53 protein-coding genes (1 of these 53 running past the window's edge) are annotated in these 54,656 nt (G+C 68.3%); 21 read left to right on the plus strand and 32 right to left on the minus strand.

Features of this window, described 5'->3' with window-relative positions; all coding sequences use genetic code 11:
- Positions 1-303: 303 nt before the first annotated feature.
- Together ACPEH1_RS08945 and ACPEH1_RS08950 are read left to right on the plus strand one after the other, a co-directional pair.
- On the plus strand, positions 304-1,437 hold the full coding sequence (locus ACPEH1_RS08945) for a hypothetical protein (RefSeq protein WP_423715669.1): 1,134 nt from the start codon (positions 304-306) through the stop codon (positions 1,435-1,437).
- Positions 1,438-1,685: 248 nt separating this feature from the next.
- A complete protein-coding gene (locus ACPEH1_RS08950) occupies positions 1,686-2,246 on the plus strand; it encodes a hypothetical protein (RefSeq protein ID WP_423715670.1) in 561 nt (186 codons plus the stop codon).
- Positions 2,247-2,485: 239 nt separating this feature from the next.
- Here the strand turns inward: ACPEH1_RS08950 and aceA are convergent, their stop codons facing one another.
- Complete coding sequence (gene aceA, locus ACPEH1_RS08955; protein ID WP_153165557.1) at positions 2,486-3,778, minus strand: isocitrate lyase; 1,293 nt, start codon at positions 3,776-3,778, stop codon at positions 2,486-2,488.
- A gap of 92 nt (positions 3,779-3,870) precedes the next feature.
- Positions 3,871-5,502 carry a malate synthase A gene (gene aceB / locus ACPEH1_RS08960; protein WP_017357431.1) on the minus strand — a complete coding sequence of 544 codons (1,632 nt, stop codon included), beginning with the start codon at positions 5,500-5,502 and terminating at the stop codon, positions 3,871-3,873.
- Positions 5,503-5,610: 108 nt separating this feature from the next.
- On the opposite strand from aceB, the gene ACPEH1_RS08965 reads away from it, so the two are divergent.
- Both ACPEH1_RS08965 and ACPEH1_RS08970 read left to right on the plus strand, forming a co-directional pair.
- Positions 5,611-6,579 carry a LysR family transcriptional regulator gene (locus tag ACPEH1_RS08965; RefSeq protein WP_423715671.1) on the plus strand — a complete coding sequence of 323 codons (969 nt, stop codon included), beginning with the start codon at positions 5,611-5,613 and terminating at the stop codon, positions 6,577-6,579.
- 10 nt (positions 6,580-6,589) lie between these two features.
- Positions 6,590-7,492: a LysR substrate-binding domain-containing protein gene (locus tag ACPEH1_RS08970; RefSeq protein WP_423715672.1), complete on the plus strand. Its 903-nt coding sequence runs from the start codon at positions 6,590-6,592 to the stop codon at positions 7,490-7,492.
- Here the strand turns inward: ACPEH1_RS08970 and ACPEH1_RS08975 are convergent.
- Both ACPEH1_RS08975 and lepB read right to left on the minus strand, forming a co-directional pair.
- Positions 7,482-8,723 (minus strand): MFS transporter, encoded by a 1,242-nt coding sequence (locus ACPEH1_RS08975; protein WP_423715673.1) that lies wholly within the window; start codon positions 8,721-8,723, stop codon positions 7,482-7,484. The genes ACPEH1_RS08970 and ACPEH1_RS08975 overlap by 11 nt on opposite strands.
- 173 nt (positions 8,724-8,896) lie before the next feature.
- Positions 8,897-9,529, minus strand: a complete 633-nt coding sequence (lepB, locus tag ACPEH1_RS08980; protein WP_017357435.1) for a signal peptidase I — start codon at positions 9,527-9,529, stop codon at positions 8,897-8,899.
- A 177-nt stretch (positions 9,530-9,706) separates the two neighbouring features.
- On the opposite strand from lepB, the gene ACPEH1_RS08985 reads away from it, so the two are divergent.
- Together ACPEH1_RS08985 and ACPEH1_RS08990 are read left to right on the plus strand one after the other, a co-directional pair.
- Positions 9,707-10,123 carry a hypothetical protein gene (locus ACPEH1_RS08985; RefSeq protein WP_423715674.1) on the plus strand — a complete coding sequence of 139 codons (417 nt, stop codon included), beginning with the start codon at positions 9,707-9,709 and terminating at the stop codon, positions 10,121-10,123.
- 3 nt (positions 10,124-10,126) lie between these two features.
- Positions 10,127-10,576 carry a 3-dehydroquinate dehydratase gene (locus tag ACPEH1_RS08990; protein WP_136006697.1) on the plus strand — a complete coding sequence of 150 codons (450 nt, stop codon included), beginning with the start codon at positions 10,127-10,129 and terminating at the stop codon, positions 10,574-10,576.
- 72 nt (positions 10,577-10,648) lie between these two features.
- Here the strand turns inward: ACPEH1_RS08990 and dcp are convergent, their stop codons facing one another.
- The 3 genes from dcp to arfB form a co-directional block, all read right to left on the minus strand.
- Entirely contained in the window at positions 10,649-12,805 is a 2,157-nt protein-coding gene (gene dcp / locus ACPEH1_RS08995) for a peptidyl-dipeptidase Dcp (RefSeq protein ID WP_136006699.1), read from the minus strand.
- 142 nt (positions 12,806-12,947) lie between these two features.
- Positions 12,948-13,508: a lysophospholipid acyltransferase family protein gene (locus ACPEH1_RS09000; RefSeq protein ID WP_229296590.1), complete on the minus strand. Its 561-nt coding sequence runs from the start codon at positions 13,506-13,508 to the stop codon at positions 12,948-12,950.
- Between the two features lie 46 nt (positions 13,509-13,554).
- Positions 13,555-13,986 carry an alternative ribosome rescue aminoacyl-tRNA hydrolase ArfB gene (arfB, locus tag ACPEH1_RS09005; protein WP_026070967.1) on the minus strand — a complete coding sequence of 144 codons (432 nt, stop codon included), beginning with the start codon at positions 13,984-13,986 and terminating at the stop codon, positions 13,555-13,557.
- 138 nt (positions 13,987-14,124) lie between these two features.
- Between arfB and ACPEH1_RS09010 the strand changes: the two genes are divergently transcribed.
- Positions 14,125-14,667, plus strand: coding sequence for a DUF2059 domain-containing protein (locus ACPEH1_RS09010; protein ID WP_026070966.1), 543 nt, complete (start codon positions 14,125-14,127; stop codon positions 14,665-14,667).
- A 67-nt stretch (positions 14,668-14,734) separates the two neighbouring features.
- Here ACPEH1_RS09010 and ACPEH1_RS09015 read toward each other — a convergent pair whose 3' ends face one another.
- From ACPEH1_RS09015 to ACPEH1_RS09025, 3 genes are read right to left on the minus strand one after another with little or no spacing between them, the layout of a single operon-like run.
- Positions 14,735-15,496 (minus strand): pseudouridine synthase, encoded by a 762-nt coding sequence (locus ACPEH1_RS09015; RefSeq protein WP_051008654.1) that lies wholly within the window; start codon positions 15,494-15,496, stop codon positions 14,735-14,737.
- Positions 15,497-15,529: 33 nt separating this feature from the next.
- Positions 15,530-17,188 carry a ubiquinone biosynthesis regulatory protein kinase UbiB gene (gene ubiB, locus ACPEH1_RS09020; RefSeq protein ID WP_136006701.1) on the minus strand — a complete coding sequence of 553 codons (1,659 nt, stop codon included), beginning with the start codon at positions 17,186-17,188 and terminating at the stop codon, positions 15,530-15,532.
- Complete coding sequence (locus ACPEH1_RS09025) at positions 17,185-17,832, minus strand: ubiquinone biosynthesis accessory factor UbiJ (RefSeq protein WP_166472457.1); 648 nt, start codon at positions 17,830-17,832, stop codon at positions 17,185-17,187. The genes ubiB and ACPEH1_RS09025 overlap by 4 nt, the downstream gene beginning before the upstream one ends.
- Positions 17,833-17,956: 124 nt before the next feature.
- On the opposite strand from ACPEH1_RS09025, the gene ddlA reads away from it, so the two are divergent.
- Positions 17,957-19,063, plus strand: a complete 1,107-nt coding sequence (gene ddlA / locus ACPEH1_RS09030; RefSeq protein WP_153165551.1) for a D-alanine--D-alanine ligase — start codon at positions 17,957-17,959, stop codon at positions 19,061-19,063.
- Between the two features lie 93 nt (positions 19,064-19,156).
- On the opposite strand, the gene ACPEH1_RS09035 is transcribed toward ddlA, so the two are convergent.
- From ACPEH1_RS09035 to oleC, 3 genes are all read right to left on the minus strand, one after another.
- Entirely contained in the window at positions 19,157-19,312 is a 156-nt protein-coding gene (locus ACPEH1_RS09035) for a DUF1328 domain-containing protein (RefSeq protein ID WP_136006707.1), read from the minus strand.
- Between the two features lie 61 nt (positions 19,313-19,373).
- Positions 19,374-20,384, minus strand: a complete 1,011-nt coding sequence (gene oleD / locus ACPEH1_RS09040; protein WP_136006709.1) for a 2-alkyl-3-oxoalkanoate reductase — start codon at positions 20,382-20,384, stop codon at positions 19,374-19,376.
- A complete protein-coding gene (gene oleC, locus ACPEH1_RS09045) occupies positions 20,381-22,036 on the minus strand; it encodes an olefin beta-lactone synthetase (protein WP_136006711.1) in 1,656 nt (551 codons plus the stop codon). Before oleC ends, oleD begins: the two co-directional genes overlap by 4 nt.
- A 102-nt stretch (positions 22,037-22,138) precedes the next feature.
- Here oleC and ACPEH1_RS09050 point away from each other — a divergent pair, with 102 nt between their 5' ends.
- Positions 22,139-22,564, plus strand: a complete 426-nt coding sequence (locus ACPEH1_RS09050; protein WP_017355517.1) for a YkgJ family cysteine cluster protein — start codon at positions 22,139-22,141, stop codon at positions 22,562-22,564.
- A gap of 49 nt (positions 22,565-22,613) precedes the next feature.
- Here ACPEH1_RS09050 and ACPEH1_RS09055 read toward each other — a convergent pair whose 3' ends face one another.
- From ACPEH1_RS09055 to ACPEH1_RS09070, 4 genes are all read right to left on the minus strand, one after another.
- Positions 22,614-23,504, minus strand: coding sequence for an alpha/beta fold hydrolase (locus tag ACPEH1_RS09055; protein ID WP_017355518.1), 891 nt, complete (start codon positions 23,502-23,504; stop codon positions 22,614-22,616).
- 61 nt (positions 23,505-23,565) lie between these two features.
- Positions 23,566-24,582 (minus strand): 3-oxoacyl-ACP synthase III, encoded by a 1,017-nt coding sequence (locus ACPEH1_RS09060; protein WP_017355519.1) that lies wholly within the window; start codon positions 24,580-24,582, stop codon positions 23,566-23,568.
- A 112-nt stretch (positions 24,583-24,694) separates the two neighbouring features.
- Positions 24,695-25,012, minus strand: a complete 318-nt coding sequence (locus ACPEH1_RS09065; protein WP_017355520.1) for a DUF4156 domain-containing protein — start codon at positions 25,010-25,012, stop codon at positions 24,695-24,697.
- A 100-nt stretch (positions 25,013-25,112) separates the two neighbouring features.
- Positions 25,113-27,998: a M16 family metallopeptidase gene (locus tag ACPEH1_RS09070; protein ID WP_423715675.1), complete on the minus strand. Its 2,886-nt coding sequence runs from the start codon at positions 27,996-27,998 to the stop codon at positions 25,113-25,115.
- A gap of 372 nt (positions 27,999-28,370) precedes the next feature.
- Here ACPEH1_RS09070 and ACPEH1_RS09075 point away from each other — a divergent pair, with 372 nt between their 5' ends.
- Entirely contained in the window at positions 28,371-28,838 is a 468-nt protein-coding gene (locus tag ACPEH1_RS09075; RefSeq protein ID WP_136006716.1) for a hypothetical protein, read from the plus strand.
- Positions 28,839-28,881: 43 nt separating this feature from the next.
- Positions 28,882-29,361 (plus strand): tRNA (uridine(34)/cytosine(34)/5-carboxymethylaminomethyluridine(34)-2'-O)-methyltransferase TrmL, encoded by a 480-nt coding sequence (gene trmL / locus ACPEH1_RS09080; protein ID WP_017355523.1) that lies wholly within the window; start codon positions 28,882-28,884, stop codon positions 29,359-29,361.
- Between the two features lie 33 nt (positions 29,362-29,394).
- Here trmL and ACPEH1_RS09085 read toward each other — a convergent pair whose 3' ends face one another.
- A complete protein-coding gene (locus tag ACPEH1_RS09085; RefSeq protein ID WP_136006718.1) occupies positions 29,395-30,558 on the minus strand; it encodes an acyl-CoA dehydrogenase family protein in 1,164 nt (387 codons plus the stop codon).
- Between the two features lie 119 nt (positions 30,559-30,677).
- On the opposite strand from ACPEH1_RS09085, the gene ACPEH1_RS09090 reads away from it, so the two are divergent.
- From ACPEH1_RS09090 to ACPEH1_RS09100, 3 genes are all read left to right on the plus strand, one after another.
- On the plus strand, positions 30,678-31,178 hold the full coding sequence (locus ACPEH1_RS09090; protein WP_017355525.1) for a GNAT family N-acetyltransferase: 501 nt from the start codon (positions 30,678-30,680) through the stop codon (positions 31,176-31,178).
- Positions 31,179-31,407: 229 nt separating this feature from the next.
- Positions 31,408-33,084: an electron transfer flavoprotein-ubiquinone oxidoreductase gene (locus ACPEH1_RS09095; RefSeq protein ID WP_017355526.1), complete on the plus strand. Its 1,677-nt coding sequence runs from the start codon at positions 31,408-31,410 to the stop codon at positions 33,082-33,084.
- A gap of 7 nt (positions 33,085-33,091) precedes the next feature.
- The gene (locus ACPEH1_RS09100; protein ID WP_051008582.1) at positions 33,092-33,478 is read left to right on the plus strand and encodes a c-type cytochrome; all 387 of its coding nucleotides are present in this window, start codon (positions 33,092-33,094) and stop codon (positions 33,476-33,478) included.
- Positions 33,479-33,488: 10 nt separating this feature from the next.
- Here the strand turns inward: ACPEH1_RS09100 and ACPEH1_RS09105 are convergent, their stop codons facing one another.
- A complete protein-coding gene (locus tag ACPEH1_RS09105; protein WP_313242735.1) occupies positions 33,489-37,088 on the minus strand; it encodes an ATP-binding protein in 3,600 nt (1,199 codons plus the stop codon).
- 78 nt (positions 37,089-37,166) lie between these two features.
- Between ACPEH1_RS09105 and ACPEH1_RS09110 the strand changes: the two genes are divergently transcribed.
- From ACPEH1_RS09110 to ACPEH1_RS09120, 3 genes are all read left to right on the plus strand, one after another.
- A complete protein-coding gene (locus ACPEH1_RS09110) occupies positions 37,167-37,805 on the plus strand; it encodes a response regulator transcription factor (RefSeq protein WP_017355529.1) in 639 nt (212 codons plus the stop codon).
- A gap of 151 nt (positions 37,806-37,956) precedes the next feature.
- Entirely contained in the window at positions 37,957-38,625 is a 669-nt protein-coding gene (locus ACPEH1_RS09115) for a hypothetical protein (protein ID WP_423715676.1), read from the plus strand.
- 250 nt (positions 38,626-38,875) lie between these two features.
- The gene (locus ACPEH1_RS09120) at positions 38,876-39,448 is read left to right on the plus strand and encodes an Ax21 family protein (RefSeq protein WP_026070692.1); all 573 of its coding nucleotides are present in this window, start codon (positions 38,876-38,878) and stop codon (positions 39,446-39,448) included.
- A 228-nt stretch (positions 39,449-39,676) separates the two neighbouring features.
- Here ACPEH1_RS09120 and ACPEH1_RS09125 read toward each other — a convergent pair whose 3' ends face one another.
- The 5 genes from ACPEH1_RS09125 to ACPEH1_RS09145 all read right to left on the minus strand — a co-directional run bounded on the left by ACPEH1_RS09125 (position 39,677) and on the right by ACPEH1_RS09145 (position 42,792).
- Positions 39,677-40,702 carry an NAD(P)H-dependent glycerol-3-phosphate dehydrogenase gene (locus tag ACPEH1_RS09125; RefSeq protein ID WP_017355554.1) on the minus strand — a complete coding sequence of 342 codons (1,026 nt, stop codon included), beginning with the start codon at positions 40,700-40,702 and terminating at the stop codon, positions 39,677-39,679.
- 20 nt (positions 40,703-40,722) lie between these two features.
- A complete protein-coding gene (secB, locus tag ACPEH1_RS09130) occupies positions 40,723-41,238 on the minus strand; it encodes a protein-export chaperone SecB (RefSeq protein ID WP_017355555.1) in 516 nt (171 codons plus the stop codon).
- Positions 41,239-41,342: 104 nt separating this feature from the next.
- On the minus strand, positions 41,343-41,780 hold the full coding sequence (locus ACPEH1_RS09135; protein WP_423715677.1) for a rhodanese-like domain-containing protein: 438 nt from the start codon (positions 41,778-41,780) through the stop codon (positions 41,343-41,345).
- A gap of 79 nt (positions 41,781-41,859) precedes the next feature.
- Positions 41,860-42,291, minus strand: a complete 432-nt coding sequence (locus ACPEH1_RS09140) for a hypothetical protein (RefSeq protein WP_136006726.1) — start codon at positions 42,289-42,291, stop codon at positions 41,860-41,862.
- Between the two features lie 30 nt (positions 42,292-42,321).
- On the minus strand, positions 42,322-42,792 hold the full coding sequence (locus tag ACPEH1_RS09145) for a YiiD C-terminal domain-containing protein (RefSeq protein ID WP_017355558.1): 471 nt from the start codon (positions 42,790-42,792) through the stop codon (positions 42,322-42,324).
- 40 nt (positions 42,793-42,832) lie between these two features.
- Between ACPEH1_RS09145 and ACPEH1_RS09150 the strand changes: the two genes are divergently transcribed.
- From ACPEH1_RS09150 to ACPEH1_RS09160, 3 genes are all read left to right on the plus strand, one after another.
- Positions 42,833-43,609 (plus strand): uroporphyrinogen-III synthase, encoded by a 777-nt coding sequence (locus ACPEH1_RS09150; RefSeq protein ID WP_423715678.1) that lies wholly within the window; start codon positions 42,833-42,835, stop codon positions 43,607-43,609.
- A gap of 108 nt (positions 43,610-43,717) precedes the next feature.
- A complete protein-coding gene (locus tag ACPEH1_RS09155) occupies positions 43,718-44,692 on the plus strand; it encodes a uroporphyrinogen-III C-methyltransferase (protein ID WP_136006730.1) in 975 nt (324 codons plus the stop codon).
- Between the two features lie 3 nt (positions 44,693-44,695).
- On the plus strand, positions 44,696-46,024 hold the full coding sequence (locus tag ACPEH1_RS09160) for a heme biosynthesis protein HemY (protein WP_423715679.1): 1,329 nt from the start codon (positions 44,696-44,698) through the stop codon (positions 46,022-46,024).
- Positions 46,025-46,121: 97 nt separating this feature from the next.
- Here the strand turns inward: ACPEH1_RS09160 and ACPEH1_RS09165 are convergent, their stop codons facing one another.
- Positions 46,122-47,417: an acetyl-CoA C-acetyltransferase gene (locus tag ACPEH1_RS09165; RefSeq protein WP_026070665.1), complete on the minus strand. Its 1,296-nt coding sequence runs from the start codon at positions 47,415-47,417 to the stop codon at positions 46,122-46,124.
- Positions 47,418-47,509: 92 nt separating this feature from the next.
- On the opposite strand from ACPEH1_RS09165, the gene ACPEH1_RS09170 reads away from it, so the two are divergent.
- A complete protein-coding gene (locus tag ACPEH1_RS09170) occupies positions 47,510-48,397 on the plus strand; it encodes a hypothetical protein (RefSeq protein ID WP_017355377.1) in 888 nt (295 codons plus the stop codon).
- Between the two features lie 76 nt (positions 48,398-48,473).
- Here ACPEH1_RS09170 and ACPEH1_RS09175 read toward each other — a convergent pair whose 3' ends face one another.
- The 7 genes from ACPEH1_RS09175 to ACPEH1_RS09205 all read right to left on the minus strand — a co-directional run.
- Positions 48,474-49,124, minus strand: coding sequence for a superoxide dismutase family protein (locus tag ACPEH1_RS09175; protein ID WP_017355376.1), 651 nt, complete (start codon positions 49,122-49,124; stop codon positions 48,474-48,476).
- Between the two features lie 53 nt (positions 49,125-49,177).
- A complete protein-coding gene (locus tag ACPEH1_RS09180) occupies positions 49,178-49,744 on the minus strand; it encodes a superoxide dismutase family protein (RefSeq protein WP_017355375.1) in 567 nt (188 codons plus the stop codon).
- 92 nt (positions 49,745-49,836) lie between these two features.
- Positions 49,837-51,285: a nitrogen regulation protein NR(I) gene (gene ntrC, locus ACPEH1_RS09185; protein WP_136006736.1), complete on the minus strand. Its 1,449-nt coding sequence runs from the start codon at positions 51,283-51,285 to the stop codon at positions 49,837-49,839.
- On the minus strand, positions 51,278-52,336 hold the full coding sequence (locus tag ACPEH1_RS09190; protein WP_017356770.1) for a two-component system sensor histidine kinase NtrB: 1,059 nt from the start codon (positions 52,334-52,336) through the stop codon (positions 51,278-51,280). The genes ntrC and ACPEH1_RS09190 overlap by 8 nt, the downstream gene beginning before the upstream one ends.
- Before the next feature lie 642 nt (positions 52,337-52,978).
- Entirely contained in the window at positions 52,979-53,329 is a 351-nt protein-coding gene (locus tag ACPEH1_RS09195; protein WP_017356768.1) for a VOC family protein, read from the minus strand.
- Entirely contained in the window at positions 53,326-53,874 is a 549-nt protein-coding gene (locus tag ACPEH1_RS09200) for a hypothetical protein (protein ID WP_423715680.1), read from the minus strand. Before ACPEH1_RS09200 ends, ACPEH1_RS09195 begins: the two co-directional genes overlap by 4 nt.
- Before the next feature lie 65 nt (positions 53,875-53,939).
- Positions 53,940-54,656, minus strand: partial view of a murein transglycosylase A gene (locus tag ACPEH1_RS09205; protein WP_423715681.1) — the 3' portion only. It continues 444 nt past the right edge of the window; the window shows 717 of its 1,161 coding nt (coding positions 445-1,161); its start codon lies off the right edge, out of view; the stop codon is at positions 53,940-53,942.

Below are 54,656 nucleotides of genomic sequence, written 5' to 3' on the forward strand. Positions count from 1 at the left end.
ACACCTGCCCAGTACGCCGCGCAGTTGGCGACGAAGAAAGATAACATCAGCACCGGACTCTAAACCCGCTCACTACTCAAGCCGGGGGGACGTCGACGCAGGCACATCGAGCGTCCCGACCTCCACTCGCCCACACAGAGTCGAAGCGGGCCAACAGGTGCCACAGAACGGCTGGTGGTACACCCCGGTCCAAATGGGATCCCGCCGCTACTTCAAGAAGGGTGACCGCTTCCCCGAGTTGAAGGGCAGCGACTACGGCAATGTGCTTTGGATCTGGTCACCCGATCAGTCCGATCCGAAGCTATGAATGAGACTGTAAGTTCATCAAGATATTTGGAGCTCAATCCCTGGCAAAAGCGTCAAGCCACGCTGCTCTACCACTACTCGTCACTGGCGTATGTGGAAGGCCTTCTAAACAGAATTGATCTGCTCGTCTCTTTCGCTGAATCACTTTTGGAAGAACGCTCCAATCTAGATCCGGCAGGAAGAATGCTCGCGAACTGGCAGCCGATCGACACTGCTGGACACTTCTCAACGTACGCTTGCCCTGCTCTGATGGAATTCAGGGAGGGTGTTATCAAGGACATCGCCGCGCGCGCGCATCAGGTTTTTGACATCGCCGGCGAGCGCCAGTGCTCACGCATGCTGGACGAGTATGCGTACCAGATGCCTTGGGCGACTCAGGACCAGGAGGAGCAGTTCAAACATCGTGCCCAGGCTGTCTTTCACTATGCGAGCAAGATCAGCGAAATGATGAGTAGGCCGAGCTTGTGGGACGATTTCGTATTCTGGTCACTATGGCAGGAGGACGGGAAAGGGTTTTCGCACATCCCGAGATTCCGTGTTCGCTCAGACCTTTGTTGCTTCAGCGGCGACACGCCCCCGCGCACGGGCGCGTATGTCCCAGCAGATGATCCTTATGGCTCCTTGCAGTTCGGCTGGACGGGTGGACATGGTGAACTTGGCAATACCTACACGCTTAACCAATTCGGCAAGCTCGCATTGGAGCGTGTTGGCAGGGAAGGACTTTGGGAAGATGTCGACGGACTTCATCGACTGATCAGTGGCCCGGAGGGCCTCCTCCTTCGAAACATCCAACAGCGCGAAAGGTCGCGCCCCCACCTGGCACCCGCAGCTGCATCCCGGGAAAGCTTTGAGGATCGACCTTGCCGTTGGTTCTTTGTTGAGCTGATCGACGATGAGTATGAGGAGATCGACGGCACCTACGCAGGCACGTCGAGCGTCGCGACCGCCACTCGCCCACACAGAGTCGAAGCGGGCCGACAGGTGCCACAGAACGGCTGGTGGTACACCCCGGCCCAAATGGGATCCCGCCGCTACTTCAAGAAGGATGACCGCTTCCCCGAGTTGAAGGGCAGCGACTACGGCAATGTGCTTTGGATCTGGTCGCCCGATCAGTCCGACCCCAAGCTCTGAGCGCGATCATGGGTTCAGGCGCAAATCTGGTGCTCAATCTGTGACACAGGCGTCAGGCCACGCTGCTCTGTCGCTTCGCCTCCCTCCCTTGCCTCAAGGGTCTGCTGGAGCAGATCAATCAGCTGATCGGGTTCTCATGGCCGGCGTATGACAGCCGCTTGTGTCGAGATTGCGTTGCCAACGATGAACCTGGTGCATTGCGGGATACTCGCAATAGCTTTCAGATCGATACCACGGGAGTTTGATCCATGTCCCGAGCATTTTTACTATTTGCCCCCTTTCTCCTGTCAGCCAGTACGTGCTCCGCCGCTGCAGACACGCAGACGTTGCAGGAGCATTGCACAAGTACAGCGGCTGACGACCTGGTTGTGATTGGGATATCTGCGCAAGGGCATGAAAAAGTCAGCGCTTGCCCGCCCGGAGTGGACAGTGGCTGCATCTACGGCCTGACAGTTGGTCAAACCTACAGCGCTGGCACGCCGGACCTCAACGCCGACGGTCAACCAGACCAACTCGTGAGGCATTTCGGCTCGAACTACGGGGACATCGACGTAGTGCACTACCTTGGATTCGTGCAATGCGGAGATGGCACGGCCATCAAAGTGCTTGAAGGGCAGTTCAAGGATGTCATCGCACCAATCATCATCACGGAACCGTGGCCCGATCTGACGGCCACGCGTGGATGTGCAGCGCCCGGGCACGAAGAAGACCCGCCGCAGGAAGTCAAACTCAGCTTTAATCCGGAAACCTATCGCTATGAGGAAGCCCCGAAGCTGGATCCCGCTTCCGCATGCACACACTCCCCCTGAGCGAATCGAGCGGCTCCTCGATCGGGCTGTTGTTTGCGGTGGTCATGGCGTGGTCCCGATGCATGGCGGGCATGGCTGCACCAAGGCAGCGTGTGCGGCAATCCAACCTCGGCCTGAAAGGGTTCATCAGGCATCCGACGATGGTCCCAATCACCGGACAGCTCTCCCACACAGACAGCGGCGGGCGGTCCCTCCGACCGACCGCCGCTCCGGCCTTCCCTGGCCGCTGTTGGTGATCCTCAGGCCGCGCGTTCGGCGTTGAACTGCTCTTCCTCGGTCGAACCGCTCAGGGCGGTCGTCGAGGACTGGCCCTGCTGGATCGCCTGGGTGACGGCATCGAAGTAGCCGGTACCGACCTCGCGCTGGTGCTTGACCGCCGTGAAGCCGCGGTCGGCGGCGGCGAACTCGGCTTCCTGCAGTTCCACGAAGGCGCTCATCTGGCGGCGGGCGTAGCCGTGCGCCAGGTTGAACATAGAGTAGTTCAGGGCGTGGAAGCCGGCCAGGGTGATGAACTGGAACTTGTAGCCGTAGGTCGCGATCTCCTTCTGGAAGCTCGCGATGGTGGCGTCGTCCAGATTCTTCTTCCAGTTGAAGCTGGGCGAGCAGTTGTAGGCCAGCAGCTTGCCGGGGAACTTTGCGTGGATCGCCTCGGCGAAGCGGCGCGCGAATTCCAGGTCCGGTTTGCCGGTTTCGCACCAGATCAGGTCGGCGTACGGGGCGTAGGCGAGGCCGCGGCTGATCGCCTGGTCCAGGCCGTTGCGGGTCTTGTAGAAGCCTTCCACGGTGCGCTCGCCCGTGGCGAACGGCTGGTCGTTGGCGTCGATGTCGCTGGTCAGCAGGTCGGCCGCCTCGGCGTCGGTGCGCGCCACCAGCAGGGTGGGCACGCCGAGCACGTCAGCCGCCAGGCGCGCGGCGTTCAATTTCTCGATCGCCTCGCGGGTCGGCACCAGCACCTTGCCGCCCATGTGGCCGCACTTCTTCACCGAGGCCAGCTGGTCCTCGAAATGCACGCCGGCGGCGCCGGCTTCGATCATCGCCTTCATCAGTTCGAAGGCGTTGAGCACACCGCCGAAGCCGGCCTCGGCGTCGGCCACGATCGGCTGCAGGAAGTCGATCTCGTCCTTGCCTTCGGCGTGGTGCAGCTGGTCGGCGCGCAGCAGGGTGTTGTTGATGCGCTTGACCACTGCCGGCACCGAATCGGCCGGGTACAGCGACTGGTCCGGGTACATCTGGCCGGCCAGGTTGGCGTCGGCGGCCACCTGCCAGCCGGACAGGTAGATCGCGTTGAGCCCGGCCTTGACCTGCTGCATGGCCTGGTTGCCGGTCAGCGCGCCGAGCGCGTTGACGAAGTCCTTTTCATGCAGGTACTTCCACAGCTTCTCAGCGCCCAGCCGGGCCAGCGAGTGCTCCACGTGCACGGTGCCGCGCAGGCGGACCACGTCGGCGGCGCTGTAGTTGCGCTGGATGCCGGCCCAGCGCGGGTCGGTGTTCCATTCGTGCTGGATCTGTTCGGCGGTGGGCAGCTTGCTCATGTCGGTTCTCCAGGGGGCATTGGGGCAGCGGGGCAGAGCCCCGCTCTACGGGTATGTGGCAGCGGGGCAGAACCCCGCTCTACGGGGATGGGTCAATCGATGCGGTCGTAGGCGGGCAGGGTCAGGAAGTCGGTGAGTTCGTCGCGGCGGCTGAGGTCGGCCAGCAGGGCGATGGCTTCTTCGATGCGCGATGCGCCGGGCAGCGCGCTGCGGTCGCCAAGGCGCGCGGGCAGCTGGGCCAGTGCGGCGTCGAGCAGCGCCAGGTCGATGGCGGTACCGTCGTCCAGGTGCTGTCCGCCGGTATGCAGCCACTGCCACAACTGGCTGCGGCTGATCTCGGCAGTGGCCGCGTCCTCCATAAGGTGGTGGATCGGCACGCAGCCGTTGCCATCCAGCCAGGCCGCCAGGTAGCGCACACACACGTCCACGTTGCCCTCGAAGCCGGCGCGGGTGATGGTGCCGGTCGGGGTGGCGATCAAAGCGTCGCGATCCACCTGCACATCGCGGCGCAGCACCTGGTGCTGGTTTGGCCCGGGCATGTGCGCATCGAAGATCGCCTGGGCCACCGGAATCAGCGCCGGATGCGCGACCCAGGTGCCGTCGTGGCCAGCGCTCACTTCGCGCAGCTTGTCCGCGCGCACCCTTGCCATCGCCTGCTCGTTGGCGGCCGGATCGTGATTGATCGGAATCTGCGCGGCCATGCCGCCCATCGCGTGTGCGCCACGGCGATGGCAGGTCTGGATCAGCAGTTCCGAGTACGCCTTCAGGAACGGCTGGGTCATGGTCACCTGGCCGCGCTCGGGCAGCACCTTGTCGCGATGGCGGCGGAAGGTCTTGATGTAGGAAAAGATGTAGTCCCAACGCCCGCAGTTCAGGCCGACGATGCGGTCGCGCAGCGCATGCAGGATCTCGTCCATCTCGAACACTGCCGGCAGCGTCTCAATCAGCACGGTCACCTTGATCTGGCCGTGCGGCAGGCCGAGCATGCCCTCGATGTGCGACAGCGCGGTTTCCCACAGCGCGGCCTCTTCCATGCTCTGCAGCTTGGGCAGGTAGAAGTACGGGCCGCGCTGGCGGCACATCAGGGTGCGGGCGTTGTGGTACGCGAACACGGCCGCATCGAACAGGCCACCGGCCAGCGGCTGGCCGTCGATGCGCACGTGCTTTTCGTCCAGGTGCCAGCCGCGCGGGCGCACGATCAGCACGGCCTGCTCGTTCAACGGGCGCAGCGCGTACTGCTTGCCGTTGGGCGCGGTATGGGTGAGGTCGCCCCGCACGGCGCCGATCAGCGCCTGCTGGCCCGCCAGCAGGTTGCGCCAGGCCGGGGCGGTGGAATCCTCGAAGTCGGCCATGAACACCTTGGCGCCGGAGTTCAGCGCGTTGATGACCATCTTCGGGTCGGTCGGGCCGGTGATCTCGACGCGACGGTCCTGCAGGGCATCCGGAATGGGCGCCACGGTCCAGTCGTCGGCGCGGATGGCGGCGGTATCCGTCCGGAAGTCGGGCAACCCACCGCCGTCGAAGAAGGCCTGGCGCGCCTGGCGTGCCTGCAGCCTGCGCTGGCGCTCGGGCTCGACCGCACGGTGCAGCGACACCAGCAGCGCCAGTACCCCCGCCGGCAGCAGCGCGGACTGGCCGGCGAGCTGGGTGGTGAGGGCGATGCCCGGCGTGGCCGGGGCGTCGGCAGGGGTGGGCTGGGCGGTGGCGTAAGCGACGGCGGACATGGACGACTCCTGCGGTGCGGTAGGGCTACACCGTGCGCCGACGTATCGATATTTGACAAAGCAGTTATTGCAATGCTTTACATAAGTTGTGCTTATACTCGTTACGCCATGCCCACACAGAGCCCCCCAAGTCCCCGGTTTTCCTACAAATCCGACCGGCTGAAACCGCTTCGGGCGTTCTGCCAGACGGTCCGTCTCGGCTCGGTCTCACGGGCAGCCGAGGCGCTGTTTGTGAGCCAGCCAGCCATCAGCCAGCAGTTGCAGGCGCTGGAACGGGAACTGGGGGTGGGTCTGTTCGAGCGCAGCGGGCGCCGGCTGGTGCCCAGCCGTGAAGGCCAGCTGCTGTATGAAATGGCCCAGCCGCTGGTGGAGAACCTGGATGGGCTGGAGGCCAGCTTCCGCGACAAGGTGAAGGGGCTGGACGCCGGCGAGCTCAACATCGCCGCCAACAGTTCGACCATCCTGTACCTGCTGCCGCGCATCGTGGAGCGCTTCCGCCAGCGCCATCCGGATGTGCGGCTGACCCTGCACAACGCGATCAGCGCCGACGGCACCGACCTGCTGCGTAGCGATGCGGCCGACCTGGCGGTGGGCTCGATGACCGACGTGCCGGCCGACCTGAGCTACGCCCCGGCCTACCGCTTCGAGCAGGTGCTGATCACCCCACCCGCGCATCCGCTGGCCACCCTGCCCGAGCTGACCCTGGCCGCGATCTCGGCCTACCCGCTGGTGCTGCCGCCGAAGCGCCAGATCACCTACCGCCTGGTGGACCAGGTGTTCCAGCGGCAGCGCGTTCCCTATACGGTGGCGCTGGAAGTGGGCGGCTGGGAGGTGATCAAGCAGTACGTGGCGATGGGCATGGGCATCTCGATCGTACCGGCGCTGTGCCTCAACGATGCCGACCGCGACCGCCTGGCCACCCGCTCGATGAGCGCCTGGTTCCCCGAGCGCAGCTACGGGGTGATCGTGCGCCGCGGGCGGTTCCTGTCGTCGCAGGCGCGCGCCTTCATCGAGCTGATCCAGCCGGACCTGTTCAGTCCGCGCAGCTATGATGAAAGCGGTCACTCCGAACGCTGACGCGCCTGCCATGTCGATCGAACTGCGCCACCTGCGCTATTTTCTGGCGGTGGCCGATACCCTTCACTTCGGCCGCGCCGCCGAGCGGCTGGGGATGTCGCAGCCACCGCTCAGCCAGCAGATCCGTCAGTTGGAAACGCTGCTGGGCGCGCGCCTGTTCCTGCGCACCAACCGCCGCGTGGAACTCACCGATGCCGGGCGCGTGCTGCAGGAGCAGGCCGGCGCGGTGCTGGCGCGGATGGACAAGGCAGTCGACCTCACCCAGCGCGCGCAGCGCGGCGAAACCGGCGAACTGCGCATCGGGCTGACCCGCGCCACGCCGCTGTCCACGCAGATTCCACGGGCGATCTTCGCTTACCGCCAGCAGTTTCCGCAGGTTCAGTTGAAGCTGCGCGAGATGAACACCCTCCAGCAGATCGATGCGCTGATGGCCGGCGAGCTGGATGTCGGGCTGATCCGCAAACGTGCGCTGCCGGCACCGTTGATGTCGCGCCGGTTGTTCAGCGATCCACTGGCGCTGGTGGTGCACGACCAGCACCCGCTGCTGCGCGGTCTGCCCGCCGATGCGGCAGTGGCGTTGCGGCTGTTCGCGCATGAGCCGTTCGTGGGCTTCCTGCGCGAGGTCGGTGCCGGCATCCATGATCATGTCATCGCGCTGTGCCGCAGCGCCGGATTCACGCCACGCATCGTGCAGGAGGCCGGCGAGGCTTCGACGCTGATCAGCCTGGCCGCGTCGGGACTGGGCGTTACGGTGTTGCCGGCCTCGTGCAGTCACATTCAGGTGGACGGTGCGCGCTTCGTCGCGCTCAGCGATCGCGCGGCGAGTTCGGAAGTCCACGTGGCCTGCCGGCGCGGTACGGCATCACCGTTGATCGCGCACTTCACCCGGCTGCTGCAGGACGTCAGCGGCTGAGCGCGAGCTCGCCGGTGGCCGGTTGCGTACGGCGTCCCAGGCGCCAGGCGACGGCAGCGCCGGCCACGGTCAGCACGCCGACGAAGCCGCACACGCCGAGCCAGTCCCAGTGCGTGTAGAACACCCCGCCGAGTACGCCGGCCACGCTGGAGCCGAGGTAGTAGGCGAACAGGTACAGCGCCGATGCGTCGGCGCGCATCGCACCGGCGCGGCTGCCGACCCAGCTGCTGGCCACCGAGTGCCCGCCGAAGAAGCCGAAGGTCACCAGCGCGATGCCGGCGGCCATGCAGCCCAGCCACGGCAGCGCCAGCAGCGCGATGCCCAGCGCGATCAGGCCATAGCAGATGCCCAGGACGCGGCTGCGCCCGTAGCGGTTGGCCTGCTGCCCCATCCATGCCGAGCTGAAGGTGCCCACCAGGTAGACGCTGAAGATCAGGCCCACCACGGTCTGGCTGAGGCCATACGGGGGCGCCATCAGGTGGTAGCCGAGGTAGTTGTAGAGGGTGACGAACACCCCCATCAGCACGAAGGCGGTGGCGAACAGCAACGGCAGGCCGGGGTCGGCAAACAGGCTGCGCCAGCGCGCCGGCAGTTCACGCAGGCCGCTGCGGCGGCTCTGGAAATGGCGCGACGGCGGCAGTTGGACCCACAGCAGCAGCGTGCTCGCCACCGCGATCAACGAGACCACGCCGATGCCCCAGCGCCAGCCCCAGTGGTCGGCGACGATGCCGGCGATGAGGCGCCCGCTCATGCCGCCGATGGCGTTGCCGCCGATGTACAGGCCCATCGCCAGGCCGAGCGCGCGGCTGTCCATTTCTTCGGCGAGGTAGGTCATGCCCACCGCCGGTACGCCGCTCAGCGCGATGCCGAGCAGCGTGCGCAGCACCAGGAGGGTGGACCAGTCATCCACCATCGCCGTGGCAACGGACAACACGCTGGACGCCAGCAGCGCGGCAACCATCACACCGCGCCGGCCGATGCGGTCGGAGATCAACCCGGCAATCAGCATCGACACCGCCAGCAGGCCGGTGCTGAGCGACAGCGCCAGCGCGCTGCTGGCCGCCGACACGCCGAAGTGGCGGCTGAACTCGGGCAGCAGCGGCTGCACGGTGTAGAGCAGACCGAAGGTGGAGAAGCCCGCCAGGAACAGGGCGGCAGCCGTGCGCCGGAACGCCGGCGTGCCCTGCACGATGTGGGAGGTGGGCGTCAGGGCTGCGGTGTCGCCGTTCATTGCGTCAGGGCCCAGGGGGCGGGCCGGTGCGTAAGAGTCAGCGGTCAGGATAGGCAGCCGTTACAGGACGATCCATAACCTGAAATGTCTAGATTGAGACGTTTCGGATATCAATACAGATACCGGTCGGGTCACCACCGGCGAGGGTGACCCGCGCCGGTGCAATGCGCCGCTTACAGCGCCTGCCAGGTGAACCCGTCGCCGCGCCGCCAGTACACGTGCGAGGCCTTGCCGTACAGCGCCGAGGCCTCGACCAGGCCGAAGAAGCGGCCATCCAGGCTGTTGCCGCGGTGGTCGCCCAGCATCAGCACCTTGCCGGCCGGCACGGTCAGCCCGGCGATGTCGGGGCCGCCGCCCTGGCCAAGATCGAGCTGGGCCAGATGGGTACCGAAGTCCTCGACCTCGCCCTGGCTGGCGTCGGCCAGCGGGCGGCCGTTGATGGTCAGATGGCCATCGCGCAGGTCGACCCGGTCGCCGCCCACGGCAGCGATGCGCTTGATCAGACGGACGCCATCGCGCGGCGAATCGAACACGGCCACATCGCCGCGCTGCGGGGTGCCGGTGGCCATCAGCTCCAGTCCGGTGAAGGGCAGGCGCAGGCCATAGGCGCGCATGTCCACCACCACGCGATCGCCGGGCATCAGCGTGTGCTGCATCGAACCGCTGGGCACCTGATAGTGGTTGGCCAGGGTGTCGCGCGCAGCGGCGAGCAGGCCCAGCATCACCAGCAGCGGCAGCGCTTCCTTCTTCAGCCAATGCAGTACGCGGTTGTGTCCTGCGGCGGGGCGGGCAGCGTGGGTATCCATGTCAGCGCTCGGTGAGGGGTGGCGGTGTGACCGTGGTGGCGGCCGGCAAGTTCCCGGGCGCCCGACGGAAAGCTACGCGGTATTTACGCCGCCGCTGCGGCCGTGGCATGGCGGTTTTACGGCCTGCGGCCGCATCGTGACCCCACCGCGCCGCAGGGCGCTCCAACGAGGTGTTCCATGACCATCCTGCTGATCCGGCACACGCCGCCGAGCGCGGCGCCGGATGCCGCGCCGCTGCCTGCCCGGGTCGCCGGGCACCGCCTGGCCTGCCATGACTGCGACTCGCTGCCGGCGCTGGTGCGCTGCCTGCAGGCCGCACGACGCAGCCGCCCGGCCTGGGTGCTGATCGCAACCACCGCCGTGGCGGCTCCGCAGTGGGCCCGGTACGGCGCAGCGGTGCGCGCGGCGCTGGACGCGCTGCCGGCGCCGTACATCGAGATGGCCAGCAAGGACGATGACGCGCTTGATGACCGCCTGCATCCGCAGCATGCGCCGGCTGCACGGGTGGTGTGTGGCCGCAGCCGCGAGGAAGCCTGCCAGCTGTCACTGGCGATCGCCGCACGACGCCTGCAGCCCGCCGTGGGGAGTGCCTGAGCCATGTCGATTTTCATCATCCGTGGCCCGGAAGCCAGTGGCGCGCTGATCCGCACGGCGGTGCCGCTGCCGGCGCCGGTGCTCAAATCGCTGGTGCACCGCGCGATCGACGCCGGTACCACCGTGGCGATCCGCGCCTGCGGGTCGGAACAGGAACTGCTGGACGCCCTGCGCGTGGCCGACCACAGCCGGGGCGAGGTCACACTGCTCGACCCGGGTGCGTGCGTGGGCAGCGTGCGCCTGCAGCGGCTGCTGCCGCACCTGCGCAACCCGTACGTGGAAGTCCATGACGATGACGCCCGCACGCCGGAAGCCTGCCTGCCGGCCGATGCCGGCCAGCGTATCGGCGTGGCGCACGGCTACTGCGCGCAGAGCTACGTGCACGCACTGGAGATCGCGCTGGATCACCTGGGCTGCAGCGAGCTGCGCGAAGGCGTGCACGTGGGAACGTGATTGCGCGATGGTGATGCCGGATGTACGAACGGCAGGGTTTCCCCTGCCGTTCGACGTGCGCTGCCTACCGGATCACTTCAGGCCGCGGTTGACCAGCAGCGGTTCGACCGACGGGTCCTTGCCGCGGAATTCGCGGTAGAGGTCGGCCAGTTCGACGCTGTTGCCGCGCGAGAGGATCTTGTCGCGGAACACCTGGCCGTTTTCCGGGGTCAGGCCGCCATGTTCCTTGAACCACTCGAAGGTGTCATGGTCGAGCACTTCGGCCCAGAAGTAGGCGTAGTAGCCGGCCGAATAGCCGCCGCCCCAGATGTGGTCGAAGTAGGTGGTGCGGTAGCGCGGCGGCACCTGCGCCAGGTCAACCTTGTACTTCTTCAGCGCGGCCGCTTCAAACGGCGCCACGTCCTGCAGCGGCGCGTCGGCCGGCTGGGTGTGCCAGGCCAGGTCGAGCAGCGCGGCCGAGAGGTACTCGGTGGTCGCGTAGCCCTGGTTGAAGGTGCGTGCCTTGAGGATCTTGTCGACCAGGGCCTGCGGCATCGGTTCGCCGGTCTTGTAGTTCTTGGCGTAGTTGGCGAACACCTTGGGGTCCAGCGCCCAGTGCTCGTTGAACTGCGAGGGGAACTCGACGAAGTCGCGCGAGGTGCTGGTGCCGGCAATGGACGGGTACTTCACCTTCGAGAACATGCCGTGCAGCGCATGGCCGAACTCGTGGAACATCGTGGTCACGTCATCGAAGCTGAGCAGCGCGGGCTGGCCGGCGGCGGGCTTGGTGAAGTTGCACACGTTGTAGACCACCGGCTTGGCGCCGGTCAGACCGTCCTGCTCGACGAACACGTCCATCCAGGCGCCACCGGACTTGCTGTCGCGCTTGAAGTAATCGGTGTAGAACAGCGCCAGCGAGGTGCCATCCTTGTCGAACACCTCATAGACCTTCATGTCCGGGTGGTAGGTCGGGATGTCGGTGCGCGGCTTGAAGGTGATGCCGTAGAGCTGGGTGGCGGCGTAGAAGACGCCGTTCTGCAGCACGTTGTCCATTTCGAAGTACGGCTTGATCTGCGACTCGTCCAGATCGTACTGGGCCTTGCGTACCTGTTCGGCGTAGAAGTCCCAGTCCGAGGCGGCGAGTTTGAACCCGCCCTTCTGTGCGTCGATGACCTTCTGCATTTCGGCGATTTCGCCGCGTGCCTTGGCGGTGGCGGCCGGCACGGTGTCGGTCAGCAGCTTGAGCGCGGCGGCCGGGGTCTTGGCCATCTGGTCGGCCAGGCTGTAGGCGGCGTAGTTGTCAAAGCCAAGCAGCTTGGCCTTCTGCGCACGCAGCTGGGCCAGGCGCTGCACGGTCTGCCGGGTGTCGTTGGCATCGCCCTTCTCGGCGCGGGTTTCCGACGCCTTGAGCACGGCGGCGCGCTGGTCGCGGTCGCTCAGCGAGGCCAGCACCGGCTGCTGGGTGGTGTTCTGCAGCGGCAGCACGTACTTGCCGTCCAGCTTGCGGTCCTTGGCGTCGGCGGCGGCGGTGTTGATCGCATCCTCGTCCAGGCCGGCCAGCTTGGCCTTGTCATCGACGACCACGGCACCGGCGGCGGTCGCGGCGACCAGTCGGGTGTGGAACTGCGTGGCCAGCGTGGTTTCTTCCACGTTGAGCTTGCGCAGGGAGGCCTTGTCGGCATCGTTGAGCTGCGCGCCGGCGCGGACGAATTCCTGGTAATCACGCTCGACCAGGCGCTTCTGCACCGGGTCCAGGCCAAGGGCGTCGCGCTGGTCGTACACAGTCTTGATGCGGGCAAACAGCTTCGGGTCGAGGTTGATCTCGTCCTGGTGCTCGGCCAGCCTGGGCGCCACTTCTTCCTGGATCTTCTGGCGCGCGTCGTTGGTATCGGCCTGGACCAGGCCGAAGAAGATGCGCGACACGCGGTTCAGGGTTTCGCCGCTGCGCTCCAGCGCTTCGATGGTGTTGTCGAAGGTGGCCGGCTCGGGGTTGTCGGCGATCCTGCGGACCTCGGCCAGGTGCTGCTTCATGCCTTCATTGAAGGCCGGCAGGTAGTCGCTGTCCTTGATCCTGTCGAATGGCGGCGCCTGGAACGGCAGCGTGCTGGCGCTCAACAGGGGATTGGTGGAGGCCTCGGCCGGCGGCTGCGCGGCGGGGCTCTGGGTATCGGTCACGGGGGTGGACTCCTTGCCGGAACAAGCCGCCAGCGCCAGGCTGATGGCAGCGGCCAAAACTACGGTACGCGACATGAAACGGGCTCCTTGGAAGGGGGTGCGGCGGCGGACAACCACAGCCGATCACCCTACTCCGATTGCCCGTGGGCAGCATGTGCCGGACGTGGCGTCTGGCTGTGCCCGCCCCGGCACCCGCGCGGGCGGGGCCGGGCGGCGCTCAGACGGTGCCGCGGTTCTTGCCCTGCCAGGGGCGGTAGTACTCACGGATGGCCGCCATGTCGGCGGCATCGTCGCCGCTGGAGTAGAACAGCGGGCCGATCCCGATGGTCTTCTCGGGGTAGTGGAAGTACGCGGCCAGCACCGGCACGTCGGCCATCCGCGCGATCTTCAGGAAGCCGGCCTTCCAGTGGGTCACCGCCTTGCGGGTGCCTTCGGGGGTGATGGCGTACCACATGCGCTCGGAGCCCTTGATCAGGCTGACGGCCTGCTCGACAGTACCCTGCGGCGAACTGCGGTCCAGCGGAATCACGCCAAGGGCACGCAGCAGCGGTGACAGCGGCCACCAGAACAGCGAGGCCTTGCCGAGCACTTTGACCTGCATGCCCAGCGCGATCTTGGCGGCCATGCCCCAGAACCCGTCCCAGTTGGAGGAATGCGGGGCCACGATGAAGACCAGCTTGGGCAGGTCCGGGAAGGTGCCGACCACTTTCCAGCCGCCCAGGCGCAGCGTGCAGCGGGCCAGCCAGCGCAGGAAGCGGTTGGGTTTGACCTGCGGCATGTTGGGCGGAACGGCCGGCAACAGCGGACTTCGGTTGTTCAAGCGATCACTCCCAATTGCGTGTGGTGCGCCCGCGCTTGATCTGCGCGCGGCCCTTTTTTTCATCCAGGCGACGCAGCTTCGCGCCGTACGAGGGCTTGGTGGCCACCCGTGGCTTGGGCACGCTGAGGCTGGCCTGGATGAAGGCGGCCAGGCGCTCGCGCGCGTCCTCGCGGTTGCGGTCCTGGGTGCGGAAACGCTGGGCGTCGATGACCAGCACGCCCTCGCCGGTCATGCGCCGGTCACGCCGGGCCAGCAGGCGCGTGCGCAGCGGTTCGGGCAGGGACGGCGAGTTGGCCACGTCGAAGCGCAGTTCCACCGCGGTGGAGACCTTGTTGACGTTCTGCCCACCGGCCCCGCTGGCGCGCACGAAACGCTCGACGATCTCCGTATCCGGAATCGACAAGTGCGCGCTGACGGTGATCGGCCCGGTTCCCATGCGCCGCATTGTAAGGGGGGCACCGCCTGCGGGGCGACTGCAACATCTCCGATGAGGCCGATAACGTCCTCAAACTACCGCCTGATGACGGCCTGGGAGGTATGCTCCGGGTTCCATGCACTGCAGGATGCCCCGCACATGCTTTCGATCCATCCGCCGGCCCGTCGTGGCCTGACCCGTTTCGCCCTGGCCGTGGTGCTGGGGCTGGCTGCGATTGGCCCGGCCATCGCCGCGCCCCCGTCGGACGCCGACATCAACCGCCTGCTGGCCGCCTCGCGCGCGCAGAGCATGCTCGACACCATGTTGCCGCAGATCGAGGCGATGCAGCGCCAGCAGTTCGTCCAGGTGGCCTCGCAGCGCCAGCTCGACGAAGCGCAGCAGGCGCAGCTGCGGCGGATCGAACAGCGCACCAACCAGACCATCCGCCAGGCGCTGTCGTGGCAGCAGCTGCGGCCGATGTACGTGGACCTGTACAAGAAGACCTTCAGCAAGGAAGACGTGCTGGCGATGGCCGAGTTCTACGAGAGCTCGGCCGGGCAGAGCCTGCTCGACAAGACGCCGGCGCTGATGCAGAACGTGATGGTCGCCGTCCAGGACAAGATGCAGCCGCTGTTCGTGGACCTGCAGAAGGACCTGGAAGCGATCGTCAACGAAGAGACGGCCGCACCGAAGTCGCGGTAACGCGGTGGTGGGGCAGCCCGGCAGAGCCCGGCTTTACGGGCGAGACGCAGCCGGGCAGAGCCCGGCTCTACGGGGCGGTGTGCCAGCCGAACAGGTCCATTGCCTTGCGGAATTCGCCATCGACCGGGGCGCTGACGTCCATTGCGGTGCCATCCAGATGCGGGAAGCGCAGGCGCTCGGCGTGCAGCAGCATCCGGTGGATGCCCTGCATGCGGAAGCTGCGGTTGTGGCGACCATCCCCGTGGCTGGTGTCGCCGATCAGGTGATGCGACAGGTGCTTGAGATGCCGGCGGATCTGGCGGAAGCGCCCGGTCTGCGGCTGGCAGCGCAGCAGCGCATAGCGTGAGGTCTCGAACTCGCCGACCGGCACCGCGATCTCGCCCACGGCCACACGCTGGAAATGGGTGATGGCCTGCTTTTTGACCGGTTTGCCCGGGCCGCCGTCCAGGTCGTGGTCGACCGTGAAGGCATCCTCGGCCGGCCAGCCGCGGCAGATCGCCAGGTAGTCCTTGTCCACGTCGCCGCCCATCAGCGACTTGCCGAGCGCACTGGCGCTCTCGCGGTCGAAGGCGAGCAGCAGGCAGCCGCTGGTGGCACGGTCGAGGCGGTGCACGAGGAAGATCGGCTTGCCGAGCTGCTCACGCAGGCGGTCGGCGAGAAAATCGTCTTCGCCGCGGGCCAGCTTGCTGTCGTGGACCATGAGCCCGGCAGGCTTGTTGACCACCGCAAGGCGGTCGTCCAGATGCAGCAGCTGCAGGGGGGCGGTATCGAGGGCGGTATCGGTGTCGTTCACCGACCGATTATCCCCGTCGCGCGCCTGAATCGCCATCAACGGCGATTCAGGCGGTGCGCTGCGCGCCGGTCAGCGCCGCCACCAGGCACTGGCCAGCGAGAACAGGCCCGCCGCGCCGCTCACCCAGCTCCATACCGGTGCATCGCCGAAATACCAGCCACCAGGCTGCATGCCATACAGCACGGCAGCGACGATCAGCAGGCCGACGCCGGCAATCGCAGCCACCGCACGCTTCTGCAGCTTCTGCAGGTTGCTGTTCAAGGCCACCAGGTCCTGCGAACGCATCGACAGTTCGTGCCCGCCTTCGACCTGCTGCTTCAGCCAGGCATGCACCAGACGCGGCATGTCCGGGGTGTGGGTCATGATTTCCGGCAGGCGCTTGCGCAGTTCCTTCATCACCCGGCGCGGGCTGTAGCGCTCGCGCAGGATGCGTTCGAGCACGGGTCGCGCCACTGCCCAGATGTCCAGCTGCGGGTCGAGCTGGCGGCCCACGCCTTCGATGTTGAGCAGGGTTTTCTGCAGCAGGATCAGCTGCGGCTGCAGGGTGAGCTGGTAGCGCTGGGCGACGCGGAACAGCTTCATCAGCACTTCGGCCAGCGAGATCTGCGACAGCGGGCGGGTGAAGTACGGCTCGCATACCGAGCGCGCGGCCGCTTCCAGCTCGTCGATGCGCACGTTGTTGGGCATCCAGCCGGCTTCGACGTGAAGCTCGGCCATGCGCCGGTAGTCCTTGTTGAAGATGGCCATGAAGTTCTCGGCCAGGTAGTACTGATCTTCCTGCGAGAGCTGTCCCATGATGCCGAAGTCCAGCGCGATGAAGCGCGGGTTGTCGCGGCGTGCCGGATCCAGGTCGACCCAGATGTTGCCGGCATGCGCATCGGCGTGGAAGAAGTTGTCGCGGAACACCTGGGTGTAGAACACCCGCACGCCCTTGGCGGCCAGCGCCCTGCGGTCGATGCCGGCCTTGTCCAGCGCAGCGATGTCGTCGGACGGAATGCCCCAGACGCGCTCCAGGGTCAGCGCGCGCTCGGCGGTGTGGCTCCAGATGACCTCGGGCACGTACAGGTCGTCCGAGTCGATCCAGTTGCGGCGCAGGACGCTGGCGTTGGCGCCTTCGCGCTGCAGGTCCAGCTCGGCGGCCAGGGTGTTCTCCACCTCGGCCACCACTTCGCGCGGGCGGATCCTGTCGGCGCGCGGGTGGGTGCGCTCGACCAGTGCGGCGGCCGATTTCAGCAGCGCGATGTCGGCGTCGATCTGCTTTTCGATGTCCGGGCGCAGCACCTTGACCACCACCTGGCGGCCATCGGCCAGCGTGGCTGCGTGCACCTGCGCGATCGAGGCCGAGGCCAGCGGCTGCAGATCGAAGCTGGCGAACGCCTCGCTGACCGGACGGCCAAGCGCCGCCTCCACGATGCGCTGGGCGGTATCGCCGTCGAAGGGTTTGACCCGGTCCTGCAGCAGGGTCAGTTCGTTGGCCACGTCGGCCGGGATCAGGTCGCGGCGGGTGGACAGGATCTGCCCGAACTTGACGAAGATCGGCCCCAGGTCCTGCAGCGCCAGGCGCAGCCGCGCACCGCGCGACTGTGCGGCGATGTCGGCCGAGGCGCGCGGCACGAACGGCTTGGCCAGGCGCAGCCAGCGCTCGGCCGGGGTGCCGTCGAGCAGGTCGTCGAGGCGGTAGCGCAGCAGCACCCGGCCGATCCGGCTGGCGCGGAACATCGCCTTCATGCGCGCACCTGGCGCTGGCGTACGCGCTGCACGCGCACGGTCAAACGTTCCACATCGTCGCGCAGCACATCCACGTCGTCGTGGAAGGCCTCCAGCTCAGCACGCGCTACCACGTCGCGGGACTCCTCGGTGACAAATTCAGCGGCGCTGTGCGCCAGGTCGGACGCGCCACGGCGCGCATGCTGCAGGGCCGAGCGCAGCGCCAGGGCGATCTGCACGCCGAGTACCTCGCCAAACACCCGCACGAACGGCAGCTGCCAGTCCGGGTCGTAACGGCTGGCAAGCTGCTGCAGGCGGCGCGCCAGTTCGGCATCGCCGGCCACCTTGACCCGCCCTGCCGGGGCATCGCCGCCGCGCCGCGCGTTGGCCAGGAACGGCAACTGCGCCAGCACCCCGCCCAGCGAACTGCGTACCGCCAGATCCGGTTCCTGGGTCGGATCCACCGGCCCCACCGTCAGGCGCTGCCCGGCCACGCCGATGCGCATCGCCAGCGCAGGCGCCTCCAGGGTCAGGGCGATGTGGCGGCCGTCGAGCGCGCCCAGCGCGCTGCCGGTGTCCGGGTCCAGCGCCACGGCGCGGTTGAGTGCCACTTCCAGCGCGTGGCCGGCCAGGGGCTTGAGGGAAGAGAGCAGGGAACGGGCCATCGCCGCATTCTACCGCGCCCCCTTGAACGGCGGGCGTCCGCACGGCGGGTGCACCTGCCTTTTTGCCAAGCACCGTGCGCGGGTCCATGCTTGCTTTTTTCAGCACGCCAGGAGCGGTACTACGATGGGCAAGACCCGGGTCGGGATCATTTTCGGCGGGCGCTCGGCCGAGCACGAAGTCTCGCTGCAGTCGGCGAAGAACATCGTCGATGCGCTGGACAAGGAACGCTTCGACGTGACCCTGATCGGCATCGACAAGCAGGGCCGGTGGCACGTCAGCGACCCGCAGCAGTTCCTGCTGAACGCCGATGACCCGTCGCGCATCGCGCTGCACGCCTCCGGCCACGCCGTGGCGGTGCTGCCCGGCCAGTCGCAGCGGCAACTGGTGCCGACCACGCCGACGGCCGTGCTGGAGCAGATCGACGTGGTATTCCCGATCGTGCACGGCACGCTGGGCGAGGACGGGTCGCTGCAGGGCCTGCTGCGCATGGCCAACCTGCCCTTCGTCGGCTCCGGCGTCCTGGGCTCGGCCGTGGCGATGGACAAGGACGTGGCCAAGCGCCTGCTCCGCGATGCCGGCCTGGCAGTGGCACCGTTCGCCTGCATCACCCGCGCCGGCGCGGCCGCCGCCGACTACGCCGCGCTGGTGGCGACACTGGGCCTGCCGTTGTTCGTGAAGCCGGCCAATCAGGGCTCGTCGGTGGGGGTGAGCAAGGTGCGCAGCGAGAGCGAATTCCATGCCGCGCTGGCACTGGCGTTGTCGTTCGACCACAAGGTGCTGGTGGAATCGGCCGTGAGCGGCCGGGAGATCGAGTGCGCGGTGCTGGGCAACGAAGTACCGGAGGCAAGCGTGTGCGGAGAGGTGGTGGTGCACGATGATTTCTACTCGTACGACACCAAGTACATCAGCGAGACCGGCGCGGACATCGTGGTGCCCGCCGACATCGACGCGGATACGCAGGCGCGCATCCAGGACATCGCCGTGCGCGCCTACCAGGCGCTGGACTGCGCCGGTCTGGCGCGGGTGGATGTGTTCCTCACTGCCGGGGGCGAGGTGGTGATCAACGAAATCAACACCCTGCCCGGCTTCACCCGCATCAGCATGTATCCCAAGCTGTGGGCGGCCAGTGGGCTGGGCTACACCGCGTTGATTACCCGCCTGCTGGAGCTGGCAATGGCCCGGCATGCCGCCGAGCGCGGGCTGCAGCACGCCGTTGCGACGACGGCCTGAATCCTTCGCAGGATCCAGGCCGTCGCGGTCACGCGCGGCAACGCGCGTTGCCCGGGTACCGCGCCGGAGAGAAGGCGCGGGCCGGGGGGCGCACTATCCGCGCTTGCGGAACATCGACACCACGGCCAGGATCAGGAACACGACGAACAGGACCCAGGCGATGCTGCTGGCGGTGCCGGCGATGCCGGAGAAGCCCAGCACTGCAGCGATGATGGCGATGACGAAAAAGATTACGGCGTAGTGCAGCATGTCTATCCTCGCGTGATGCGTGCCGGATTGGCGTGCTGCCATCGTTACCGACCGGCGGTGTTCAGCAAGTGACGGGAAGTTCGCCGCGCGATGAAGCCTTCAGCCTCGTGAGCCCTTCGTCAATGCTCACGACAGGCACGTAACCGAAGTCGCGCCGCGCCGGTTCCATGCTGTACCAGTGCGGCGTGCACAGCTGTTCGGCGAGGAAGCGCGTCATCGGCGGCTCGCCGCGCAGCCGCAGCAGCGGCCACAGCCGCTCGGCCACCGCACCGATGCGGTAGGCGGTCTTGAAGCTGATCGACTTCTCCACGGCCGGTGCACCGACTGCCGCCAGCAGCTTGTTGAGCAGCTCACGCATCGGCAGCGGCTCGCCGTTGGAAATGAAGTACGCCTTGCCGGCACACGCCGCGCCGGGCGCCAACGCGTCGAAGGCGAGGAAGTGGGCGAGCGCGGCGTTGTCGATGTAGGTGGTATCGACCTTGTTGAGGCCATCGCCGACGAAACGCAGGCGGCCGGCGCGCGCGCGTTCGGCCAGGCGCGGTACCAGCTGCTGGTCGCCCGGCCCCCAGATCAGGCGCGGTCGCAGCGCCACGGTGGCCAGGGAGGCATCGTTGGCGGCGAGCACGCGCTGTTCGGCGATGGTTTTGGTGGCCGCGTACGGCGCCTGGAAGTCTTCGCCGTACGGCACCTCGTCCGCGCCGAGCCCTTCCACCGGATGCGTGGCGCGGTGGGTCACGCTGGGCGTGGACGTGTAGACCAGGCGGCCGACGCTGTGCGCACGGCACGCCGCGATCACGTTGTCGGTGCCCACCACGTTGGCCTGGAAATAGCTGTCGTAGCTGCCCCACGCACCGGCTTTGGCGCCGTTGTGGAACACCGCATCGACGCCGGCCACGGCGTGCCGCACGGCATCAGGGTCGGCGAGGTCGCCGCGGATCTGGCCGACCCCCAGCGCCTGCAGCGCCGGGTAGTGGCTGCGGTTGAAGGCGAGTACCTGGTGGCCGCGCTCGACCAGGCCGCGGCACAAGGCCTGGCCGAGGAAACCACCGCCGCCGGTGACGAGGATCTTCATGCGTGCTGTTCCATTCGGGTGGCGGCCCAGATCGCCAGCTTTTCGCGGCCGATCTTGGCGTTGTGGCGGATATCGACCGGGAAGGCCGGATGCGGCAGGAACACCTCGATGCGTGCGGTATGCGCGTGCGCGGCCGCTTCGACCCGCAGCTGCTCGCGCAGCGCAGGCGAATCGGCGACGCCGGGCTGCAGTTCATAGCACAGCACCGGGCGTTGCCGTCCGGCCGCACCGACACCCACCAGCGCGGTTCGCGCGATACCCGGCAGCGCATTGAACACCGGCTCCACCTGCTCGGTGTAGAGCGGCCCCTGCACGGTCTCCACGCGCTGGGTCTTGCGCCCGCAGAACCACAACCGGCCCTGCGCATCGAAGTAGCCGACATCGCCCATGCGGTGCACCACGCGCGTGCCCCCCCCGGGCAGGGGTTCGACGATCTTGGCCGCGGCGGTGGCCTGCGGCCGGTTGAAGTAGCTGTCGGTCGCGGTGGGGCCGGCCACCGTGATCTCGCCGACGCTGCCCGCGGGCAGCACGCGCGCCTGCGACCACTCGGCCAGCGGGGCGTCGTCAATGGCGATGATGCGCACCTCGTTGGGCGCCACCACTGCACCCACGCAGGTACCTGCGCCGGTCTCGGTGGCCGCGCGCGTGCTTTCCAGCTCGCGGCCCTCGATCACCGCCACGGGCAGGCACTCGGTGGCGCCGTAGGGCGTCCAGAACTGCGCCTCGGGCGGCAGCAGGCGCCGGATCCGCGCCACCACGTCCGGCGGCACCGGCGCGCCGGCCGAGGTCACCCGGCGCACGGTGGGCAGCGGCTGGCCGTGGTCGGCCAGTACCCGCATCAGCGCCGGCGAGCCGAACAACTGGGTGACGCCGAACCGGGCGATCGCGTCATGCAGCTTGCGCGGATCAGCCTTGGCCGGACGCGTGGGGTCCATGTCCGGAATCACCGAGGTCAACCCCAGCGCCGGATCGAACAGCGCGAACGGCGGGAAGGTGGGCAGGTCCACGCCGCCAGGCTCCATGCCGAACGCGGCGCGCAGCAGGTCGACCTGGCCGACGAAATGGCGGTGGCGGTAGACCACGCCCTTGGGAACGCCGGTGGAGCCGGAGGTGAACAGGATCGCGGCCACGTCCTCGCCGTCGGTGTCGGCCATCGGCTGCGGCGCGCGCGCGCCGGCCGCCTCCAGGCGTGCCAGGGTGGTGCCGCCCCAGCCCCAGCGCCGGCCAACAGTGACCTGGATCGTCGCCGAGGGGCACCAGCGCAGCACCTTGCGCGCCACGTGGGCCAGGCCGATGCCGATGAAGGCCTGCGGCTGCGCTTCGTCCAGGCACTGGCGCAGCGCGCGCCTGTCGATGCCCGGGTCGACCAGCACCGGCACCGCGCCGTTCCTGAACAGCGCGAACATCAGCAGGAAGAACTCGGGCGACGGCCGCACCATGACCACCGCGCGCACGCCGCGGCCAATGCCGTAGGCGGCCAGCCCGGCAGCCATCGCATGGCTGCGGGCATCCAGGGTGCGGTAATCCAGGGTCACGTCGTAACGGGCCATGCCGCCGGGGCCGGGCTTTCCCGGGCAGCGGATGGCGATCTGGTCGGGGCGCTCGCGGGCCAGCTCGGGCAGGCGGGCGGCGATGTTGGTGGCGCTGTTCATCCGTTCATTGTCGCCGCTGCAGAAAATTCTTGCGCGCCGGGCGGCAGCGTGGAAAATTCGCGCCCTTCCCTCCTGCTTCCTGCCGCCCAAGGCCGGCGCCCCATGCCCCATCCCTGCCTGACCTGCGGCGCCTGCTGCACCCAGTACCGCGTGGCCTTCCACTGGATGGAGTCCGACGAGGTCACCCCCGGCGGCGTTCCCCACGCGCTGACCCAGGTCCTGGACCCGCACCGGCTGTGCATGCGCGGCACCCTGTCCAAGCCGGTCTACTGCGTCGCGCTGGACGCGGAGATCGGGGTGTACTCGCGCTGCAGCATCCATCCCAACCGGCCCAGCGTGTGCCGCGAGGTGGATGCGTCATGGGAATACGGCAAGGCCAGCCCACAGTGCGACAAGGCGCGCATCGCGCACGGCATGCCGGCACTGACGCTGGCGGACTGGCGGTGGCGCGATGACGCGGGCAACGACGACGACCACCCGGACGACAACGGCAATTCGCCGGCACCCCAGGCACCGATCGCGGCGTGAAGCGGGGCCCTGGGGGTGCCGGCCCGCGGCCGGCACTGCCTGGCGTGCCTTACAGCGGGTTGGCGTCCAGGAACGCGCGGATCTCCGGCACCAGCACCTCGTGCTTGTCTTCCAGCACGTAGTGCCCGGCATCCTCGAAGGCATGCACCTGCGCCTGCGGCAGCGCGGCCTGGAACCCGGCCAGGAAATGGTGGTCGAACACGAAATCGCGCAGGCCCCAGCCGATGAACGCCGGGCGGTCGGCGAACGACGGCAGCGCCTTGCCGGCACGCTCGAGCAGCGACCAGGCCTTGTCGGCCGGGCCCAGCGGAATGTCCTGCATGAAGCGGATGGTGCTGATCCGGTTGGCGTAGCTGTTGTACGGCGACACGTACGCACGACGCACATCGGCCGGCATCTTCCGCTCCACGCCGAACCACGACGCGCCGGCGGAGAACGCGTTGAAGGTGCGGATGATCCACTCGCCGATCGACCAGTGCCGGCCCAGCGCGATCTGCCAAGGCATCTGCTTGGCGGCGGGCATCGGGAAGGCGGCGGTGTTGAGCACCACCAGGCGCTTGACCTGGTCGTGGTGCGACAGCGCCCAGCCGAAGCCGATCATGCCGCCCCAGTCGTGCACGGCCAGGGTCACCGGGCCGGTGATGCCCAGGTGGCGGAGCAGCGCGTCCAGATCGTCCACCCGCGATTGCAGCGTGTAGTCGTAGTGCGCGTCATCGGGCTTGTCCGACAGGCCCATGCCGATGTGGTCCGGCACGATGCAGCGGTACCGGTCCGACAGCCCGGCCACCAGCGTGCGCCAGTAGTAGCTCCACGACGGATTGCCGTGGACCATCACCACCACCTCGCCGTCGCGCGGGCCTTCGTCGAGATAGTTCATCGACAGGCCGGGGCGCACCTCGACGCGATGCGGATGGGCGGGGTAACCGGGAAGCTTGGACATCGGGTCGCACCTGTAAAAAGGGCCGGAAGTACCGGCCCTTGGAGTCAACGCAGGGGTCTGTTTACCAGACCACTTCGGCCATCGAGCAGTTCAGGCCCGAGCCGATGCCGAGCAGGGCGATGCGGTCGCCCTTCTTCAGCTTGCCGAGCTGCTTGAGCTTGCTCAGCACGATCGGGACCGAGGCCGGGCCGATGTTGCCGTGCTCGCCGAAGATGGTCATGACCTTCTTCGGGTCGATGCCGAAGTTCTTGATGAACGCGGCGGTGTGCGGCTGGCTGACCTGGTGGATGACGAACTGGTCCAGCTCGTCCACCGCCCAGCCCAGCGCTTCGCGCGCGGCGCCAAAGGTCTTCTGCGCCAGCTTGATGCCTTCGATCAGCAGCATGCGGGTGTCGGTGACCATGCGGTCCAGGTTGCCGCGGCACAGCTGGTTCCACTCGGTGGCCGAACGCGTCACGCCACCGCGGTAACGCGGCGCATCGGGCACCAGTTCGGTGCGTGCCATCACCATCGCGGCGGCACCGCAGCCCAGGGTCAGGGCGGCCATCTCGTTGCGGAAGTCATCGGCGGTGACGCCCGGCAGGGCCATGCGCTCGAGGGTCTTCTCGTACACCAGGTTGGCGGTTTCGCCATCGACGATCAGCGCGTAGTCGATCTCGCCGCGCTCGAGCATGCGCGCCGCGATGTCCATGCCGTTGATGAAGGCCAGGCAGGCGTTGGCGACGTCGAAGGTCATGCACTCATCGCCGACGCCCAGGTTGCCCGAGACGATGCTGGCGGTGGACGGCTCCAGGTAGTCGCGGCTGACCGAGGTGTTGACCAGCAGGCCGATCTTGTCGGCACCGATCCCGGCATCTTCCAGCGCCTTGCGCGCCGCCAGGGTGGCCGCGTCGGAGGCCAGCATGTCCGCGTCCCACAGGCGACGGGCATGGATGCCGGCGATGTCGCCGAGCACGTCGGTACGGATACCCAGACGATCCAGCGTCGGCTGCAGACGTTCGTTGATTTCCTTGGACGTCAGCGTGTGCGGCGCGTCGATGTGCGCCAGGCCGGCGATAGAGACATTCTTGAAGAGCATCAGTTAGCGCCAAGGCTCAGGCAAAGGGGGCGCTATTGTAAGCCGGCGCCGCCTTCACCGCACCTTTACGAATTCACGCCCGGGCGTATGGTCCGCCCCGGGTGTGAAGGGTTCAGCGTGGCGGGCACTGGAAGGCCAGGAAACGCTGGCTGCCATCGGCCGGCAGGCCGGCCGCCTGAACGGCATTGGCCCCGGCACTGGGGGCCTCGTTGCGGGCCAGGGTTTCCAGCTCGTCCTGCACGCGCAGGGGGTTGCGGTTGTAGAAGCCGACCTTGCTCTTGACCGTCACCACCACCTCGCCCTTGCTCTGGCAGCCACTGGGCACTGCCCCGGCCGGGAGGACGCGGACGGTCTTGCCGACCGGTTCGATCGGCACCCAGGTGCAGGCGGTGACGCTGAGGATCAGGGCGGACAGGAGCAGATGGCGCATGCGGGAAGCCTTGCAGGACGACGAAGGGGATTGTGCGGGAAACGGCTGAATCGGCTGTGATCACCGCCCTGTCGCCAGGGCGGTGATCCTCCAGGCCGGCTTAGCGGGCCTTGGGCGTGGCCACCGGAGCGGCCGGCGCGGAGGCCTTCACGGGCTTGCCGTCGGCGTCGATCACGGTGACCTCGCCCAGGTTCAGCGCGCGGACCGGTGCCTCGGTCTGCTTCAGGTCACCGACCACGATCCAGGTCAGGGTCTTGGGATCGAGCGTGGCCGCGGCCTGCTGCACCTGCGCCGGGGTCATCGCCTCGATCTCGGCCTTGCGCTTGAACACGTAGTCGTCCGGGCGCTTGTAGCTGACGATGCCGCTGATGGTGCCCAGCACCGCGCTGGCGGTTTCATAGGCGCCCGGCAGGCTCAGGGTCTGGATGTTGCGGATGCGCTCGACCTCGGCCGCAGTGGCCGGCTTGGCCGCGCTGGCGAACTCGGCGATTTCCTTCTGCATCTCGGCGATCGACGGGGCGGTCTTGTCGATCTGGACCGGGGCACGCGCCGTCCACGGGCGCTGGCCCAGGGTGTTGCTGGCGTTGCTGCCGGCACCATAGGACCAATGCTTCTGCTCGCGCAGGTTCATGTTCAGGCGCGAGGTGAAGTCGCCGCCGAGCACGCCGTTGGCGATGTCGAAGCGGGTGGTGCCGGCGTCCATCGAGGACGGCACCACCTGGGCGGCGAACAGGTTGGCCTGCACGGCGCCCGGCTGGTCGATGAGGAACACGCGGGTTTGTGCCGGACGTGCCACATCCACCGGGGCCTTGATCTGCGGCGCGGCGCCGTCGGCCTTCCAGTCGCCGAACTGGCGTTCCAGCAGCGGCACGATTTCCTTCAGCGTGGTGTCACCCACAACAATCAGGGTGCCCTGTTCCGGACGCAGCCACTGGGCGTGGAAGTCCACCAGCTCGGCGCGGGTCAGGGCCTGGATGTCGGCCTCGTTGCCGCTGCCGGTGAAGGGAATGGCATACGGATGGCCGGCGCCGTACAGCAGCGTCGGCAGCACGCGCATCGCCGAGGCGCTCGGGTTGACCTTCTCCTGGCGGATGCCGGCGATCCAGCTGGCCTTGATGCGGTCGATCTCGGTCTGGTCGAAACGCGGCTGGCGCAGCATGTCGGCATAGAGCGCCAGCGACGGCGCCAGGTTTTCCTTCAGGGCCGACAGGTACACGCTGGTGTTGTCCAGCGAGGCCGACGCGTCCAGCTTGGCGCCCAGCGCATCGGCGGCATCGGCGAACGGCAGTGCGCCGCGCTCGCCGGCACCTTCGGTCAGCATGCCCATCGTGAAGTTGGCGGTGCCGGACTTGCGGCCCTGGTCGGCGGTGAAGCCACCGGGGAACTCATAGCTGAACTGGACCACCGGGATGTCGTGGCGCTCGGCCAGGATCACCTTGGTGCCGTTCTTCAGCGTGGCGCGGTGCAGCTGCGGGAACTTCAGTTCCGGGAAGGTCTTGGTCTGCGGCACGCCGGTGCTGCGGTCGACGCCCTTGGGCAGGGTGGTGTACCTGGCGTCCACGGCCGGCACGGTGAACGGCTGCGGGGTTGCCGACGGCAGTTCCGGCAGGGCCACGCGCGCGCCCGGCTCGACCACGATGGTGTGGTCGCCGGTGCCCAGCCACTTGGCGCCCACGGCGCGCACGTCGGCGGCGGTGGCCGCGTCGATGTTGGCCAGCGACTTGCGGAAGCAGCCCGGGTCGCCTTCGAACACGGTGCATTCGGCCAGCGCGTCGGCCTTGCCGCCGAAGCCACCGATGCGCTCGATGCCGCGGATGAAGCCGGCGCGGAAGGCCGTCTTGCCCCGGCTCAGTTCTTCGGCCGTCGGACCGTCCTTGAGCAGGCGCTTGATTTCCTCATCGATGATGGCCTCGACCTTGGCCGCGTCCACGCCCTGCTTGACGCTGGCGACGATCATGAAATTGGAGCCCAGCTGCGAGCTGTAGGCGCCGGCGCTGATGTTGTCCACCAGCTGGTCCTGGTGCACCAGGCGCTGGTCCAGACGCGAGGACTTGGCGCCGCCGAGCACCTGCGCCAGCAGCTGCAGCTGGTCGATGTCGGTGGTGCCGACCTGGGCCACGTTCCAGGCGCGGTAGATGCGCGCCTGCGGCACCTTGTCGGTCATCACTTCGCGGGTGGAAGCCGGGCGCTTGGCCACGTCCACCTTCGGCTGGGCCATGCTCGGACCCGCCGGGATGTCGCCGAAGTAACGGGCAACCTTTTCCTTGGCCGTGGCCACGTCGATGTCGCCGGCCAGCACCAGCACCGCGTTGTTCGGGCCGTACCAGGTACGGAACCAGGTCTTGACGTCATCCAGCGAGGCGGCGTTGAGATCGTTCATCGAGCCGATCACGCTGTGGTGATACGGGTGCCCTTCCGGATACAGCGCGCGGTTGAGCTTTTCCCACACCTGGCCATAGGGCTGGTTCTCGCCCTGGCGCTTTTCGTTCTGCACCACGCCGCGCTGTTCGTCGAGCGCGGCCTGGTCGATCGCGCCAAGCAGATGGCCCATGCGATCGGACTCCATCCACAGCGCCATGTCCAGCGCGGTGGTGGGCACGTTCTCGAAGTAATTGGTGCGATCGGTGTTGGTGGTGCCGTTCTGGCCGGTCACGCCGACCTGCTTGAAGGGCTCGAAGTACTCGCCAGCGTGGTTCTCGCTGCCCTGGAACATCAGGTGCTCAAACAGGTGCGCGAAGCCGGTGCGGCCGGCCGGTTCGTCCTTGCTGCCGACGTGGTACCAGATGTTGACCGCGACGATCGGCGCCTTGCGGTCGGTGTGCACCACCACCCGCAGCCCGTTGGGCAGGGTGAACTCTTCGAACGGAATGTCGACCTTGGCCACCGCAGCCGGCTTGGCCAGCACCGGTGCCGGGGCAAGCGCGCCCAGCGCGGTGGAAAGGGCTACGGCCAGCAGCGCAGCGCGCGGGCGGAGTTGGACGGTCATTCCTGTTCCTTGGTCATGAAAGTGAAGGCCGATGCTAGCGCGAGCGCCCGTCGAAAGGCATCCGCCAACAGTCATTGCCGGTGTCCAGGGCTGCGATGCGGTGTCCGCGCCGGATGACGCGGACAGAACGGCGCGGTAACGGACAGGTGTCCGGACAGCGGACACTCACCGCGACCCAAAAATCCCTTTCAAATCAATACGTAAAAGTTGGCACGAAGCCTGCTTTGTCCTAAGTGCCCCTTGGGGAACCCAGCCTAAAGCTGACTGATGGCTGAACAAACAAAGAAAAATGCAGATTGTTCTTGCAAGCCCAGATTCGGTGTACTACCTTACTACCACACCACTGCTCACCAACACTAAACAGGACCCGCCATGAACACCAAGACCCTCGCCATTGCCATCGCCATCGCCGCCAGCACCGCCTTTGCCGGCAACCTGCAGGCCGCCTCGGCCATCACCACCCTGGACACGGTGCAGGTGCGTCCCTCCGCCGACCAGATCGCCCAGGCCAACGTCGAGCGCAACAGCACCATCCCCACCCTGGCCGTGGTCGAAGTCCGCCCGACCGCCGGCATGATCGCCGAGTACCGCGCCGAGCTGACCGCCAACCGCCGCGTCACCACCCTGGCCACCGTCGACGTCCGTCCGACCGCCGAGCAGTACCAGGCCCTGGCTGCCGAAGAAGCCGGCAACCGCGACTACGTGGCCGCCCTGACCGCTGCCGCCACTGCCGTTGCCCGCGACGTGATCGTCAACCTGCCGACCCTGCACGTGCGCCCGAGCCCGTCGGACCTGCAGGCCCTGGCCCTGGAAACCGCCGCCTCGGTGCTGGTCCGCTGATTTCCGGCTGCGAACCTTCGCAGCCGCGGCGTACACTGCGCCGATGACTGCCTCGCCTACGTTCCACGTCGTCCTGTTCCAACCCGAAATTCCGCCGAACACCGGCAATGTGATCCGCCTCTGCGCCAACACCGGCGCGCGGCTGCACCTGATCGAGCCGCTCGGTTTCGACCTGAGCGACAAGCAGCTCAAGCGCGCCGGCCTGGACTATCACGAATACGCTCGACTGCAGGTACATCCCGACCTGGATGCCGCCCTGCAGGCCATTGCCCCCAAGCGCCTGTTCGCCCTGAGCACCCGCGGCAGCGTGCGTTATGACACCCAGCCGTTTGAAGACGGCGATGCCTTCCTGTTCGGCCCGGAAACCCGCGGCCTGCCCCAGGACCTGCTCGATTCGCTGCCGCACGGCCGCCGGCTGCGCCTGCCGATGCAGCCGGGCAACCGCAGCCTCAATCTGTCCAACACCGTCGCGGTGGTGATGTACGAAGCCTGGCGCCAGAGCGGATTCGCCGGCGGCCAGTAGGCCTGTGCCAACCAACCGTCGGCCCGGTGGCCTTCAGAACGCGTTGATGCCGGTCAGCTCGCGCCCGATCACCAGCTGGTGCACGGTCTCGGTGCCCTCGTAGGTGATCACCGATTCCAGGTTCAGCGCATGCCGGATCGCCACGTGCTCGGTGGTGATGCCGGCGCCGCCGAGCAGGTCGCGGCATTCACGCGCGATGTCGATCGCCATCCGGCAGTTGTTCCACTTGGCCAGGCTGACCTGCTGCGGCTGCAGCTGCCCGGCATCCTTCAGGCGTCCCAGCTGCAGCGACAACAGCTGCGCGGTGGTGATCCGCCGGGCCATGTCGGCCAGCTTGATCTGTGCGCTCTGCGTGGCGGCCACCGGGCGGCCGAACAGCACGCGCTGCTTGGTGTAGTTCAGCGCTTCGTCCAGGCACGCCACCGCCGCACCGATCGGCCCCCAGCTGATGCCGTAACGCGCCTGGTTGAGGCAGCCCAGCGGACCCTTCAAGCCCTGCACATTGGGCAGGCGGTTGCGCTCGGGGACACGCACATTGTCGAAGAACAGCGCGCCGGTGAGCGACGCACGCAGGCTCATCTTGTGCTTGATTTCCTGGGTGCTGAAACCGGGCATGCCCTTTTCCAGCACGAACCCCTGGATGCCGTCCTCGGTGTGCGCCCAGACGATGGCGATATCGGCCACCGGCCCACTGGTGATCCACATCTTGCTGCCGTTCACCACCCAGTCGCCGCCATCGCGCACGGCCCGGGTCTTCATTGCCGCCGGGTCCGATCCGCCGTGCGCCTCGGTCAGCCCGAAGCAGCCGATCACCTTGCCGGCGGCCATGTCGGGCAGCCAGCGCAGGCGCTGTTCCTCGCTGCCGTAGGCGAAGATCGGGTACATGCACAGCGAGCTCTGCACCGACACGAAACTGCGCAGCCCGGAGTCGCCACGTTCCAGTTCCTGGCAGATCAGCCCGTAGCTGACCGCATTGAGGCCACCACCGCCGTACTGTTCGGGCAGGCTGGAGCCGAGCAGGCCCAACGCCGCGATCTCGGGGATCAGTTCGTCGGGGAAGCGCCCCTGGTCGAACGCGTCGCCGATGATCGGCAGGACCCGTTCATCGGTGAAGCGCGCCACCGTGGCCTGTACGGCACGTTCCTCCTCGGTGAGCAGGGAGCGGACATCAAACAGGTCGTACGGATTCAGTGACATGGCTACCCGGGGCATCGTGGCGGTGGAACACGGCGCCCATTGTGGTCCCTGCGCAGGGGCAGGCCAAGGCATGCCGCAGCACGGCCTACAATGCCCATGTCACAGCAGAGGAGCCGGACATGCAGATCCGCGCGGAACGCCCCGACGACATCGACGCCATCCATGCCCTCACCCGCGAGGCCTTCCAGGACGCGCCCCACAGCAGCCACACCGAGTCGTTCATCGTCGATGCGCTGCGCCGGTCCGGTGCGCTGTCGGTTTCGCTGGTTGCCGAAGAGGGCGCGGCGCTGCTGGGCCACGTCGCGCTGTCGCCGGTCGAACTGAGCGACGGCAGCACCGACTGGTATGGGCTCGGCCCGATCTCGGTGCTGCCCGCGCAGCAGGGCCGTGGCATCGGCAGCGCCCTGATGCAGGCCGCCATCGATGCGCTGCAGGCCCGCGGCGCTGCGGGCTGCGTGCTGCTCGGCGATCCGGCGTATTACGCGCGCTTCGGCTTCGAGGCCGATCCGCGCCTGCGGCTGCCCGGCATTCCCGCCGCGTACTTCCAGTCGCGGCGGCTGCGCGGTGACAGTCCCGATGCCGACGTGCGCTACCACGCCGGTTTCGATGCGACCGGCTGAGCCGCGCAGCGCCATACGCTGCCACCACCCGTTGAATTGATGCGGCGCACCATCCGACGTTGCGAGCTGCGGGGCCCACCGCGCCACCGGTGGCGACCTAGGCGGAATCGTCGCGTGCCGGTACCCTGACAGCTTGATCCAGCAGTTGCGCGGTGCAGCCTCGCGCGATTCCCAGGCAACCGCCGCCGGCCTTGGCCGGGTCGGCACTACCCAAGAGTTACGCACCCCGATGAGCGAAGAAACCACCGCCCTGCCCCCGCGTGAAGCCATGGAATTCGACGTGGTGATCGTCGGCGCCGGCCCCGCCGGCCTGGCCACCGCGATCCGGCTGCGCCAGCGTGCCATCGAGGCCGGGCGCGAGCTGTCCGTATGCGTGCTGGAGAAGGGCTCCGAACCCGGCGCGCACATTCTGTCCGGTGCGATCATGGATACCCGCGCGCTGACCGAACTGTTCCCCGACTGGGCCGAGCGCGGGGCACCGCTGAAGCAGAAGGTCACCCGCGACGAATTCCTGTTCCTCAGCCCGGACGGCGCGCGCAGCACGCCCAACGCGCTGCTGCCGGAGTGTTTCCACAACGAAGGCAACTACATCATCAGCCTGGGTGAAGTGACCCGTTGGCTGGCCCAGCAGGCCGAGGCGCTGGACGTGGCGATCTTCCCCGGCTTCGCCGCCGCCGAGGTGCTGTACGACGAGACCGGTGCGGTGATGGGTGTGGCCACCGGCGACATGGGCATCCGCAAGGATGGCACGCACGGTCCCAACTTCGAGCGTGGCATGGAACTGCATGCCCGCTACACGATCTTCGCCGAAGGCTCGCGCGGCCACCTTGGCCGCCAGCTGATCGCGCGCTACCAGCTCGATGCCGGCAAGGATCCGCAGGCCTACGGCATCGGCATCAAGGAACTGTGGCAGATCGACCCGGCCAAGCACGAACCGGGCCTGGTCGTGCACACCGCCGGCTGGCCGCTGGACAGCGACACCTACGGTGGCTCGTTCCTGTACCACGCCGACGGCGGCAAGGTCGCGGTCGGTTTTGTGGTCGGTCTGGACTACCGCAATCCGTGGATGAGCCCGTTCGAGGAGTTCCAGCGCTTCAAGACCCATCCGGCGATCCGCAAACACCTGGAGGGTGGCAAGCGCATCGCCTACGGCGCGCGTGCGATCACCGCCGGCGGCCTGCTGTCGCTGCCCAAGTCGGTCTTCCCCGGCGGCGCGCTGGTCGGCTGCGAAGCGGGTTACCTCAACGCGAGCCGCATCAAGGGCAGCCATGCGGCGATCAAGACCGGCATGCTGGCCGCTGATGCCGCGTTCGATGCGCTGACCGAAGGGCGCCAGCGCGACGAACTCAGCGCCTACCCCGCCGCGTTCGAGAGCAGCTGGCTGCATGACGAACTCAAGCAGTCCAAGAACTTCAAGCAGTGGTTCAAGAAGGGCCGCACCGTGGCCACGCTGATGACCGGCATCGAGCAATGGCTGCTGCCCAAGCTGGGCATCCGCAACCCGCCGTGGACGCTGCGCCACAGCAAGGCCGACCACGAGTGCCTGGAACCGGCGTCGCAGCACACCCGGATCGTGTATCCCAAGCCGGACAACGTGCTCACCTTCGACCGCCTCAGTTCGGTGTTCCTGAGCAGCACCAATCACGAGGAAGACCAGCCCAGCCACCTGACGCTGAAAGACGCCAGCGTGCCGGTGCGGGTCAACCTCGCCGAGTACGCCGGGCCGGAAGCGCGCTACTGCCCGGCCGGCGTGTACGAGTTCGTCGGCGCCGAGGGCCAGGAGCAGCTGCAGATCAACGCGCAGAACTGCGTGCACTGCAAAACCTGCGACATCAAGGACCCCACCCAGAACATCGTGTGGGTGACCCCGCAAGGTGGCGGCGGCCCCAACTACCCGGCGATGTGATCCGGACGTGTACCGGAAGCGTCTTTCCTGCGTGATCGTGGCCAGCCTGTGGCTGGCCGCCTGCGCGCGCGCGCCGCAGACGCCCGAACAGGTGCACCAGCAGGCACTGCAGCGCGCGTTCGCGATCTGCGCCGGTTGCCACACTGTCAACGCCGGAGGCGTGCATCGCTTCGGGCCGAACCTGCACGGCGTGATCGGCCGCCGCGCCGGCAGTGTCGCCGGCTACCCGTATTCGCCGGCGATGCAGCAGGCCGGGCTGACCTGGAACGAGCAGACCCTGGATACGTTCCTGCGCTCGCCCACGCACGTGGTGCCCGGTACACGCATGGTCAACGCCACCGCCGATCCACAGCGGCGCCGCCAGGTGATCGAGTACCTGCAGCAGCAACGCTGAGACCCGCGCCTCACTGTGCCTGCAGCGCCTGCAGGTAGTCACGGAGCTGGCGTTCGAAGGCCGCCAGCGATGCCTCCACGGCCGGCGTTCCGACCTCTTTCACCTGCGCCATCAGGGCCTGCGCCTGCACTGCCAGGGCATCGGCGCCGAGCGTCCCCAGCCCACCGGCAATGCGATGCAGCACGTCGGTCAGCACCGCCGCATCCTGCGCCTGTACCGCCGAACGGCCGCGCAGCAGATCGGCCTCGGTCGCCTCGCGCATACTGTCGATCAATACCTGCGCCACGTGGCCGGAACCGAACCGGGCCTCGATGGCGGCGCGACCGGGCAGAGCACCCGGCAGCGCGGCCGGCACCGGTGCCGCCGCATCCACGCTGCCGTCGCGGCCGTCGCTGCCGCCTGGCAACCAGCGCAGCAGAATCTGCCGCAGCGTGGCCAGCGCCACCGGTTTGGCCAGCACATCGTCCATGCCGGCCTCACGGCAGCGTTGCACATCCGCGTCCAGGGTACTGGCCGTCAAGGCGATCACGGGCACCCGGGTGGCGCCGCTGTCGCGTTCGCGTTCGCGCAGGCGGCGGGTCATCTGGTACCCGTCCATCACCGGCATGCGGCAGTCAGTGATCACCAGGTGGTATCCGGTGGACGCCAGCTTCGCCAGCGCCTGTTCACCGTCCTCGGCCAGCTCGTGGGCCATGCCGAGCTGCTGCAGCCGCCACTGCATCAGCACCTGGTTGGTGGGGTGGTCCTCCACCACCAGGATGCGGCGCTCCGCCAGCGCCGCCGGCAGCGGTTCGACCTCCGGTACCGGCATCCGCCCGATATCGGCGTGGCCCTCGCCGGGCAGGCGCGGCAGCGTCAGCTCCACCGTCACCCGCGTACCCTCGCCGGGCACACTGTGCATCTCCAACTGGCCATGCATGAGCGCCACCAGCCGCTGGCAGATGCTCAGCCCGAGACCGGTGCCGCCGTACTTGCGGCTTGTGCCCACCTCGGCCTGTGCGAACGGTTTGAACAGCCGCTCGCGCTGTTCGGCGGAGATGCCGATACCGGTGTCGGTCACGACCAGGCGCAACCGCTGTGCGTCGTCCAGGTTCTCCACACAGTCCAGCGTGATGGCGACCTGTCCCTGCTCGGTGAACTTGATGGCATTGCTGAGCAGGTTGAACGCGATCTGGCGCAGGCGCACGCCGTCGGCCAGGTGCAGCGCGGCCACCGCGTCGTCCACCCGGAGCGACAACTGCAGCCCCTTGGCCGAGGCCTGTGGCGCCAGCAGCTGCTGCACATTGTCCAGCAGCGATGGCAGCGCCACCGGACGCGGCTCCAGCGGCAGCGCGCCTGCCTCGATGCGCGAGTACACCAGAATGTCATCGAGGATCTGCCGCAGCATCTGCGCCGAGTCCTCGATCACCTCGATCACCTTGCGCTGCTCGGCATCCAGCTGCGTGTGCGAGAGCATCTCCAGCATGCCCAGCACGCCGCTCATCGGCGTGCGTATCTCGTGGCTCATCGTTGCCAGGAAGTCCGCCTTGGCCGCCGTGGCGCGTTCGGCAGCGGCCTTGGCGTCGGCCAAAGCGTCGGCCTGCGCACGGGCTTCGGTGACATCCACCCAGTACCCGCTCCACAGCACCGCGCCATCCTCGGCGGCATACGGCAGCGCGCGGGCGCGGATCCAGTGCAGCACGCCGCGCGGGTAGGTGCGGAACTCCATATCCAGCCCGGTGAAGTCGAGCGCGGCGCGCTCCAGCACCTGCAGTACGCGCGGGCGGTCCTGCGCGTCGAGCTGGGCCATCACCCGGCTCTCGTCGGCCATCGCCTCGGCCGCGCTCAGGCCGAACATCGCTTCCATGTCACCCACGATGTAGGGCAGCGACAGGCGCCCGTCGGCACCGCGGCGGGCCTGGTAGACAATGGCGGGCAGGTTGTCGGTCACCTCGGCGAGCCGCTGCTCCACACGCCGGCGCGTGGCCACTTCGCGGCGCAGGCGCAGGTAGCCCCAGCCATGCACCAGCAGTGCGGTGAGCAGGATCAGCGCGATCGGCACCGCCCAGCGCACCGCGTCGCGCCAGTCGATGCCGCTGCGGTACTCGGCCGACAGCCAGTCGTTGCGGATGGCCTCGTGTTCGCGCGGGGTCATGTTCACCAGCACGCGGTCGAACGTGGTGGCCAGCGGGGCGTACTGGCGTTTGACCGCGAGCGAGAACTGATCGTTGAAGCCGGCGGGCGCAGCCACATGCAGCTGGGCGGGGTAGCGCTCGCGCACGATGCGGTCGACCAGCGCCAGGTTGCCGACGTAGGCATCGGCATCGCCATTGGCCAGCCGCGCCAGGGCCTGCTCGGCGCTGCGCGCCGGCACAATGCGGGCGTTGGGCGCGTGCTGCAGGATATAGCCGCGCAGCCGGTCCGGATCGGACAGCAGAATGCTGAGCCGGTCCAGGTCGGCCACGTCCAGCACCGACGCGCTGCCGGTGGCGGTCACGATCACGTTGGGCACCGTGATGAAGGGCTGGCTGAACACCCAGTCCGGCCCCAGGTAGGCCGAGTCGTTGGGCATCCCGAGCACCACATCGACATCGCCGCGGCGCGCCTGCTCACGGACCTCGAACCAGTCGTGCGCGGGCACCCGGATCAGGTGGGCGCCGACCATGCGCAGCTGCTTGAGGTAGTCGCCGGCCACGCCGCTGGCATGCCCGTTGGCATCGATGAATCCCAGCGGTGTCGCATTCGGCGCGAACCCCATCCGAAGCGGTGTCGCCAGCACGCGCCGTTCGGCGTTGCCCAGGATCAGCCGAGACTGGGTGGACCATTGCGGGGTACGCAGCCAGCGCCGCGCGATCGTGTCGCGTTCGGCCTGGCCGAGGCTGGCCAGTGCGGTGTCCAGCGCCTCGGCCAACGGCTGCTTGGCATGCGGCACGCCGAAGTGAAGGCGCTCCGGCGGCAGATCGCTGGGGCGCAGCACGCTGATGTCGGTCAGGTGTTCCTGCTCGATCACCGCCGCAGCGACATAGGCGTTTCCTATGTACACATCCGCCTCGCCCCGGGTCACCATCGTCAGCGCCCCGGCGGTGTTGGCCGCGCTCACCTGGCGGGCGGCCGGGAAGCGGGCACGCACCTGGTCGCTGGTCACGAAGGCCTCTTCGGTCACCACGCGCAGGCCGCGCAGGTCCGGGTCGGTGGAGGTGCGGGTGTCATCCGGGCGCGCCACCAGCGCCAGCGGTGCATCCAGGTAGGCCCGGGTGTAGACCATGCAGCGGGTGCGGTCGGCCGTCAGCGCGACGTTCATCACCACGTCGACCTCGCCCCGGCATGCCGCATCCAGCACCTCGGTCCAATTGCGATACAGGCGGACCTGCACCGTCACGCCCAGGCGCTCGGCCACCGCCTGCAGGTAGTCGTAGCCCAGGCCGACCGGCTTGCCCTCCTCGATGGCCTCAAAGGGCGGCCAGCCGCTGTCGTACAGGCCAAGGATGATGGTAGGGTGCCGCTCAAGCCACTCGCTCTGGCGCGGCGGTACCGTCGGCGCCAGGGCCGGGTTGCCTGCAGCGGAGAGCGGCGCCGGCACGCCCAGCACGACGGCCAGCATCAGCACCCAGCGGGCGATCCGGGTACGCATGCGGCCTGATCTCCCTAGAATGAAGTTTCCACCCCAGCACGACCCCACGGGCGGCTGCCTTTGAGGCAATACTAGTCCATGACCCTGCGCATAATCATCGCCGACGACCACCCCGTCGTCCGGATCGGCACCAAGGCCGTGATCGAGACCAGCGGCGTCGGTCGCGTCGTTGCCGAGGCCAGTACCGTCGAAGAGCTGATGCGGGCATTGTCGTCTTTCCCCTGCGATGTGCTGGTCACCGACTACTCGATGCCCGGCGGGCAGCAGGCCGACGGCTTCGCCATGATCGGGATGATCCGCCGCCGCTTTCCGGACCTGCCGGTGCTGATGCTCAGCGTATCCAACAACCTGGCGATCCTGCGGATGGTGAAGTCCACCGGCGTGCTCGGCCTGGTCGACAAGGCGTCTTCGATGGAAGAGCTGCCGCTGGCGATCCAGACCGTGCAGCGCGGCACACCGTACGTCAGCCGCACGCTGAAGGAGCGCATTGACGCGATCGGCACGCAGAGCGTCGATGACGAGGGCCACAAAGAGCTTTCACCCCGCGAAGTGGAGGTACTGCGCCTGCTCGGCACCGGCCTCACCGTCAAGGAGATCGCTCTGCAGCTGCACAAGAGCGTGAGCACCATCAGCCGCCAGAAGGGCGATGCGATGCTGAAGCTTGGCCTGAAGGGCGACGCCGAACTGTTCGACTACCTGCGCGACGGCCACCTCTGAGCGACAGCGCCCCTGATCCGCGCTGCGCGCTTCTGCAATGCCGGACATCGTGCCGGCGTCGCCTGCCACCCCTGGTTACAATCAGCCTCCCCGCCGGGCGCTGCAGGGGCGATCACGGCAGGACATCCACCAGGACGCAACAGGACAGGGAATGAAGATGCGCTTCATGTCGGTATCACTGATCGTCGCCGTGCTGGCGGCCTGCGGGCAGACGCCGGAAACAGCCGATGCGACCGCACCTGCATCGGCACCTGCGGCAGAAGCGACGCCAGTGGCGTCCACGCTGGCCGAGGACGACAACGACATCGAGAAGGGCGTTGATCCGTCGGTATGGGACAACGAAGGCGAGCCGGCAGACGTCACCCCCGGCGACGACATCACGTGCGCCGACGCACCGTTGGCGACCTACTTCTTCACTCTGGTCGGCGGCAACACGGTGGACGACTGCGGCCGCACAGACCCCAGGGTGCTGGCTGCATTCGATGCGCTGATGAAGGACGCCGCGCCCGCCGAATCCACCGATCCGGCGCTGCCGCCGCTGCGCGAGCGTCTGCTCAGTGGGCCCAGCGCACCGGGCAGGCCACTGCAGGTGCAGGACCAGACCTGGTGGTACTACTCGGCCTGCCAGGCGCATCAGTGCAGCACCACCGCGCTGGACATGCTGTACGCGCCGACGCAGGCGAAGCTGGTGGGCCGCCTGGTAACCGACTGCAAGGTGCGGTGGCTGGGCGATCCAAGCGGGGCGCAGCGTGCGCTGATCGAGACGACCCACCCGCTGGACGAGGCCTCGCTGCAAGGCGAAGACGGGTCCTGCAGCTGATACGGCTGCAGGACCGCAACGGTGTACGGAAAGGCCGGGCGGATGCGCGGCCTTTTCTGCTTTCTGCGGGCGCTAAAAAGCGGATCACTCAAGTTCCCTGAATGGCTCGTACATTTATGTACTGCTCAGTTTAATATTCAGGGCCGATTGGGGTGGCTAACGGATAATTCACACCTGTCGCCAGCAGCGCAGCTTCTCCCCTCCCCCGCGCTGCTGGCGATCAAACCAAAATAAAAAAGGTGTCCCGATGATGAAGTCTTCTCTGCTTGCCCTGGGTCTGCTCGCTGCACTGCCGTTCGCTGCTTCGGCAACCGACGGCCTGTCGTACAACTACGTTGAAGGCGGCTACGTGAACACCGATGCCAAGGGCGGCGACGCCGATGGCTGGGCTGCCAAGGGCTCGGTCGCGATCGCGCCGAACTTCCATGTCTTCGGCGATTACAACTCGCAGGAAACCAAGCGCGGCAGCGCCGACGTCGACCAGTGGCGCGTGGGTGTCGGCTACAACTACGGCATCGCGCCGACCACCGACCTGGTGGCCCGCGTCGCGTACCAGAAGTTCGATCCGAAGCACGGCCTGGACTTCAACGGCTACGCCACCGAAGTGGGCGTGCGCACCGCGTTCACCCCGATGATCGAAGGCTACGCGCTGGCCGGCTACGAAGACTTCAGCAAGAAGCACGGCATCAACCCGGACGGCGAGTTCTACGGTCGCGTTGGCGCCCAGGCCAAGTTCAACCAGAACTGGGGCCTGAGCGGCGAAGTGAAGCTGGCCAAGGGCGGCGACAAGGAATGGTTCGTCGGCCCGCGTTTCACCTGGTAATCGGCGTCACGCAGCACCCTGTTGGATGGCGCGGTCTCTCTCCCCTGCGCCACGAAGCCCGGCTCCACGCCGGGCTTCACTTTTTCTGGCCACGCCCTCGTCGGTATGCCACGCCAAACCCAGCGCACGCTGGGTTTCTGCGTTCTGGCCGTTGCGGTCCAGCACGTGATCCATCTCCGGCCGCGCGTGGTCCAAAAAAAACCCCGGCAATGCCGGGGTTTTTCACAATCACTTGAACAGCGTGTCCGGGTATTCCGGTTTCTGTTCGCGTGCCAGCAGCGCACGCAACCCTTCTTCGGGCGTCTGTTCGCCATGCAGCACGGCGCGCACACGTTCGGAGATCGGCAGGTCGATGCCGTGGCGGCGTGCCTGGCGCATGACTTCGTCGGCGGTCTGCACCGACTCCACCACCTGACCGATCTCGCGGATTGCGTCGGGCAGGGATTGCCCCCGTCCCAGGGCCAGGCCCAGGCGACGGTTGCGCGAGAGATCGCCGGTGCAGGTCAGCACCAGGTCGCCCAGTCCGGCCAGCCCCATCAGGGTCTCCGGCTTGGCGCCGATGGCCGCAGCCAGCCGCAGCATTTCGTTGAGCCCACGGGTGATCAGGCCGGCACGCGCGTTCAGGCCCAGCTGCATGCCATCGGCAACGCCGGTGGCCACGGCCAGCACGTTCTTCATCGCGCCCCCCAGCTCGGCGCCGACCATGTCATCGCCGGTGTAGGCGCGGAAGGCCGGGCCGTGCATCGCTTCGGCCACCTGCTGGGCAAAGTCCACGTCGTCACCGTGCACGGTGATGGCGGTGGGCAGGCCCTGGGTGACTTCCTTGGCGAACGACGGACCGGTCACCACGGCCAGCGGCACGTCCGGCCCGAGGACCTCGCGCGCCACTTCGTGCAGGAAGCGTCCCGAACCGGGCTCGAAGCCCTTGGTGGCCCACGCCACGCCTGCTGCGGCGGGCCGCAGCGGTGCCAGCGCGCGCACGGTCTCACCGAACGCGTGCGAGGGCACCACGACCAGGATCCAGGCGGCTCCCGCGACGGCGGCGGCCAGATCGGTGGTCGCGCGCAGCGACGCGGGCAGCGGAATGCCCGGCAGGTAACGGGTGTTCTCGTGGCGCTGGTCGATGGCCTCGACCATGCCGGCGTCGCGGCCCCAGAGCACGGTCGGATGACCGTGCCGGGCCAGCAGGCTCGCCAGCGCGGTGCCCCAGGAACCGGCACCGAGAACGGCGATCTTGTCTGCGTGGCTGCTCATCGGAACGAACGCAGCGCCGATCAGGCGTTGCCGGCCGGCTCGGAATCGGCCAGCGAGGTTTCGCCCTGTTCCTGACGCTGACGCAGGGTTTCGGCGTACAGGCCTTCGAAGTTGATCGGCTGCAGGAAGAACGGCGGGAAGCCGCCGGCCTGGATCAGCTCGCTGACCAGCGAACGCACGTACGGGAACAGGATGTTCGGGCACTGGGTGCCGAGCAGCACGTCGATCGCCTGCGGCTCCAGGCCGATCAGGCCGAACACGCCGGCCTGCTGCACTTCGGCCACGTAGGCGGTCTTGTCGCCGGCCTTGCAGGTCAGGGTGACGGCCAGCACGACTTCAAACGCGTTCTCGCCCAGGCGCTGCACGCGCTGGTTCAGGTTGAGCTGCAGTTCCGGCTGCACGGCTTCGTTGAAGACGGCGGGGGCATTCGGCGATTCGAACGAAACGTCCTTGACGTAGATCTTCTCGACAGTGAACGCGGGGCCGGTGGCGGCGTCGGCCGGCGCGATCGCGCCGTTGGTGTTCTGATCGGACATTTCCTGTAGCTCCAGAATGAATGCTGTAAAAATGGATTGTTGCATCCCCAGCGATGGGGGCGTGTGGCGTCGCGCACAAGGCGCGCAACGCCATCAACGTGAAATCAGTTGCGGCCCTTGACCAGCGGCAGGTCGGCCTGCTGCCACGACGGGATGCCGCCTTCAAGCACGTTGACCTGCTCGAAGCCGGCCTTCTTCAGCGCCTTGGCGGCGGTTTCCGAGGCATTGCCGGTGCGGCACACCAGCACCACCGGGCGCTGTTTGGCATTGGCCACCAGCTTGTGCTCGGGACCGAACTGGCTCGGCTGCGCATTGCGGCTGCCGGCGATGTGGCCCTTTTCGAAGTCGCTGCTGGACGACAGGTCCACCACCAGCGCGCTCCCGGCATTCATCAGCTGGGTCAGTTCGGCCGGCTTGAGCGACGTGTAGCCGCGGAACAGGCGCCGTACTTCGGTCACGATGATGGCCACGGTCAGGCCGACCAGGGCCATCGACAACATCGGGTTTCGGCCGGCAAAGGCCAGCAACTCTTCGTAATTCACTCAGATCACGGGTCGATAAGCGGGCGCCGATTGTCGCACATGCGGGCGAAGCGGCGTCCAGCGGCCACGGGGGCCGGGATTATTGGCCTTGCCAGAGGTCCGGCAGGCCGCCGGCCTGCCACCAGCGCTTGGCCTGCGGGTCCCAGCGCCAGACTTCCTTGACCACCACGGTGCGCTCGGCCTGGGTGTTGACGTTGATGACCCCGATTTCGACCCGGCGCTCCACGGTCCCATCGGGAAGCGCGGCGGTGCTGCGTTCGCGATAGGAGGAAACACGGATCTGCTCGTAGCGGCGCAGCTGCAGGTCGGTCAGCGGGTGGGCCTTGCGGTAGTCCGGGTCCAGGTAGCCCAGCGCATCCTCGGCGTTGCCCCAGCGGATGGTGGAGCCGTACTGGTTCTGGACCTCCTCCAGCGCGGTACGTTGCTTGCGGCTGAGATCGGCCGCAGCCAGCGTCCCCACGCCGGTCAGCAGAAACGATGTCAGGAGCAGGATCTGGACCAGGCGGCGCATGCGAATTCCCCAATAGGCAAGGCGCCCATCCTACCCTCTCGCGAAGGCCACGAAGCGGCCGGTGAGTTCGGCGGCCGGCTTGCCGGCGCTGCCCGGCTGGCGCGCGGTGAGGCCGATCCGTGCCTTGCCGCGCTGCGCGAACGTGGCCAGGAAGCCGTCCCAGTCCGATTCCGCGTCCGCCTGGGCGTCGGCCTGCAGGTCGCCGTACACCGGCGCGAGGTAGCGCACGTGGCTGTCGGCCACGTACACATCGGCATCGAAACCGGCCAGGCGCAGCCGCAGCGTGACCAGCGCCCAGCCGGACAGGGTCAGGGCCGAGGCCAGACTGCCGCCGAAGGCATTGCCCTTGTCGTTGACGTTGGCCGCCAGCGGCGCCTGCAGGCGCAACACGCCGTCACGGTAGTCGTGGACACGTATCTGCATCGCCGCCACCGGCGGCATGCGGTCCAGCACGTGTTGCAGCGCAGCCAGCTGCGCGGGCAGGGAATCGGAAACGGACATCGGAGGGCAACGGCATCGAAGGGCTCGCATAATGCCCGCAATGGACACCGAAGCAAATCCGACGCGCTGGACCCTGTTGTCGCTGCGCCCGCGCGGCCAGCACGCCCCGATGCGCCGCGCCGCCCACACGCTGGGCGCCACGACCATCGCGCTCTCACCGTGGGCGCTGCGCGCGCGCGGCGACGCGGCCACGCGTGCCGCGCTGGATGCGGCGCTGGGCGCCGACCGGGTGATCTTCAGCAGCCCCTCCGCCGTGGTGGCCGCATCGCGCCTGGCCCGGCTCGATGCGCCGCACCCGGGCCAATGGCTGGCGGTCGGCAGCGGCACCGCAGCGGCCCTGCAGCGTGCCGGCGCGCGCGATATCCAGGCCCCGGCGCGGATGGACAGCGAGGGACTGCTGACACTGCCGGCCCTGGCCACCCTGGACGGCCTGCGCGCCGGCCTGGTGACCGCGCCGGGCGGGCGCGGCATCATCGCCGCCACGCTGCAGGCACGGGGCGCGCAGCTGCTGCGCGCCGACGTCTATCTGCGGCAGCCGCTGCCGCTGTCACCACGCACGCTGCAGCGCCTGCGCCATGCGGCGACGCCCTGGGCGCTGGCGGTGAGCAGCGCCGACGCACTGGCCCGGTTGCTGGCGCAGCTGCCCGGGGATCTGCAGGCTCCACTGCGGCAGGCCTGGGTGGTGGCGGCCAGCGAGCGCCTGGCCACGCAGGCCGAGGCCGCCGGCTTTGTCCACGTGGTGCAGGCCGACGGCCCGCTTCCCGCGCAGCTGGTACAGGCGGCGCACAGGGCGATCACACGACGCGCAACTTGCTGAACCCGCGTTTTCACCGGTCTTGCAGGCAGCGCGGGCGGCGGGTGATGCTGTGCACCACGTCGCTCGCCAGCCAGCGGACTGCCCGGCGCGCGCGACAAGGATGCCTGTATGAATGAAGCCGATTCGCCCCCTTCCACCCGTCGTCCCCTGCGCTGGATCGTTCCGGTGCTGGGCCTGCTTGTGGCCGGCGGCGGTGCCGCGTGGGGGTGGACGCAGTGGCAGGCGCAGCAGGCCCAGGCCCGGCAGCGCGACGAAAACGCGAGCCTGCAGCTGCAGGGGCTGCTCGACAGCGTCGAGGCCCTGCGCCGCGACCAGCGCTCCACCTCACAGCGGGTGCAGGACGCGGCGGCCACCAACCGCGTGCTGCGCGACGAGATGCTCGGCCTGAGCCAGCGCAACGCCCTGCTCGAAGACAATATGGCCAAGCTCGCCGACAGCACCCGGCATGGCGCGCAGGCGCTGCAACTGGAAGAGGCCGAACTGCTGCTGAGCCAGGCCGGCCAGCGGCTGGCCTTCGCCGACGACGTGGAGGGCGCCAAGCGCCTGTATGCGCTGGCCGCCGCTGCGCTGGGCGACATCCAGGGCGGCGACTACCTCAACCTGCGCCAGGCGCTGATGCAGGAGCGCAACGCGCTGGATGCACAGGGTCCCGGCGCACGGGCCCAGGCCAGCGCCGCGCTGGCCGCGTTCGCCCAGGCACTGACCGCCCTGCCGGACGCGGTGGCCGACGACGCACGGACCGCCGCCACACCGTGGTGGCACCAGGTGCTGGCCCCGTTCGTGACCATTACCCCGACCCGCACCCAGGGCCCGCTGACCGATGCCGAGCGCGTCGCGGCGTGGGATTCCCTGCAGCTGGAACTGACCCTGGCCCGCGCGGCGATCGAACGCGGCGACCAGGCCGGTTATGAACAGGCACTGGACCGCGTGGCACTGTGGCTGCCGCGGCTGTGGCCGGATTCACCCGCCCTGCGCGAGCGGCGTGGTGAACTGCAGCATCTGCGCACCCGCACGCTGCGCCCCACCCTGCCCGAACTGGGCAGCACCCTGCAGCAACTGCGCGCCATGCGCGATGGGAGATGATCGATGAAGCCATTCCAGTCCCTTGTGGTTCTTCTGTTGGCCGTTGCGCTCGGCGTGATTGCCGCGCAATGGCTCGGCGCCGACTCGCTGCGCCAGTTCGGCGAAGTGATCTACCGCTACGCCGGCAATGACTACCGCTCTACGGTGCCCCAGGTTGCGCTCGCGGCGCTGGTGGCACTGCTGTTGCTGTGGCTGCTGTGGAGCCTGGTGGCCGCGCCGTTCCGGGCGTGGGGCCGCTACCGCCGCAAGCAGGGCCGTGCGCGCCTGACCGAAGGCCTGCAGGCGCATGAGTACGGCCACTGGCAGCGCGCAGAGAAGCTGCTCGGCGCTGCGGCCGAGGACAAAGAGGTGAGCGCGGTGGCGCTGGCCACGGCCGTGCGCAGTGCGCAGGCACGCGGCGACGAGGCTGCCGCCAACCAGTACCTGCAGCGTCTGGCCGGCGAAGACGCCACCAGCCACGCGCTGCTCCTGGCCGAACGTCTGCTTGGCCAGGAACGCCCGGTGGATGCGATCAATGCGCTCGACGTGGCGGCGATCCAGCCGCTGCCGCCGCGCGGTCTGTGGCTGCGCACCGAGGCGCTGGCGCGTGCCGAACGCGCGCACGAGGCGTATGGCCAGCTTGGCGCGCTGCGCAAGCAGAAGGTGCTGCCCGATGATGCCGTGGCTGAACTGGAAGCCCGCCTGGCCGCGCAGTCGCTGCTGGAAGCCGGCGACGTCAATGCGCTGGCCGCGCAGTGGGAAGCCACGCCGAAGGCGCTGCGCAGCGATCCGGATGTGGTGGCCGGCTACGCCCTGCGCGCGGTGGCGCTGGACTGGGACGAACCGGCCCTGCTGACCCTGGAACAGGCCCTGGACACGCGCTGGGACGAATCGCTGGTGACGCTCTACGGGCAGATGCCGGTGGACAAGCTGGCCACGCGCCAGGCCAACCTGCAGCGTTGGCTGGCCAGCCACCCGGCCAGCCCGGCGCTGCTGCTGGCGCTGGGCCGCATCGCCGTGCGTCAGCGTCAGCACGCGGCGGCGGAGGATTACCTGCACCGCGCGATCGCCGCCGGTGCCGGCCCGGCGGCCTGGGAGGCGTTGGGCGAGGTGTTCCACGAGCGGGGTGATGCCCCGCTGGCCGCGCAGTGCTTCGCCAACGCGCTGCGCCAGCAGCGCGGCGAGGACAGCGTCGCGCTCGCCCGCGCCACCGAAGCGGCCGCCGTAGTGACCGAGCGTGCCACGGTGGAGGAGCAGTCGTTGATGGCGCAGCCGTTGCCGGCCGATCCCATCGACCCGGTCGGGGGGCTGCGCGACGAGCGCGACGACTACGGCAATCCCCGCCTGCCGTAGTACCGGGCGCTGCCCGGCAACCGTGCCCCTGCGTGTTGGGGGCACCAACGAAAAAGGCCGCCCTTGGGCGGCCTTTCTCATTCGCACATCGGCCGCGTCAGCGTTCGACGATCGCCACCACGCCCATGCCGCCGGCGGTGCAGATCGACACCAGCGCGCGGCCACCGCCGCGTTCGGCCAGCTGCTTGGCGGCCGTGGCGATCACGCGCGCGCCGGTGGCGGCGAACGGGTGGCCGGTGGCCAGCGACGAGCCCAGCGGGTTGATCCTGGCCGGATCGATCCTGCCCAGCGGTGCGTCCAGGCCCAGACGGTTGCGGCAGTAGTCTTCGCTTTCCCACGCACGCAGCGTGCACAGCACCTGCGCGGCGAACGCTTCGTGGATTTCGTAGATGTCGAAATCCTGCAGAGTCAGGCCGTTGCGCTTGAGCATCTCCGGGACGGCGATGGTGGGCGCCATCAGCAGGCCCTCGCCGTGCACGAAGTCGACCGCCGCCACCTGCGAATCACGCAGGTAAGCCAGCGGTTCGTGGCCGTGCGCGCGCGCCCATTCCTCGCTGGCCAGCAGCACCGCCGAGGCACCGTCGGTGAGCGGGGTGGAATTGGCCGCAGTCAGCGTGCCGCGACCGGATACCTTGTCGAAGGCCGGCTTGAGCGTGGCCAGCTTTTCCAGCGAGGTGTCCGCACGCAGGATGTTGTCGCGCTCGACACCGCGGAACGGGGCGATCAGGTCGTTGAAGAAGCCGCGCTCATACGCCGCAGCCAGCTTCTTGTGCGAGGACACCGCCCATTCGTCCTGCGAGTCGCGGGAGATGTTCCACTCCTTGGCCATGTCCTCGCAGTGGTCGCCCATGCTCTTGCCGGTGCGCGGTTCGGCCACGCCGGGAAACTCGGGCTTGAGCTCGCTGAGCTTGAAGCCACGGGTGAGGGCCTTGAACTTGTCGCCAGTGGTCTTGGCGCGATTGGCCGCCAGCAGGCGCGCGCGCAGCTTCTTGCCGTACACGATCGGCACATCGGAGGTGGTGTCCGACCCACCGCCGATGCCCGATTCGATCTGGCCCAGCGCGATCTTGTTGGCCACCGCGATGATGGTGTCCAGCGAGGTGCCGCAGGCGCGCTGCATGGTGATGCCCGGCGTCAGCGGCGACAGCCCCGAGGACAGCGTGGCTTCGCGGCCCAGGTTCCAGTCGCTGGAGTGCTTGATCACCGCGCCCATCGCCACTTCGCCGAGCTGCTGTCCGTGCAGGCCGAAGCGCTCCACCAGCGCCCCGAGCGTGCGCACCGACATGCCGAGGTTCCCGACGTCCGAGTAGGCCGTGTTCTGGCGGCAGAACGGGATGCGGACGCCACCGAGAATGGCGACGGGACGGGCGTTGGGCATGGAGATACCTGGCATGGGAGGGGTGTCTGCAACATGGCCTGCACGAAGGAGCAGGCATAATGGGGGCAAGTGTAGCTGCCGCCCTGTGATGGGCCAACCGTGAAACCATGAGCAAACCCGACCACGGCATGAATGCCCTTGGCGTACTGGCATTGGAACTGGCCGGCGGCGACGCGCCGCGCCATGCCGCGCTGTCGTCCGAACAGGCCGGTGAACTGGCCGACCGCATCGGCCGCGACCTGGCCAAACTGGTGCCCGGCGTGAGTACGCTGGACTTCGTCTTCGCCGGCGCCCATTTCGACCCGGCCGAGGTGCTGCGTCCGGGCTGGCCGATCCACCGCCGTCTGGAAGAACTGCAGATGCGCGCACCGGGCCGCAGCCAGGGCCCGCGCCTGCTGGCCTTCGGTGCCGGCGCCGACGGCGATGTACCGTTGCCGTTCCAGGCCGATGCCAGCCTCACCGGCGGTGGACTGCGGGTAGTGCCGTTCCTGCTCACGGGGACCGACGTGGCGCAGACCGCCGCTGTGGCCGAGGCGCTGGAGGACGTGCTGCTGGCCCAGGGCATGGCCCAGCCGGATACCGCCCTGCTGGCGCAGAACGCATTTGGCGCGCAGATCGAGCACGCCCGCTTCTTCACCGTGAACGACCTCGCGGCGATGATGTCGATGCAGTACGACAATCAGGGGCTGGCGGTGCTGTGGCCGTTGATCGAGACCGCGTTGATGGCGCCGCAGGCCGAGGAATGGGTGGACGCCGCGCCCGAGCCGCTGCTTCGATACGCCGATGGCGAAGTGCGTATGGCGCTGTTCGATCCCGCCGGCTGGTGCGCGCATTACAACCACGGCAGCGGCGACTGCGATCGCCTGCAGGGCATCTACGACCAGTACCTGATCCGTCAGCGGCAGATGGCTGCGGTGCTGGAAGCCCACGGGCTGCCGGTGCTGTTCGTGCACTGCGAAGCCGGGCAGGACGCCCGCCGGTTGATGGCGGGCTGACAGCGCCGGCCTCCGCTGATGCCCACCCAGAAAAACGCCGGCATTCGCCGGCGTTTTTCGTTCTGCGTCGTGTCGGTTACGGCGCGGCCTTGATCACCGCGCAGGCCAGGCGGGCACCGGCGTTGCCGGTCGGCTGGGTCTTGTAGTCGTCGGCGTCGGCATGGACGATCAGGCCACGCCCGATGATGTCGAAACCATCGCCCTTGCCGATGTTGACGTTGGTCGACACATCGGCGTCGACCACCGCATTGCCTTGGGCGTCGGCCTTGATGTTGGGCATGTCGCCACCGTGGTGCGGGGTGGCAGCCACGCTGCCGTGATCTTCCTTGCCCGGATTGAAGTGGCCGCCGGCGCTGGCGCCGTCCGGCGCGCTGCAGTCGCCCGTCTCATGGATGTGGAAACCGTGTTCGCTGTTGGGCTTGAGGCCGCTGACCTCGCCCTTCACGTGGACCTTGCCGTCGATGACGCTGAAGGTGACGTTGCCCTTGACGGCATTGCCCTGGGTCGGCGCCAGATCGGCGACGGCACTGTGGTTGGCATGGGCATCGCTGCTCATCATCGCCGGCGGCGCGTCCGGGGTGGCGTCGGCGGTCGGCTGGGCGGCGGCGGATTCAGCGGCGGATTCAGCGGCGGGCGTGGCATCGGGCGTGGTGTCGGCCGGCTTGTTGCAGGCGCTCAGGCCGAGCGTGGCAATGGCGGCGAACAACGCGGTATGGATCGGACGCATGTGGATCTCCTTGCAGGTGGCAGTGAATGAACGGTCGTCAGCAGGTCGTGCGCTCAGCGCGTGACGCGGATGACGCCGCAGGCGATTCGGGCGCCGGCGTTGCCGGCGGGCTGGGTGCGGTAATCGTCGGCATTGGCATGCACGACCAGGGCACGTCCGGCGATATCGGTGGCTGCGCCGCCGCCAAGGGTGACGGCTGGCAGACGCACGTCCACGTTGACCCGGCCCTGCGCGTCGGCACGCAGGTTGTCCATGTCGCCGGCATGATGCGCGCCGGCGCCGTTGCGCCCGTGTGCCTGGCCGGTGGGATTGAAATGGGGGCCGGCACTGCTGGCATCCACCGCGCTGCAGTCGCCGCGCTCATGCACGTGGAAGGCAGCGGTCTGCAGCGGCTGCAGACCACCGATGACGCCGGTGATGTGTACCCCGCGGGCGTCGGGGACCAGTGCCAGCCGGCCGCTGACCAGACTGGCCGAGGCCGGTGCCAGGTTGGCTTCGGCCTGCTGGGCCGTGCTGACCAACGGCGCGGCCGGCGCGGCAGGGCGCGGTGGCGGGGTAGTGCCGCACGCGCTGAGCACCAGCGCGGTGGACGCGAGCAGAACAAGACGGGAACTGCGCATGGGAAAACTCCTTGGAGCCAAGCTAGCCGTGGCGTCGTCCACGGGCCATGAAAGAGGGGACACGCGCCGCACACATCGCCGCGACGCGTGGTTCATGCGCCACGGCGGCGGCCGGCGCCGAGCTTGCGGGTAAGGGTATTGCGGCCCATGCCCAACCGCGCGGCGGCTTCGGCACGGCGGCCGTGGGTGATCTGCAGGGCGGCCTCCAGCAGCGCCTGGTCGACCCGCTCGCGCACCTGCGCGTGCAGCCCTTCGGCGCCCTCGGCCAGCCGTTGCCGTGCCCAGGCCGACAGCAGCGTTTCCCATTGCCCGGGATCGCCGGAGGGGCGCGTGCGCGGGTTGCCACCGCGATGCAGCGCGCTGTCGACATCGGCCACGCCGATGGTGTCCGACGCCGCCAGCGCTGCCATGCGCCAGCACACGTTCTCCAGCTCGCGCACGTTGCCGGGCCACTCGTGTTCGCGCAGCGCCTGCACCGCGGCGGCGGTGAGCCGTTTGGGCGGAGTATCGAGCTTGCGCGCGGCGGCGGCGAGGAAGGTGTCGGCAAGCTGGGCGATGTCGTCGCGGCGTTCGCGCAGCGCCGGCAGGCGCAGGCGCACCACGTCCAGACGATGCAGCAGGTCGGCGCGGAAGCGGCCCTGCGCGACCAGCGATTCGAGGTCCTGGTGGGTTGCCGCGATCACGCGCACATCGACCCGGATCAGCTCGCGTCCGCCAACGCGGAAGAACTCACCCTCGGCCAGCACGCGCAGCAGGCGGGTCTGCAGCGGCAGCGGCATGTCGCCGATTTCATCCAGGAACAGCGTGCCGCCGTGGGCCTGCTCGAAGCGCCCCACGTGGCGGCGCTGGGCGCCGGTGAACGCGCCGGCCTCATGGCCGAACAGTTCGCTCTCCAGCAGTTCGGCGGGAATCGCGGCGGTGTTGAGCGCCACGAACGGGCCGGCCGCGCGCGGCGATTCGTGGTGCAGCGCGTGCGCCACCAGCTCCTTGCCGGTGCCGGTTTCGCCATTGATCAGCACCGACAGCGGCGCCTGCGCCAGCCGCCCGATCGCACGGAACAGCGCGCGCATCGCCGGGGTATCGCCCACCAGTTGTGGGCGCTGGTCCGGTGCGGGGGGCGCGGCGGGCTCGCTGGGCGCGGCGAGCGCCGCATCGGGCGCCGGCAGCACGCGCTGCGCCAGTGCCACCGCGTCGTCCAGGTCGAACGGCTTGGACAGGAACTCCTGCGCACCGCCACGGAACGCCCCGGCGGTGCTGGCGACATCGGTGTAGGCCGACATCACGATGACCGGCAACTGCGGATGGGCGGCCTTGAGCTTGTCGAGCAATACCAGGCCGTCATCACCGGGCATGCGCACGTCGGTGAACAGCAGGTCCGGAACGGTCTGCGCGTCCAGTGCCGACAGCGCCGCCGCCGCCCCGTCGAAACCATCGACCTGGTAGCCGGCATCGCGCAGTGCGGTACACAGCACGAAGCGCACCGCGCGGTCATCGTCGACCACCCAGACGCGCTGGCCGGTGGACGGTACTGGATCAGCCATGCGTGGCCGCCTCTTCGTCAGGCGTGCCGCCGCCGATCGGCAGCAGCACGGTGAATACGGTGTGCCCTGGACGCGAGCGGTAGGTCAGGCTGCCGCGGTGTTCGCGCGCGACCTGCTGGGCGAGCGCCAGACCCAGGCCGGTACCCTCGGCGCGGCCGCTGACCAGGGGCAGGAACAGGTGCTCGGCCAGTTCTTCGGGAACGCCGCGGCCGTCATCGGCAATCTCCAGCCGCAGCGCCAGCGGGTGCAGGTGGTCGGTGATGCGCACGCCATGTTCCACGCGCGTGCGCAGGGTGACGGTACCGGCGCCGGCCTGGATCGCATTGCGCACCAGGTTCCACACTGCTTGGGTCAGGCGATCGGCGTCGCCATCGAATTCGGGAATGCTCGGGTCGTAATCGCGTTGCACGCGCACCGCCCAGCCGCCCTCGCTCTCGGCCAGGCGCAGCACGCGCTCCAGCGAGGCGTGGATGTTCAACGGCGCGTGCGGTGCGGCCGGTGCGGGAGAGAGCAGTTGTTCGAGCAGGCCGTTGAGGCGCTCGATTTCCGAGCTGATCAGGTCGATCAGCTCGCGCTCGTCGGGGTCGCGCTGTGCGTTGCGCCGTGCCAGCAACTGGGCCGCGCCCTTCAGGCCGGCCAGCGGATTGCGCAGCTCGTGCGCCAGGCCCTTGAGGGCGGCGCTGAGCGCGCTGGGCAGCGCCTGGGTCGGGTCCAGCCCGGGAAACTCGTCGACCGGATGGGCCTCCAGCAGCCACCCGCCTGCATCCCATCGGCTGAGCCAGCCCTCGGCAAAACGCGGCGCGTCGCCGGGCAACGCCAGCGCCAGCCGGTGCAGGCGCAGGACATCGCGCTCGTCGCGCGCCAGGAAGTGCGCCAGGGCTTCGCCCTGCACTTCCAGCGAGGCCAGCGGTTGGCCCACCAGGCGGCGCCCACTGACGCCCAGCCAGCGCGAGAACGCGGGATTGCAGCCGGCCACGCGGCCGTCAGCGTCGGCCCAGGCGACCGGCGTGCCGAGGGCGTCGAGGGCGGGGGGAACGAGTGCGGCGGTCATTGCACCAATGTAGTGCAAAACGGGGGTGTTGCGCCTGATCGGCACCGCGCCGGCGCTGGACGAATTGACAACGTCTGTGCTGTCTGCACCCACTGTGGTGGATTCGCTGAACGCACGCTATGTCCCGCCTGCCGTACATCTGCACCGCTTGTCGGGTGAATCCCCGAATGCAGAACGTCGGCCGGCCAGACCGGGGGAACCTGCCGGCCGGGGAGGCGGCGGTGGCTTGTGGGGAGGACACCGATCGTTGCCGCGGCAATCCGGTTCGGCCGGTGCGTCCGCTGAGGCTCGTCCTTCGAGGGACCAATTGCGCTCCCCCCTGGTGCCTACGGCATACTCTGCCCACCTGAAGGATCTGCTGCGCACAGGGAAGCGCCCGCATCAGATACAGCATTGATTGGCCAAGCCGTTTATCGGGACTTTCGCCCCAGCTCAGTCGCGGCTCTGAACGACGCCTCTCCCCCAGCTTGCCCTTCAGGTGCTCGGATGCATCTTCAAGGGCGGCGCGCGTCCAGTCCGAAGATCGAGCCAACCAGCACCAGCGCACTGGCCGCACTGGCCAGGATCAACAGCGGTACCCCACCCCGTCCCGCTGACTGCCCCGGGCGTCGCGCGCGCGGCGCGATGGCCGGTGATGCGTGCTCACACGTGCTGAAGGAGGTTGACCAGCCGCCCCAGCGGATCGCGGACGTGGAACCGCCGCACGCCCCAGGGTTCATTGGCCGGGCCGTATGCCAGCGGGATGCCGGCCTGGAGCACCCTGCGCAGCGCTTCGTCCAGGTCATCCACTTCGATCGAGAGATCGGGCACTGCAGTGCCCGAGCCCCCTTCCGAGGCGATGCTGAGCTGTACGGCCATCGTGTCGTCGCCGGCGTAGGTGCGGATCCAGCCGTGGTCCATCGCCACGTGCAGCCCGAGGATGTCGCGGTAGAACCGGTCGGCGAGCGCAGGATTGGACGCGTGCAGGTTGGCCACGATGCGGGTCACTTTCATGGTGTGCTCCGGGCCTGCATCCGGCGGGCCATGAGCACCTCCACCGAATCCACCTCGGCCAGCTGCGCGCGCACCGCGTCGGCCACTGCAGTGAACCGGCGCCGCTGGATCAGGTAGCTCACCACGAACACCGGCAGCATCAGCAGCATCGGTGCCGCGCGCGGGATGATGGCGCTGGCCAGCAGAATCGCCAGGGTGATCAACAACGCATTCCAGTTGTACAGGCCGACGACCCGCACCTCGTTGCGCCGGGTGTCCACCGCCACCAGACCACGCATCACCGGGTAGTAGCGGCGCGCAAAGGAAATAAAGAAGCTCTCGCGGAAGGCGATGCGGCCATCCGGCAAGGGACGGAAGACCAGCGGCAGCCATGTTTCGTTGGTGACGTCGCGTTCTAGGGCGTTCAGCGCAAGGCGGGAGCGCAGCGCCGCCGGCGCGGGAACGCGCGCGGTGAAGGCGACGATGCCGACGCCAAAGTACCAGGGCACCCACGCAAGCTGAAGGACGACTTCGATCAGGAGCAGTGCGATCAGGGCAAGGGCCATCGATCATCCGCGACAGTGGGCGTTGTCTGGCCAGCATACCCCGGCGCGCCGGAGGGGCGCGGCGATCAACCGCCGCCGGGGCTGGGAAGCGCCATGCCCTTGGGCCACAGCAGCCACAGGCGGCCCCTCTGCTTCATGTGCCCGGCCAGCGCGCCGGCGGCATCACCGGTGCCCCAGAACAGGTCCGCGCGCACCTCACCGGTGATGGCACCGCCGGTGTCCTGCGCGGCCACCGGCCGCACCAGCGCCGCCCCATCCGGACGCGTGGTGGACAGCCACAGGAGGCTGCCCAGCGGCACCACGCTGCGGTCCACCGCGACGCTGTAGCCGGCCGTGAGCGGCACGTTCAACGATCCGCGCGGGCCCTCGTCGCCGTCGGCACCCTTGGCGAAGAACACGTAGCTGGGGTTGCTGGCCAGCAGCTCGGGCACCCGCGTCGGATGCGCGCTGGCCCACGCTCGGATGGCGTCCATGCTGACCGCGTCCTTGGCCAGTTCGCCCTGCTCCACCAGCCAGCGGCCGATCGGGCGGTAGGGATGGCCGTTCTGGTCGGCGTAGGCCAGGCGCAGATGCCGGCCATCGTCGAGCTGGACGCGTCCCGAGCCCTGTATCTGCAGGAACTGCAGGTCCATCGGGTCGGTGAGCCAGGCCAGGATGGGCGCGTTGACGCCGTGGGCGGCGATGCGCGCGGCATCGTCATAGGGTTTGAGCACGCGTCCCTCCACACGGCCGCGCAGGCGCTTGCCCTTGAGTTCGGGGTAGACGCTGTCCAGCTGCACGCT

This window comes from Stenotrophomonas sp. NPDC077421, assembly GCF_049545505.1.
Classification (GTDB): Bacteria; Pseudomonadota; Gammaproteobacteria; order Xanthomonadales; family Xanthomonadaceae; genus Stenotrophomonas; species Stenotrophomonas nematodicola.

What these genes read in the sequence shown, in the direction of transcription:
- ACPEH1_RS08945 (WP_423715669.1), top strand. Translation starts at nt 304, where the DNA reads ATGAATGAGACTGTAAGTTCATCAAGATATTTGGAGCTCAATCCCTGG.
- ACPEH1_RS08950 (WP_423715670.1), top strand. Translation starts at nt 1,686, where the DNA reads ATGTCCCGAGCATTTTTACTATTTGCCCCCTTTCTCCTGTCAGCCAGT.
- aceA (WP_153165557.1), bottom strand. Translation starts at nt 3,778, where the DNA reads ATGAGCAAGCTGCCCACCGCCGAACAGATCCAGCACGAATGGAACACC.
- aceB (WP_017357431.1), bottom strand. Translation starts at nt 5,502, where the DNA reads ATGTCCGCCGTCGCTTACGCCACCGCCCAGCCCACCCCTGCCGACGCC.
- ACPEH1_RS08965 (WP_423715671.1), top strand. Translation starts at nt 5,611, where the DNA reads ATGCCCACACAGAGCCCCCCAAGTCCCCGGTTTTCCTACAAATCCGAC.
- ACPEH1_RS08970 (WP_423715672.1), top strand. Translation starts at nt 6,590, where the DNA reads ATGTCGATCGAACTGCGCCACCTGCGCTATTTTCTGGCGGTGGCCGAT.
- ACPEH1_RS08975 (WP_423715673.1), bottom strand. Translation starts at nt 8,723, where the DNA reads ATGAACGGCGACACCGCAGCCCTGACGCCCACCTCCCACATCGTGCAG.
- lepB (WP_017357435.1), bottom strand. Translation starts at nt 9,529, where the DNA reads ATGGATACCCACGCTGCCCGCCCCGCCGCAGGACACAACCGCGTACTG.
- ACPEH1_RS08985 (WP_423715674.1), top strand. Translation starts at nt 9,707, where the DNA reads ATGACCATCCTGCTGATCCGGCACACGCCGCCGAGCGCGGCGCCGGAT.
- ACPEH1_RS08990 (WP_136006697.1), top strand. Translation starts at nt 10,127, where the DNA reads ATGTCGATTTTCATCATCCGTGGCCCGGAAGCCAGTGGCGCGCTGATC.
- dcp (WP_136006699.1), bottom strand. Translation starts at nt 12,805, where the DNA reads ATGTCGCGTACCGTAGTTTTGGCCGCTGCCATCAGCCTGGCGCTGGCG.
- ACPEH1_RS09000 (WP_229296590.1), bottom strand. Translation starts at nt 13,508, where the DNA reads ATGCCGCAGGTCAAACCCAACCGCTTCCTGCGCTGGCTGGCCCGCTGC.
- arfB (WP_026070967.1), bottom strand. Translation starts at nt 13,986, where the DNA reads ATGGGAACCGGGCCGATCACCGTCAGCGCGCACTTGTCGATTCCGGAT.
- ACPEH1_RS09010 (WP_026070966.1), top strand. Translation starts at nt 14,125, where the DNA reads ATGCTTTCGATCCATCCGCCGGCCCGTCGTGGCCTGACCCGTTTCGCC.
- ACPEH1_RS09015 (WP_051008654.1), bottom strand. Translation starts at nt 15,496, where the DNA reads ATGGCGATTCAGGCGCGCGACGGGGATAATCGGTCGGTGAACGACACC.
- ubiB (WP_136006701.1), bottom strand. Translation starts at nt 17,188, where the DNA reads ATGAAGGCGATGTTCCGCGCCAGCCGGATCGGCCGGGTGCTGCTGCGC.
- ACPEH1_RS09025 (WP_166472457.1), bottom strand. Translation starts at nt 17,832, where the DNA reads ATGGCCCGTTCCCTGCTCTCTTCCCTCAAGCCCCTGGCCGGCCACGCG.
- ddlA (WP_153165551.1), top strand. Translation starts at nt 17,957, where the DNA reads ATGGGCAAGACCCGGGTCGGGATCATTTTCGGCGGGCGCTCGGCCGAG.
- ACPEH1_RS09035 (WP_136006707.1), bottom strand. Translation starts at nt 19,312, where the DNA reads ATGCTGCACTACGCCGTAATCTTTTTCGTCATCGCCATCATCGCTGCA.
- oleD (WP_136006709.1), bottom strand. Translation starts at nt 20,384, where the DNA reads ATGAAGATCCTCGTCACCGGCGGCGGTGGTTTCCTCGGCCAGGCCTTG.
- oleC (WP_136006711.1), bottom strand. Translation starts at nt 22,036, where the DNA reads ATGAACAGCGCCACCAACATCGCCGCCCGCCTGCCCGAGCTGGCCCGC.
- ACPEH1_RS09050 (WP_017355517.1), top strand. Translation starts at nt 22,139, where the DNA reads ATGCCCCATCCCTGCCTGACCTGCGGCGCCTGCTGCACCCAGTACCGC.
- ACPEH1_RS09055 (WP_017355518.1), bottom strand. Translation starts at nt 23,504, where the DNA reads ATGTCCAAGCTTCCCGGTTACCCCGCCCATCCGCATCGCGTCGAGGTG.
- ACPEH1_RS09060 (WP_017355519.1), bottom strand. Translation starts at nt 24,582, where the DNA reads ATGCTCTTCAAGAATGTCTCTATCGCCGGCCTGGCGCACATCGACGCG.
- ACPEH1_RS09065 (WP_017355520.1), bottom strand. Translation starts at nt 25,012, where the DNA reads ATGCGCCATCTGCTCCTGTCCGCCCTGATCCTCAGCGTCACCGCCTGC.
- ACPEH1_RS09070 (WP_423715675.1), bottom strand. Translation starts at nt 27,998, where the DNA reads ATGACCGTCCAACTCCGCCCGCGCGCTGCGCTGCTGGCCGTAGCCCTT.
- ACPEH1_RS09075 (WP_136006716.1), top strand. Translation starts at nt 28,371, where the DNA reads ATGAACACCAAGACCCTCGCCATTGCCATCGCCATCGCCGCCAGCACC.
- trmL (WP_017355523.1), top strand. Translation starts at nt 28,882, where the DNA reads ATGACTGCCTCGCCTACGTTCCACGTCGTCCTGTTCCAACCCGAAATT.
- ACPEH1_RS09085 (WP_136006718.1), bottom strand. Translation starts at nt 30,558, where the DNA reads ATGTCACTGAATCCGTACGACCTGTTTGATGTCCGCTCCCTGCTCACC.
- ACPEH1_RS09090 (WP_017355525.1), top strand. Translation starts at nt 30,678, where the DNA reads ATGCAGATCCGCGCGGAACGCCCCGACGACATCGACGCCATCCATGCC.
- ACPEH1_RS09095 (WP_017355526.1), top strand. Translation starts at nt 31,408, where the DNA reads ATGAGCGAAGAAACCACCGCCCTGCCCCCGCGTGAAGCCATGGAATTC.
- ACPEH1_RS09105 (WP_313242735.1), bottom strand. Translation starts at nt 37,088, where the DNA reads ATGCGTACCCGGATCGCCCGCTGGGTGCTGATGCTGGCCGTCGTGCTG.
- ACPEH1_RS09110 (WP_017355529.1), top strand. Translation starts at nt 37,167, where the DNA reads ATGACCCTGCGCATAATCATCGCCGACGACCACCCCGTCGTCCGGATC.
- ACPEH1_RS09115 (WP_423715676.1), top strand. Translation starts at nt 37,957, where the DNA reads ATGAAGATGCGCTTCATGTCGGTATCACTGATCGTCGCCGTGCTGGCG.
- ACPEH1_RS09120 (WP_026070692.1), top strand. Translation starts at nt 38,876, where the DNA reads ATGAAGTCTTCTCTGCTTGCCCTGGGTCTGCTCGCTGCACTGCCGTTC.
- ACPEH1_RS09125 (WP_017355554.1), bottom strand. Translation starts at nt 40,702, where the DNA reads ATGAGCAGCCACGCAGACAAGATCGCCGTTCTCGGTGCCGGTTCCTGG.
- secB (WP_017355555.1), bottom strand. Translation starts at nt 41,238, where the DNA reads ATGTCCGATCAGAACACCAACGGCGCGATCGCGCCGGCCGACGCCGCC.
- ACPEH1_RS09140 (WP_136006726.1), bottom strand. Translation starts at nt 42,291, where the DNA reads ATGCGCCGCCTGGTCCAGATCCTGCTCCTGACATCGTTTCTGCTGACC.
- ACPEH1_RS09145 (WP_017355558.1), bottom strand. Translation starts at nt 42,792, where the DNA reads ATGTCCGTTTCCGATTCCCTGCCCGCGCAGCTGGCTGCGCTGCAACAC.
- ACPEH1_RS09150 (WP_423715678.1), top strand. Translation starts at nt 42,833, where the DNA reads ATGGACACCGAAGCAAATCCGACGCGCTGGACCCTGTTGTCGCTGCGC.
- ACPEH1_RS09155 (WP_136006730.1), top strand. Translation starts at nt 43,718, where the DNA reads ATGAATGAAGCCGATTCGCCCCCTTCCACCCGTCGTCCCCTGCGCTGG.
- ACPEH1_RS09160 (WP_423715679.1), top strand. Translation starts at nt 44,696, where the DNA reads ATGAAGCCATTCCAGTCCCTTGTGGTTCTTCTGTTGGCCGTTGCGCTC.
- ACPEH1_RS09165 (WP_026070665.1), bottom strand. Translation starts at nt 47,417, where the DNA reads ATGCCAGGTATCTCCATGCCCAACGCCCGTCCCGTCGCCATTCTCGGT.
- ACPEH1_RS09170 (WP_017355377.1), top strand. Translation starts at nt 47,510, where the DNA reads ATGAGCAAACCCGACCACGGCATGAATGCCCTTGGCGTACTGGCATTG.
- ACPEH1_RS09175 (WP_017355376.1), bottom strand. Translation starts at nt 49,124, where the DNA reads ATGCGTCCGATCCATACCGCGTTGTTCGCCGCCATTGCCACGCTCGGC.
- ACPEH1_RS09180 (WP_017355375.1), bottom strand. Translation starts at nt 49,744, where the DNA reads ATGCGCAGTTCCCGTCTTGTTCTGCTCGCGTCCACCGCGCTGGTGCTC.
- ntrC (WP_136006736.1), bottom strand. Translation starts at nt 51,285, where the DNA reads ATGGCTGATCCAGTACCGTCCACCGGCCAGCGCGTCTGGGTGGTCGAC.
- ACPEH1_RS09190 (WP_017356770.1), bottom strand. Translation starts at nt 52,336, where the DNA reads ATGACCGCCGCACTCGTTCCCCCCGCCCTCGACGCCCTCGGCACGCCG.
- ACPEH1_RS09195 (WP_017356768.1), bottom strand. Translation starts at nt 53,329, where the DNA reads ATGAAAGTGACCCGCATCGTGGCCAACCTGCACGCGTCCAATCCTGCG.
- ACPEH1_RS09200 (WP_423715680.1), bottom strand. Translation starts at nt 53,874, where the DNA reads ATGGCCCTTGCCCTGATCGCACTGCTCCTGATCGAAGTCGTCCTTCAG.